This window comes from Vreelandella titanicae BH1 (genome assembly GCF_000336575.1).
Classification (GTDB): domain Bacteria; phylum Pseudomonadota; class Gammaproteobacteria; order Pseudomonadales; family Halomonadaceae; genus Vreelandella; species Vreelandella titanicae.
Genome location: NZ_AOPO01000014.1, coordinates 55,156 through 109,851, shown reverse-complemented (window position 1 = coordinate 109,851; position 54,696 = coordinate 55,156). Strand labels below are relative to the sequence as shown.

At 55.9% G+C, this 54,696-nt stretch carries 60 protein-coding genes and 4 tRNA genes (1 of these 64 only partly in view); 50 read left to right on the top strand and 14 right to left on the bottom strand.

Annotated elements, in window-relative coordinates:
* The 5 genes from HALTITAN_RS19945 to HALTITAN_RS19925 all read right to left on the bottom strand — a co-directional run.
* On the bottom strand, positions 1-1,254 hold the 5' portion of the coding sequence (locus tag HALTITAN_RS19945; RefSeq protein WP_009288161.1) for an NAD(P)/FAD-dependent oxidoreductase. 114 nt of this gene lie to the left of the window's left edge; only the first 1,254 of its 1,368 coding nucleotides appear in the window; the start codon lies at positions 1,252-1,254; the stop codon falls past the left edge of the window.
* Positions 1,251-2,036, bottom strand: coding sequence for an SDR family NAD(P)-dependent oxidoreductase (locus tag HALTITAN_RS19940; protein ID WP_039860229.1), 786 nt, complete (start codon positions 2,034-2,036; stop codon positions 1,251-1,253). Before HALTITAN_RS19940 ends, HALTITAN_RS19945 begins: the two co-directional genes overlap by 4 nt.
* 36 nt (positions 2,037-2,072) lie before the next feature.
* Entirely contained in the window at positions 2,073-2,504 is a 432-nt protein-coding gene (locus HALTITAN_RS19935; RefSeq protein WP_022520889.1) for a nuclear transport factor 2 family protein, read from the bottom strand.
* Positions 2,505-2,535: 31 nt separating this feature from the next.
* Positions 2,536-3,948, bottom strand: coding sequence for a deoxyribodipyrimidine photo-lyase (gene phrB / locus HALTITAN_RS19930; RefSeq protein WP_085947162.1), 1,413 nt, complete (start codon positions 3,946-3,948; stop codon positions 2,536-2,538).
* Positions 3,949-4,034: 86 nt separating this feature from the next.
* The gene (locus HALTITAN_RS19925) at positions 4,035-4,955 is read right to left on the bottom strand and encodes a MerR family transcriptional regulator (protein WP_009288159.1); all 921 of its coding nucleotides are present in this window, start codon (positions 4,953-4,955) and stop codon (positions 4,035-4,037) included.
* A gap of 492 nt (positions 4,956-5,447) precedes the next feature.
* Here HALTITAN_RS19925 and HALTITAN_RS19915 point away from each other — a divergent pair, with 492 nt between their 5' ends.
* Complete coding sequence (locus HALTITAN_RS19915) at positions 5,448-6,350, top strand: TIGR01777 family oxidoreductase (protein ID WP_009288158.1); 903 nt, start codon at positions 5,448-5,450, stop codon at positions 6,348-6,350.
* Here the strand turns inward: HALTITAN_RS19915 and rapA are convergent.
* Together rapA and HALTITAN_RS19905 are read right to left on the bottom strand one after the other, a co-directional pair.
* Positions 6,347-9,292 (bottom strand): RNA polymerase-associated protein RapA, encoded by a 2,946-nt coding sequence (gene rapA / locus HALTITAN_RS19910; RefSeq protein WP_039860224.1) that lies wholly within the window; start codon positions 9,290-9,292, stop codon positions 6,347-6,349. The two genes, HALTITAN_RS19915 and rapA, sit on opposite strands and share 4 nt — an antisense overlap.
* Before the next feature lie 113 nt (positions 9,293-9,405).
* The gene (locus HALTITAN_RS19905; protein WP_039860236.1) at positions 9,406-10,209 is read right to left on the bottom strand and encodes a TlpA disulfide reductase family protein; all 804 of its coding nucleotides are present in this window, start codon (positions 10,207-10,209) and stop codon (positions 9,406-9,408) included.
* A 116-nt stretch (positions 10,210-10,325) separates the two neighbouring features.
* On the opposite strand from HALTITAN_RS19905, the gene HALTITAN_RS19900 reads away from it, so the two are divergent.
* From HALTITAN_RS19900 to HALTITAN_RS19890, 3 genes are all read left to right on the top strand, one after another.
* Entirely contained in the window at positions 10,326-10,571 is a 246-nt protein-coding gene (locus HALTITAN_RS19900; RefSeq protein WP_022520884.1) for a hypothetical protein, read from the top strand.
* A 119-nt stretch (positions 10,572-10,690) separates the two neighbouring features.
* Complete coding sequence (locus tag HALTITAN_RS19895) at positions 10,691-11,899, top strand: ABC transporter substrate-binding protein (RefSeq protein WP_009288157.1); 1,209 nt, start codon at positions 10,691-10,693, stop codon at positions 11,897-11,899.
* A gap of 151 nt (positions 11,900-12,050) precedes the next feature.
* Positions 12,051-13,031 (top strand): Fic family protein, encoded by a 981-nt coding sequence (locus HALTITAN_RS19890; protein WP_039860234.1) that lies wholly within the window; start codon positions 12,051-12,053, stop codon positions 13,029-13,031.
* A gap of 132 nt (positions 13,032-13,163) precedes the next feature.
* Here HALTITAN_RS19890 and HALTITAN_RS19885 read toward each other — a convergent pair whose 3' ends face one another.
* From HALTITAN_RS19885 to typA, 6 genes are all read right to left on the bottom strand, one after another.
* Positions 13,164-14,489: a branched-chain amino acid ABC transporter permease gene (locus HALTITAN_RS19885; protein ID WP_009288155.1), complete on the bottom strand. Its 1,326-nt coding sequence runs from the start codon at positions 14,487-14,489 to the stop codon at positions 13,164-13,166.
* Positions 14,489-15,493, bottom strand: a complete 1,005-nt coding sequence (locus HALTITAN_RS19880; protein ID WP_022520880.1) for a branched-chain amino acid ABC transporter permease — start codon at positions 15,491-15,493, stop codon at positions 14,489-14,491. Before HALTITAN_RS19880 ends, HALTITAN_RS19885 begins: the two co-directional genes overlap by 1 nt.
* A 16-nt stretch (positions 15,494-15,509) precedes the next feature.
* Positions 15,510-16,229, bottom strand: a complete 720-nt coding sequence (locus HALTITAN_RS19875; protein WP_022520879.1) for an ABC transporter ATP-binding protein — start codon at positions 16,227-16,229, stop codon at positions 15,510-15,512.
* Between the two features lie 75 nt (positions 16,230-16,304).
* Positions 16,305-17,075: an ABC transporter ATP-binding protein gene (locus tag HALTITAN_RS19870; protein ID WP_022520878.1), complete on the bottom strand. Its 771-nt coding sequence runs from the start codon at positions 17,073-17,075 to the stop codon at positions 16,305-16,307.
* A gap of 50 nt (positions 17,076-17,125) precedes the next feature.
* A complete protein-coding gene (locus HALTITAN_RS19865) occupies positions 17,126-18,571 on the bottom strand; it encodes a sodium-dependent transporter (RefSeq protein ID WP_039860221.1) in 1,446 nt (481 codons plus the stop codon).
* 260 nt (positions 18,572-18,831) lie between these two features.
* Positions 18,832-20,682: a translational GTPase TypA gene (gene typA, locus HALTITAN_RS19860; protein ID WP_027958794.1), complete on the bottom strand. Its 1,851-nt coding sequence runs from the start codon at positions 20,680-20,682 to the stop codon at positions 18,832-18,834.
* Positions 20,683-20,912: 230 nt separating this feature from the next.
* Between typA and HALTITAN_RS19855 the strand changes: the two genes are divergently transcribed.
* The 16 genes from HALTITAN_RS19855 (at position 20,913) to rpsG (ending at position 36,950) form a co-directional block, all read left to right on the top strand.
* Positions 20,913-21,908 (top strand): biotin--[acetyl-CoA-carboxylase] ligase, encoded by a 996-nt coding sequence (locus HALTITAN_RS19855; RefSeq protein ID WP_009288153.1) that lies wholly within the window; start codon positions 20,913-20,915, stop codon positions 21,906-21,908.
* Positions 21,905-22,744, top strand: a complete 840-nt coding sequence (locus tag HALTITAN_RS19850) for a type III pantothenate kinase (protein WP_009288152.1) — start codon at positions 21,905-21,907, stop codon at positions 22,742-22,744. Before HALTITAN_RS19855 ends, HALTITAN_RS19850 begins: the two co-directional genes overlap by 4 nt.
* A 119-nt stretch (positions 22,745-22,863) precedes the next feature.
* A tRNA-Tyr gene (locus HALTITAN_RS19845) sits at positions 22,864-22,947 on the top strand.
* A gap of 106 nt (positions 22,948-23,053) precedes the next feature.
* A tRNA-Gly gene (locus tag HALTITAN_RS19840) sits at positions 23,054-23,127 on the top strand.
* Between the two features lie 13 nt (positions 23,128-23,140).
* Positions 23,141-23,215: transfer RNA gene (locus HALTITAN_RS19835), tRNA-Thr, on the top strand.
* Between the two features lie 232 nt (positions 23,216-23,447).
* Positions 23,448-23,523, top strand: a tRNA-Trp gene (locus HALTITAN_RS19830).
* 73 nt (positions 23,524-23,596) lie between these two features.
* On the top strand, positions 23,597-23,980 hold the full coding sequence (secE, locus tag HALTITAN_RS19825) for a preprotein translocase subunit SecE (protein ID WP_008959179.1): 384 nt from the start codon (positions 23,597-23,599) through the stop codon (positions 23,978-23,980).
* 8 nt (positions 23,981-23,988) lie between these two features.
* Positions 23,989-24,522, top strand: a complete 534-nt coding sequence (nusG, locus tag HALTITAN_RS19820) for a transcription termination/antitermination protein NusG (protein ID WP_008959178.1) — start codon at positions 23,989-23,991, stop codon at positions 24,520-24,522.
* A 119-nt stretch (positions 24,523-24,641) separates the two neighbouring features.
* Positions 24,642-25,073 (top strand): 50S ribosomal protein L11, encoded by a 432-nt coding sequence (gene rplK, locus HALTITAN_RS19815; protein ID WP_027958795.1) that lies wholly within the window; start codon positions 24,642-24,644, stop codon positions 25,071-25,073.
* Positions 25,074-25,075: 2 nt separating this feature from the next.
* The gene (gene rplA, locus HALTITAN_RS19810) at positions 25,076-25,768 is read left to right on the top strand and encodes a 50S ribosomal protein L1 (RefSeq protein ID WP_027958796.1); all 693 of its coding nucleotides are present in this window, start codon (positions 25,076-25,078) and stop codon (positions 25,766-25,768) included.
* 319 nt (positions 25,769-26,087) lie between these two features.
* Positions 26,088-26,588: a 50S ribosomal protein L10 gene (gene rplJ / locus HALTITAN_RS19805; RefSeq protein WP_022520871.1), complete on the top strand. Its 501-nt coding sequence runs from the start codon at positions 26,088-26,090 to the stop codon at positions 26,586-26,588.
* Positions 26,589-26,700: 112 nt separating this feature from the next.
* Entirely contained in the window at positions 26,701-27,069 is a 369-nt protein-coding gene (gene rplL, locus HALTITAN_RS19800) for a 50S ribosomal protein L7/L12 (protein ID WP_022520870.1), read from the top strand.
* Positions 27,070-27,401: 332 nt separating this feature from the next.
* Positions 27,402-31,478, top strand: coding sequence for a DNA-directed RNA polymerase subunit beta (gene rpoB / locus HALTITAN_RS19795; RefSeq protein ID WP_009288148.1), 4,077 nt, complete (start codon positions 27,402-27,404; stop codon positions 31,476-31,478).
* A 10-nt stretch (positions 31,479-31,488) separates the two neighbouring features.
* The gene (rpoC, locus tag HALTITAN_RS19790; RefSeq protein ID WP_009288147.1) at positions 31,489-35,703 is read left to right on the top strand and encodes a DNA-directed RNA polymerase subunit beta'; all 4,215 of its coding nucleotides are present in this window, start codon (positions 31,489-31,491) and stop codon (positions 35,701-35,703) included.
* Positions 35,704-35,916: 213 nt separating this feature from the next.
* On the top strand, positions 35,917-36,291 hold the full coding sequence (gene rpsL, locus HALTITAN_RS19785; protein WP_008959173.1) for a 30S ribosomal protein S12: 375 nt from the start codon (positions 35,917-35,919) through the stop codon (positions 36,289-36,291).
* Between the two features lie 188 nt (positions 36,292-36,479).
* Positions 36,480-36,950 carry a 30S ribosomal protein S7 gene (gene rpsG / locus HALTITAN_RS19780; protein ID WP_009288145.1) on the top strand — a complete coding sequence of 157 codons (471 nt, stop codon included), beginning with the start codon at positions 36,480-36,482 and terminating at the stop codon, positions 36,948-36,950.
* Here the strand turns inward: rpsG and HALTITAN_RS26410 are convergent.
* Positions 36,883-37,098 carry a pentapeptide repeat-containing protein gene (locus tag HALTITAN_RS26410; RefSeq protein WP_083868854.1) on the bottom strand — a complete coding sequence of 72 codons (216 nt, stop codon included), beginning with the start codon at positions 37,096-37,098 and terminating at the stop codon, positions 36,883-36,885. The genes rpsG and HALTITAN_RS26410 overlap by 68 nt on opposite strands.
* Positions 37,099-37,197: 99 nt before the next feature.
* Between HALTITAN_RS26410 and fusA the strand changes: the two genes are divergently transcribed.
* The 30 genes from fusA to rplQ all read left to right on the top strand — a co-directional run bounded on the left by fusA (position 37,198) and on the right by rplQ (position 54,487).
* Positions 37,198-39,321: an elongation factor G gene (fusA, locus tag HALTITAN_RS19775; RefSeq protein WP_009288144.1), complete on the top strand. Its 2,124-nt coding sequence runs from the start codon at positions 37,198-37,200 to the stop codon at positions 39,319-39,321.
* A 29-nt stretch (positions 39,322-39,350) separates the two neighbouring features.
* On the top strand, positions 39,351-40,544 hold the full coding sequence (gene tuf, locus HALTITAN_RS19770) for an elongation factor Tu (RefSeq protein ID WP_009288143.1): 1,194 nt from the start codon (positions 39,351-39,353) through the stop codon (positions 40,542-40,544).
* Between the two features lie 159 nt (positions 40,545-40,703).
* Positions 40,704-41,015, top strand: a complete 312-nt coding sequence (gene rpsJ / locus HALTITAN_RS19765) for a 30S ribosomal protein S10 (protein WP_007112007.1) — start codon at positions 40,704-40,706, stop codon at positions 41,013-41,015.
* A 160-nt stretch (positions 41,016-41,175) separates the two neighbouring features.
* Positions 41,176-41,814, top strand: a complete 639-nt coding sequence (gene rplC / locus HALTITAN_RS19760) for a 50S ribosomal protein L3 (protein WP_009288142.1) — start codon at positions 41,176-41,178, stop codon at positions 41,812-41,814.
* A gap of 15 nt (positions 41,815-41,829) precedes the next feature.
* Positions 41,830-42,435: a 50S ribosomal protein L4 gene (gene rplD / locus HALTITAN_RS19755; protein WP_007112005.1), complete on the top strand. Its 606-nt coding sequence runs from the start codon at positions 41,830-41,832 to the stop codon at positions 42,433-42,435.
* Complete coding sequence (gene rplW, locus HALTITAN_RS19750) at positions 42,432-42,728, top strand: 50S ribosomal protein L23 (RefSeq protein ID WP_008959167.1); 297 nt, start codon at positions 42,432-42,434, stop codon at positions 42,726-42,728. Before rplD ends, rplW begins: the two co-directional genes overlap by 4 nt.
* A 17-nt stretch (positions 42,729-42,745) precedes the next feature.
* Positions 42,746-43,576, top strand: coding sequence for a 50S ribosomal protein L2 (gene rplB / locus HALTITAN_RS19745; RefSeq protein WP_008959166.1), 831 nt, complete (start codon positions 42,746-42,748; stop codon positions 43,574-43,576).
* A gap of 33 nt (positions 43,577-43,609) precedes the next feature.
* Positions 43,610-43,885 carry a 30S ribosomal protein S19 gene (gene rpsS / locus HALTITAN_RS19740; protein WP_013330996.1) on the top strand — a complete coding sequence of 92 codons (276 nt, stop codon included), beginning with the start codon at positions 43,610-43,612 and terminating at the stop codon, positions 43,883-43,885.
* A gap of 18 nt (positions 43,886-43,903) precedes the next feature.
* Positions 43,904-44,236 (top strand): 50S ribosomal protein L22, encoded by a 333-nt coding sequence (gene rplV, locus HALTITAN_RS19735; protein ID WP_007112002.1) that lies wholly within the window; start codon positions 43,904-43,906, stop codon positions 44,234-44,236.
* 10 nt (positions 44,237-44,246) lie between these two features.
* A complete protein-coding gene (rpsC, locus tag HALTITAN_RS19730; protein ID WP_009288141.1) occupies positions 44,247-44,948 on the top strand; it encodes a 30S ribosomal protein S3 in 702 nt (233 codons plus the stop codon).
* A gap of 15 nt (positions 44,949-44,963) precedes the next feature.
* The gene (rplP, locus tag HALTITAN_RS19725; protein WP_007112000.1) at positions 44,964-45,377 is read left to right on the top strand and encodes a 50S ribosomal protein L16; all 414 of its coding nucleotides are present in this window, start codon (positions 44,964-44,966) and stop codon (positions 45,375-45,377) included.
* Complete coding sequence (gene rpmC, locus HALTITAN_RS19720; RefSeq protein WP_007111999.1) at positions 45,377-45,568, top strand: 50S ribosomal protein L29; 192 nt, start codon at positions 45,377-45,379, stop codon at positions 45,566-45,568. The genes rplP and rpmC overlap by 1 nt, the downstream gene beginning before the upstream one ends.
* 1 nt (position 45,569) lies before the next feature.
* Positions 45,570-45,830: a 30S ribosomal protein S17 gene (gene rpsQ / locus HALTITAN_RS19715; RefSeq protein WP_007111998.1), complete on the top strand. Its 261-nt coding sequence runs from the start codon at positions 45,570-45,572 to the stop codon at positions 45,828-45,830.
* A 49-nt stretch (positions 45,831-45,879) separates the two neighbouring features.
* Positions 45,880-46,251 carry a 50S ribosomal protein L14 gene (gene rplN, locus HALTITAN_RS19710; protein WP_008959163.1) on the top strand — a complete coding sequence of 124 codons (372 nt, stop codon included), beginning with the start codon at positions 45,880-45,882 and terminating at the stop codon, positions 46,249-46,251.
* A 14-nt stretch (positions 46,252-46,265) separates the two neighbouring features.
* Positions 46,266-46,580: a 50S ribosomal protein L24 gene (gene rplX, locus HALTITAN_RS19705; RefSeq protein ID WP_007111996.1), complete on the top strand. Its 315-nt coding sequence runs from the start codon at positions 46,266-46,268 to the stop codon at positions 46,578-46,580.
* An 18-nt stretch (positions 46,581-46,598) separates the two neighbouring features.
* Positions 46,599-47,138 carry a 50S ribosomal protein L5 gene (gene rplE, locus HALTITAN_RS19700; protein WP_007111995.1) on the top strand — a complete coding sequence of 180 codons (540 nt, stop codon included), beginning with the start codon at positions 46,599-46,601 and terminating at the stop codon, positions 47,136-47,138.
* Between the two features lie 10 nt (positions 47,139-47,148).
* Positions 47,149-47,454 carry a 30S ribosomal protein S14 gene (gene rpsN / locus HALTITAN_RS19695; RefSeq protein ID WP_022520866.1) on the top strand — a complete coding sequence of 102 codons (306 nt, stop codon included), beginning with the start codon at positions 47,149-47,151 and terminating at the stop codon, positions 47,452-47,454.
* 32 nt (positions 47,455-47,486) lie between these two features.
* A complete protein-coding gene (gene rpsH / locus HALTITAN_RS19690) occupies positions 47,487-47,879 on the top strand; it encodes a 30S ribosomal protein S8 (RefSeq protein WP_007111993.1) in 393 nt (130 codons plus the stop codon).
* Between the two features lie 9 nt (positions 47,880-47,888).
* Positions 47,889-48,419, top strand: a complete 531-nt coding sequence (gene rplF / locus HALTITAN_RS19685; protein ID WP_009288139.1) for a 50S ribosomal protein L6 — start codon at positions 47,889-47,891, stop codon at positions 48,417-48,419.
* Between the two features lie 9 nt (positions 48,420-48,428).
* Complete coding sequence (rplR, locus tag HALTITAN_RS19680; protein WP_022520865.1) at positions 48,429-48,779, top strand: 50S ribosomal protein L18; 351 nt, start codon at positions 48,429-48,431, stop codon at positions 48,777-48,779.
* Between the two features lie 11 nt (positions 48,780-48,790).
* Positions 48,791-49,291 (top strand): 30S ribosomal protein S5, encoded by a 501-nt coding sequence (gene rpsE, locus HALTITAN_RS19675; RefSeq protein ID WP_007111990.1) that lies wholly within the window; start codon positions 48,791-48,793, stop codon positions 49,289-49,291.
* A 6-nt stretch (positions 49,292-49,297) separates the two neighbouring features.
* A complete protein-coding gene (gene rpmD, locus HALTITAN_RS19670; RefSeq protein ID WP_022520864.1) occupies positions 49,298-49,480 on the top strand; it encodes a 50S ribosomal protein L30 in 183 nt (60 codons plus the stop codon).
* 3 nt (positions 49,481-49,483) lie between these two features.
* Positions 49,484-49,918 (top strand): 50S ribosomal protein L15, encoded by a 435-nt coding sequence (gene rplO / locus HALTITAN_RS19665; protein WP_009288138.1) that lies wholly within the window; start codon positions 49,484-49,486, stop codon positions 49,916-49,918.
* Positions 49,919-51,250 carry a preprotein translocase subunit SecY gene (gene secY / locus HALTITAN_RS19660; RefSeq protein WP_008959155.1) on the top strand — a complete coding sequence of 444 codons (1,332 nt, stop codon included), beginning with the start codon at positions 49,919-49,921 and terminating at the stop codon, positions 51,248-51,250.
* Between the two features lie 64 nt (positions 51,251-51,314).
* On the top strand, positions 51,315-51,428 hold the full coding sequence (gene rpmJ, locus HALTITAN_RS24990) for a 50S ribosomal protein L36 (RefSeq protein WP_008959154.1): 114 nt from the start codon (positions 51,315-51,317) through the stop codon (positions 51,426-51,428).
* A gap of 123 nt (positions 51,429-51,551) precedes the next feature.
* Entirely contained in the window at positions 51,552-51,908 is a 357-nt protein-coding gene (gene rpsM / locus HALTITAN_RS19655) for a 30S ribosomal protein S13 (RefSeq protein WP_022520863.1), read from the top strand.
* Between the two features lie 39 nt (positions 51,909-51,947).
* Positions 51,948-52,334 (top strand): 30S ribosomal protein S11, encoded by a 387-nt coding sequence (gene rpsK, locus HALTITAN_RS19650; protein ID WP_007111985.1) that lies wholly within the window; start codon positions 51,948-51,950, stop codon positions 52,332-52,334.
* Between the two features lie 12 nt (positions 52,335-52,346).
* A complete protein-coding gene (gene rpsD, locus HALTITAN_RS19645) occupies positions 52,347-52,967 on the top strand; it encodes a 30S ribosomal protein S4 (protein WP_008959152.1) in 621 nt (206 codons plus the stop codon).
* Positions 52,968-53,065: 98 nt separating this feature from the next.
* Entirely contained in the window at positions 53,066-54,061 is a 996-nt protein-coding gene (locus HALTITAN_RS19640) for a DNA-directed RNA polymerase subunit alpha (RefSeq protein WP_009288137.1), read from the top strand.
* Positions 54,062-54,100: 39 nt separating this feature from the next.
* Positions 54,101-54,487 carry a 50S ribosomal protein L17 gene (gene rplQ, locus HALTITAN_RS19635; RefSeq protein ID WP_008959150.1) on the top strand — a complete coding sequence of 129 codons (387 nt, stop codon included), beginning with the start codon at positions 54,101-54,103 and terminating at the stop codon, positions 54,485-54,487.
* Positions 54,488-54,696 lie beyond the last annotated feature (209 nt).

Below are 54,696 nucleotides of genomic sequence, written 5' to 3'. Positions count from 1 at the left end.
TGCGCTCCACACGCCGTCTTCGTGGAAGCCGTTACGCCAGTAAGCACCGCAAAAGTGGGTGCGATGGGCCGTAGACGAAATGTCGGCGTGTCGCGCCTGAGCCGCCTGGCCAGCCAGGGTGAACTGGGGGTGTGCGTAAGTGTAGCGGCCCAGCACCTTGTTTGGATCAATGCTGGCGCTGTCGTTCAGGGTCACGCAAAAAGTGGTGTCGCTCTCTATCCGTTGAAGGATATTCATAGCGTAAGTGACCGATACCCGTGCTTCGCTATCGCGCTGATCCAGGCGGTAATTCCAGCTCGCCCAGGCGCGCTTGCGCCGCGGCAGCAGGGCGGTGTCGGTATGTAGCACCACTTCGTTATCCTGGTACGGCATGGCGCCGAGGATCGCTTTCTCGTCGCCGCTGGCGTCGCCCAGCATGGCAAGGGCCTGGTCGGCGTGGCAGGCGAGCACTACTTGGTCAAAGCGCTGGGTTCCGGAGGGCGTGGTGATACTAACGCCGGTACTGTTGCGGGTAATTCGGGTGACCGGTGTATTGAGGTGAATACGCGATGCATAGGGCGCCGTCAGACCGGGGATATAGCTTTTCGAACCGCCCACCAGGGTGTACCACTGGGGGCGATGGTTGACCGATAGCAGGCCGTGATTGCGAAAAAAACGCACAAAAAACGCCAGCGGGAAAGCGCGTAAATCACTGATGCTGGCCGACCAGATGGCAGCCCCCATGGGCAGTAAGTAGCGCTGCTGAAAATCGCGGTTGTAGTGGTTGCGATCCAGGTATTCACCCAGGGTTATATGTTCGGGAAGCTGTTGGCTCTCCAGCGCGTTGGTGGCCTGCTTGTTAAAGCGCAGAATGTCGCCCAGCAGGCGATAAAAAGAGGGATTAAACAAATTGCGTCGTTGGGCAAACAGCGAGCCCAAGGTATGACCGTTGTACTCAAAATCCCGCGCTGTTTCATGTACCGAGAAACTCATTTCGGTGGCTTGTGAGGCGACGCCCAGGGTGGCCATAAGGCGCTGAAAGTGCGGATAGGTCCAGTCGTTAAAGACAATAAAGCCGGTATCAATAGCGTAGGAGTCTTCCGCAACGTTCACGTCCATGGTGGCGGTGTGCCCTCCCAGGCGTGAATCTGCTTCAAACAGCGTGACGTCATGTTGGGCGGAGAGGTACCAGCCTGCTGCCATGCCGCTAATACCGCTGCCAACAATGGCAATACGTTGTGATGCCCCAGAACTTTGCGATGCCATGGCGCTCATGACGACTCCTTTTGGCTGCGGGTCATGCGCAGGCCAATCTGACGGCGCACAGTGGGGGGCAAAATGCCCAGCAATTTGACCAGATAGGTAAACCGGCGTGGAAAGTGGATATCCAGCCGCCCCTTCACCAGCCCCGCGATAATGGCATCAGCTGCTTGCTCTGCCGTTACCTGCATCGGCATAGGGAAGTCATTACGTTCGGTGAGCGGCGTTTTCACAAAGCCAGGGTGGATCAGGCTGACCTCAATGCCCTCCTGATCAAGGTCTAAGCGCAGCGACTCTAAAAAGTAACTTACCGCGGCTTTAGACGCCCCATAGGCTTCCGCACGAGGTAGCGGTAAATAGGCTGAAGCGCTGGAGGTGGCGGCTAACCGAGCCAGGAGGCCCTCTTTGCGCGCCGCGCGCAACAGCGGCAGTGCGGCTTCGACGCCGTACAAAGTGCCGAATAGATTGGGCTTCAAAACCCGCTCGACTAAGTCCATATCGAACTGCTGAGCATTCAGATATTCGCAGGTGCCGGCATTAAAGAGCGCCAAATTTAACGCCCCGAGCTGCTCGCGGATGTCGTTACCCGCCTTGAGCACTGCTTGACGGTCGCTGATATCCAGCGGGAGAGGGTGGGCATTGGGGTGGCCATGGCTCAGAGCTTCGAGTGCTTCGTCACTGCGCGCGCTAAGCACTACCTGGTGGCCTTGGGCGATGAGCTTACGCGCAAGCGCTTCACCAATGCCGGAGGTGGCACCGGTTAACCAAATGCGTTGGGGCGTTTTCCATGTGCTCATTAAGCCTCCTCGGGTTCCCTGCGGTGATGTTATCGCTTAGGCAAGGCGTTTTTTTAACCAGCGAATGGCGCTTCCCATCAGCGGTAAATGTTCGTAAAGCATGGCGCCCGCATCAAAATAATCGCGATGACGCTCAACGCGCCCATCGGCGGCAAAGGTAAGTGCGCTACAGCCTTCCACATTGACCGGCTGGCCACCTGCCAATCGGGGATGAATAAACGTCATGCTCCAGGTGACAAATGCTTGCTGACCCTGTAACTGTCGAGTGTGGTAAGTGAAGTGGCACTGCTCGACATTTTCATACATGGTTGAAAAATAAAGCGCTAACGCGTCGCGACCTTCAATATGGTGCAGCGGGTCACTAAAAATTATATTTTCAGTATATACCTCGTATAGCTTTTCTGTACAGGTATTGTCTAGTTTGTTAAAAAAGGCGCAGAACGCCTCTAATACCGCAGGCTCAGCCATCACGGTCTCCCTAGTAGTTGCTACAACAGATTTATTTAGAGAGCGATTTAAATGCCTCTAAGGCGCGCTGACGTGCTGCCTTGTGATCGACAATAGGCGCTGGATACTCGACGTCGCTAAGCAGATCCTGAGGTGGCGCGTGGCGCGCTTTGGCGGGTAGTTTGGCAAGCTCAGGCAGCCAGTGGGCAATAAACTCACCGTCCGCATCAAAACGGGTGGATTGGGTGGTGGGATTGAAAATACGGAAGTAGGGCGCAGCATCAGTACCCGTAGAGGCCGCCCATTGCCAGCCGCCGTTATTGGCGCAGAATTCACCGTCAATCAAGTGGCGCATAAAAAAGGCTTCACCGCGTCGCCAATCAATCAGTAGATGTTTGCTTAAAAACATCGCCGTGATCATGCGCAGTCGGTTATGCATCCAGCCGGTGTTCACTAATTGGCGCATGGCGGCATCAACAATGGGATATCCCGTACGCCCCTCGCACCAAGCCTGAAAGCCTTCGTCATCGTCACGCCAAGCTAGTTGCTTGGTATGCTCCTGAAAGGGCTGGTAACGGCATACCTGCGGAAACCCCACCGCTACGTGCTGATAAAATTCTCGCCAGACCAGCTCGTTGACCCAGGTAGTAAGGCCGGTATCGCCATCGGCTAAGTGGTCGCCGTTTTCGCTCATCACCGCTTGTAAACATTGGCGATGGGAGATCATGCCTAGCGCCAGATAGGGCGACAGTTCACTGGTGCCGCGCACCTTCGGTAGGTCGCGCTGGGCGTTATAGTGACGACCACGAAAGCGTAGGAAGCGCGCTAAGTTATCCGCCGCGGCATTTTCACCGGCTGGCCACAGCTGCCCATCGATAGGGGAGCTATCAAGCTTGGGAAGTTCAGGCAGCAGGTCGCTTTGAATATCCAGCGCCGCTTGTACCTGTGGCGTCGCGCGCAGCGCCAACTGATCAGCGCTGACCTGCTTGTGCCACGCCTTGGAGAACGGTGTAAATACCCCGTAGTAGTCGCCCTTCCCGGTTAGCAGGCTGCCGGGGGCAAACGCTATGGCATCGTGGTAGCCATGTGCAGTAATCCCGGCCTGTTTGAAGGCGTCTTGCACAGCCTGGTCGCGGTGGCGCTCATTGAGCGCGTACTCGTGATTGAAGTGCAACTGCTCAACATCATATTCGAGAGCGATCTCAAGCAGCACCTCGGGTGCCTGGTCATAACGTTCAATATCGCGATGCAGCAGCGGAATATTCAAACCGTTAAGCGCCGTTTTGACGCTAGCGACGCCGCGCGCCCAAAAATCCAGCTTATTAGCGCCGTGGCCATGCGCTTGCCACTGAGGAATGCTGCGCAAAAACACCGCTATCACAGGGCCCTTAACCGCGGCGGCGGCGAGGGCACTGTTGTCGTCAATACGCAGGTCGCTGCGCAGCCATATCAACTGATGCTTTATAGGCTTTCCGGTCATAGGGGCCTCCTGCGACACAAAAAAATGGCCGGTCGCCACGAAGGCGAACGGCCAGAATGAAGGCGCGCTGGTTAGAGTACGCCAGACTCGCGTAACAGTGGGCGCAACCGGGCAATCGCCTGAGGCAGGTCATCGCCCAGCATGTGTACTGGCCCATCGCGCAAATCGTTTTCGCGCAGACGAGCCACTTCGCCGCATACGCCGATGGGTACGTTAAGCGTCTCAGCCGCTTTAGGCAGCGCCTGGTTGATATAGCTATCGCTCTCCCGCTGACCGCTAGAGAGCAGCACCATGGACGAGTGCAGCCGCGCCACTGCCTGGGGAAGATCCTCAAGCGGCAGCGAGTGGTCAAGCATCTGCACCCGGTAGCCCTGCTCGCTGGCCATTAGCGCCGACATCAGTACCCACAGCGGGCCGGGGTCGTCGGGCATGGCGTTGAGTAGAATCAGCGGGCCACGGGTAGCCTGATTGGCATAGTGCAAGCGGATGCCCACCTGGCTGCGCAGAAAGGCTTCCAACGTGCGGCGAACAAGCTGGTCTGCCTGAATGGCCCACTTGGCTTCTAAGGTCAAAATAACTGGCTGCCAGAGTTCATTAATGGCCACGCTCAGTGGGTAGAGCGCCAAACTCTGATGATAAAACGCCTCCAGCTTGGCGAGATCCAACGCTTCGATAATAGCTTGCAACTGCTGGCGCTGGCTCGCCCAGTCTCCGGCATCAGGTGACGGGGCTTCAATTGTTTCTGGCTGGTCAAGCAAGTCGGCGACTTGACTGACCGGCACACCACGATTGAGCCACTGCAGGATGCGTTCGATGCGGGTGATGTCGTCCTGAGCGTAAAGACGATGACCTTTCGGAGTGCGCTGGGGGCGAATTAGCCCGTAACGTCGTTCCCAGGCGCGAAGCGTGACCGAATTCACCCCAGTTAAGCGAGAAACCTCGCGTATCGGATAGAGTGGCGTATCGGGGGGGTGGGTCGCCTTAAGACTCATGGGCGCCAGTACCTCTTCGTTGACTGCAGCGCGGCGCTGCAGGGGCTTGTTATTGTTCGCCGCGGCGAAGGTGATTCATGTTCCATTTAAAGGTTGCCTGATTTAAAAACTAAACATTAGCACGATACTGTATGCCCATTTGTACAACTTGTCGCTACCCGGTACAACCTTTATAAGAATCCTTCTTAATCATTTAAGCTCGCTCTTTATTGAACCGACCGGCCTATTAGCGCCTTTCCTAAACGGTGGCCGGATAGCCAAGCATCCTCAACGCGGCCGTCGCGGAAGCTGTCGCCGCACAGAGCCAGGCCACTTGCATTGTATAAGAAATCATGTGCGCAAGTAGTTGATGGCTGCGCATAGCGCCAGCGATAAGCAGCGCTTTTGATCATCATTGTGCGCCTGCCGGCCGCGTGAACTAGCCTGATAGGTAAGTGTCGGCCAGGCGGCTATGCAGGATTTCAACGATGCCACCAACAGGAGCAAAACCCCATGCGTGTATTAATCACCGGAGGCAGTGGCTTTGTCGGCCAGCGACTATGCCGGCAGTTAGTTGAACAGGGTCACGAGGTGCAGGTGGTCTCCCGCTCGCCTCACCAAGTGCGGGATCGTTTGCCGAACAATTGTGACATTCGCGATAGCGCCCAGGCGTTTATTGAATCGCCGCCGGACGCCTTGGTTAACCTGGCCGGTGAGCCGATTGCCGCCAAGCGCTGGAGCGATGAGCAGAAAGCCAAGCTGATTAACTCCCGGGTGGCGGCGACCGAGCAGTTGGTGGCGCTTTGCGAGCAGCTCAAAGCTAACGGCCAGCCGCTGCCCAAGGTGATGGTATCGGGTTCAGCGATGGGCTACTACGGCGATCAGGGCAAGCGCGTGGTGACTGAGAAGACCATGCCTAACGATGAGTTTGCCCATCGGCTGTGCAAACAGTGGGAGGCAGCCGCTAAGCCTATTGAGGCCATGGGCGTGCGGCTGGCGATTGTGCGCATTGGCCTAGTGCTAGAGGCGGGTGGAGGCAGCCTGGAGAAGATGCTGCCGCCGTTTAAGTGGGGGGTGGGTGGCCGCTTTGGCAGCGGCGAGCAGTTTATGCCGTGGATCCACCGCGACGATTTAGTCGCGGCGATCCTGTTTCTCATCAATCAAGAGGACTTGAGCGGTGCCTTCAATGGCTGTGCCCCGCATCCAGTGACTAATGCCACCTTCACTAAAACCCTGGCCAGTCACCTCAATCGCCCGGCCATTTTCCCAGTACCCGCTTTTGTATTAAAAGCGGGCTTTGGAGAAATGTCGCGGTTACTGCTGACCGGAGCAGATATGCGCCCCGTGCGCCTGGAAGAGGCAGGGTTTAGCTTCCAATACCCCACCCTGGACAAGGCGCTTGAGGCGATCCTTTAGCGGTCGGCATCAACGGTGATAATCACCCGTACTGAGTCCAGCCGCAGGCGGGTGTTTTCAATGGCTTCGCTAAGTGCCTTGCGCTCATCTTTTAGCGCGTCGATTTCCGCACTGCGCACCGCCGGGTTGTGCTCAGCCAGGGCGGTTAAGCGGGCAATCTCGGCGTCCAACTGAGTGCGCATACGCGCTTCGGCGTTCTCGACGATGCTGGGCAACTGGCGCTCGGCTTCGCCTTCACCCTGCGTTAGCAGTTCACGCAGCTGGTCGTGACGGCTCTTGATCAAATCCCGCGCCAGCGACTTGTTGACCTTCTGCAGGTTTTTGCCCAAGCCGGTGAAGGAGATCTTGCTGGTCAGGTTGGCGCCCGATTCATCCAGCAGCAAACGCACCGCGGTGGGTGGCAGGAAGCGGTTAAGGTGCAGCTTCTTGGGTGCCGGGCAGTGGGTGCGAAACACCAGCTCGGCCATCAAGCGGCCGCTGGGAATGGCGTCGTGGCGCAGCAGAGCCAGCGCCGAGTTGCCCATGGTGCCATCCAGCACCCGACCCATCATTTCACGCAGCAGTGGGTGTTCCCAGGAGAGCCGCTGCACATCGTCACGGGCCAGCGCCTGGGAGCGGCTGTAGGTGGCGGTAAAGCCCTCTTCACCTTTAACCAGGCCCGGCAGGCCATCCAGCATATGTTGGCTGGGCTGCAGGTGCATTAAGCCTTTGCCGATCTCCTGGCTATCCACGCCGAAAATATCCAGTGCCCGTTCCAGGTAACGCGGCAGGGCAGCGTCATCGTCAAGCTCGCGCACCGCGTCGATCACCTGCTGAGCGCGGGCGGGGCGGCAGGCGTTGAGCTCAAGCAGCCGGTTACGGCCCGCATCGTGCTCCGCCAGCTTGGCGCTAAACATCGTACGGGTTTCGGCGATGATCTCGTCAAGTGCCTCATCATCCAGCAGGGCATCAGCCAGGGCGTCACCAAAGGCATCAAACAGCTCGTTGCCGACCCCATGGGGAGCACTGAACGCATCCATGCCTTCGTGGTACCAGCGCAGCAGGCGCTCGCCGGGGCTGCCTTCGAAGGTCGGAATGTGCAGCTCAATGGCGTGGCGCTGACCGATGCGATCCAGGCGGCCGATGCGCTGTTCGAGCTGATCCGGATGCTGAGGCATATCGAACATCACCAGGTGACGGCAGAACTGGAAGTTGCGCCCCTCTGAGCCAATTTCCGAGCAGACCAGCACCTGTACGCCCTCATCCTCATCGGCAAACGCCGCCGCCGCGCGGTCACGCTCGATCAGGGAGAGGTCTTCGTGGAACACCGGCGCGTGGTAGCCGCCCAGCACCCGCAGCCCTTCAGCAAGCCCTTCGGCGGTTTCCCGGTGGTGGGCAATGACCAGGACTTTCTCGTTAGCGAAGCCGCTCTCACTGTCGTCGCTGAGCTTTTCCAGTAGCCAGTTAACCCGCGGATCGATGTGCCACCAGTCTTCGCCGTTGAGCGGATCATTGCTGAGCTCGCGGTAGGCCGCGTCGGGATAGATCAGCACGTCGGGGTGATCCATGCCGGTCTCGATCAGCAGCTCGTCAAGGTAATCATCGTCGCGCTCTAAGCGGCGCACCACGCGACGGTAGGCCGAAGGCAGCGCTAACGGTGCCAGGTTTAAGCGCCGCTCCGGGAAGCCTCCTACGTGACGGCGGCTGTTGCGGAACATCACTCGACCGGTACCGTGGCGATCCAGCAGCGCTTCGCTCAGTTGGTCGCGAGCGGTGTCCTGCTGCGCTTTGCTTGCCTCCGGGTTGCACAGGATGGCCAGCAGCGCCTGGCTGTCGCGGTCATCGGCTACCGCAGAGACGTCGCTACGGGCGCTAGGGTCGTCAGGCAGTGCCTCCAAGGCGTCGATGGCGCGGGCCACTTCGGTGTAGTGGCTCTCTTCGGCTTTGAAGCGCTCAAGATCATGGTAGCGCTCGCTATCCAGCAACCGCAGGCGGGCAAAGTGGCTCTTGATACCCATCTGTTCGGGGGTCGCGGTGAGCAGCAGCAGGCCGGGAATCACCGCCGAAAGCTGTTCGACGCACCGATAGCCGGGGCCGCTGCCTTCTTCACTCCAGTCGAGGTGGTGCGCTTCGTCAACAATCAGCAGGTCGAACTGGCTGGCCAGTGCCTGCTCTTGACGCTGAGGGTTGGCAAATAGCCAGCCCTGGCTCGCTAGCACCAGCTGGGCGCTCTCAAAGGGGTTGGCGCTGCCGTGGGCCTGGCTCTGGGTTTCATCCAGTAGCGAGACGTTGAGCGAAAAGCGTCGCAGCAGCTCGACCAGCCACTGGTGAGTGAGGCTGTCGGGTACCAGAATCAGCGCCCGCTCAACGCGGCCATTGAGCAGTAGGCGGTGCAGAATCAGGCCAGCTTCAATGGTTTTACCCAGGCCCACTTCGTCCGCCAGCAGTACCCGAGGTGCATGGCGGTTGGCAACTTCATTGGCAATGTAGAGCTGATGGGGTATCAGATCGATGCGCGGCCCGGAAAAGCCCAGCGCGCTGTGCTGCTCGATACGTTGATAGTGGTGCAGGGTACGAAAGCGCAAATCAAACCAGTCGTTGCGATCGACCTGGCCAGTCAGCAGGCGGTCGCGAGCCTGGTCGAACTGCATGGTATCGGCGAGTTTGGCCTCGGGCAGCTCGCGCAGATTGCCTTCCTTGTCTTCACCGATATAGGTGATCAGGCCGTTGGACTCTTTGCTGTCATCGACAACGATCTGCCAGCCGTCAGCAGAGAGTACGCGGTCGCCGCTGCCGAACATAACGCGGGTCAGCGGGGCTTGGCGGGTGTTGTAGGTACGGGTTTCCTGACTGGCACTGAACAAAATGGTAACGCTACGGGCGTCGCAGTTAAGCACGGTACCGAGCCCAAGCTCGGCTTCGCCGTCGCTAATCCAGCGTTGGCCGGGAGAAAAATCGCTCATGATGCCTCGGGAGAGTCTGCAAAACGGGTCGACTGCCGCCGGTAGTGAGCGCCGGCAGCAACAGGGCGGGGGATTCTAACGCAAAGCAGCGGGGGGATTAAGGTGTATCGGCATCAATCTTGTAACCAGCGATCCAGCTGGGCGCGAGTAAGCTCGCCAACGTGGATATCCAGGGTGTTCCCCTGGCCGTCGAACAGCACTGTGGTGGGCAATCCCGGTGCTTGAAAAAGCGCCATCAGCTGCTGGCTGGGGTCACGCAGGGCGTAGCGAAATTCAAGCTGCTGCTCATCCAGGTAGCGCACCATGGGCAGTAGGTCTTCGCCTTGGTTAGCAACCACCACGCTGACACCATCGCGTTTTGCGGCCTCCTCGAGCAGCGGCATTTCACGCAGGCAGGGAGGGCACCAGGTCGCCCACAGGTTGACGATAATCAGGTCAGCGTTGTCGGTCAGTGAGGGCAGATGCACGTCATTGCCTTCCACATCCTCAAGGGTGATCTCCGGTAGGGCGTCAACCGCAAAGTCATTGCCCAGGGGCGCCAGGGTGACCAGCACCAGCCATAGGCTGGAAGCGGCGATCAGCATGGCCATTGCTCCGCCCATGGCCAGTAACCGAGCCCGCAGCGTCCAGGCCGTCCATACCAAGCCAACCGTCATCCCCCACAGGCCATGGTAGCCGGGTTGCCAGACTTTGAGCGCTTCAAGCGGGGCGGCGCTATAGCTATCCAGGTTGAGCAGGATATGGCCCACTCGAGCGCCCACTAACCAAACAATAATAAGCCCGGTAAACCAGCGCTGCTGAGCCGGGCGAGGCAGCCCTAGCAAGAAGCGCGCGCAGAGCAGTAGCAGCAGCGCGCAGCCAACGGCGTACAGGCGTGGTAGCGAAATCAGTAGCGGGCCGAGAGCAATGGCGTTCATGGATTTCCCGTTCAGGTTTTCAACGTAGGTTTTTAATTTGGGTTCCCAGTTAAGCATGTTGCGAAGCAGGTACACTAGGAGACCATATCATTTGAGCTGAAAATTACGGAGACGTTATGCCCTCACCCGCTTTCGATAAGCTGCGCGCGCTAGCGATCGGATCCCAGGCGATTGGCTTGATCCTGATAATGACTCTGGAAACGGTGATGGGCAATGCGGCTCGCCCCTGGCAGGGTGTGGTGTTGGCCGCCATGCTGATCACTGCGTTAACGATTGCGCTGGTGCGGCTTTACCGACGCAAACGCCTTCAAAAGCAGCTCGCTGAACGCAGGCGATATCTTGAGGAAGGCGAGGAGCGTTAGAAAGCGTTGCTTGTGTTTTTGCCGTTCCAGTTCCAGATTAATAGCAGCCTTAACGATTGTCCGCTGAGGCACACTAAAAAATTGCACAACTTTTTACGACACTGGGAGCGACAAATAATATGATCAATAAGCGCGCATTAGCCACCGCTGTGGCGGCCTCAACCCTGGCAATGACCGGGTTCGCACAGGCAGAGGTCAAAGTTGGCTTCTTGGGCGGCTTTACCGGGGGAATCGAAAGTTTAACGCCACCCATTTTTGAAGGTGCTCAACTAGCCGTAGAGCAGATCAATGAGCAGGGCGGCATTCTAGATGGCCAAACGTTGGTGATGCCGTCCGGTGATACCACCTGTTCCGATGCATCGGCTGCCTCTAACGCCGCCGACCGCATGGTGAACTCTGAAAATGTCACCGCGATTGTCGGTGCGCTGTGTACTGGTGCGACCATTGCTGCGGCTAATAACGCCGCCATTCCCGGTGGTGTGTTGATGGTGTCGCCCGCTTCGACTGCCCCTGCGGTATCTGAGCTGGACGATAATGATCTCGTCTTCCGTACCGTGCCGTCGGATGCTTTCCAGGGCGAGATCCTTGCCAAGCTGTTGCTTGAAAAAGGTATCGACGCAGTGGCGGTCACTTATGTCAACAATGATTATGGTCAGGGGCTTTCTGACGCCTTTAGCGCTGCTTTTGAAGCCGGCGGAGGTGAGATTACTGAGAACCTTGCCCACGAAGATAACCGCGCGGATTATCGCTCTGAGCTAGGCTCACTGTCAGTCAGTGGCGTGGATACTCTCGTCGTGCTGGCCTACGCCGACACCTCGGGTCAGACCGTGCTGCGCCAAGCCTATGAAAGCGGTATGTTTACCCAGTACGTAGGTGCTGACGGCATGGTCGGCGATAGCCTTATTGAAGCCATCGGTGCAGACGTGCTGGATGGCATGATCGCCACGCGCCCCGGCAGCCCTGACCTGCCCGGTACCGATATCTTTATCGAAGCCGCCGAAGCTGCTGGCTTCGATCCAAGCGCAGTATTTGCCGCCCAGGCCTACGATGCCGCTTTCCTGGTCGCATTGGCGATTGAGCAGAACGGCAGCGCCGAGCGTGAAGGCCTTTCCGAAGCACTGCGCAGTGTTTCCAGCGCCCCCGGCGAGGTCATTCTGCCCGGCGAGTGGGAAAAAGCGGTTGAGCTGATTGCCGCAGGCACCGACATCAACTACGAAGGCGCCTCTGGTTCGCATGAGTTCGATGACAACGGCGACGTGCCTGGCGTGGTGGTCGAGATGGCTGTGGAAGACGGCACCTTTACCAGCAAAGGTCAGGTTGATCTTTAATTCTCAGCATTAGTGTTAAAAATGCCGGGCTTATTAAGTCGGGCATTTTTTATTTGGCATGGCCCACCTTGTTGTCCTTAATCTTCCCTGCAATTCCACGTGTGATAGAATCAGAATTAAATTCTGAATGTGTGGGGGGATGATTAAACCCATGAGTTATAAACCCCCGTTTACCATCACCGCCGATATTCTCAATCTGGTCGCAGAGATCAGCGAGCAAGTGGGCAGACTGAACGCTAATGCACTGGATGCTTCGCCTCAGTTGCGCAAGCAAAACCGCATTAAAACCATTACCGGAACGTTGGCGATTGAAGGCAATACCCTGACTGAAGAGCAGGTCACCGCGATTGTAGACGGCCAGCGCGTGATGGGGAGTGTGCGCGAGTTGGCTGAGGTCAAAGGGGCGATTCAGGCTTACGATGCCTTACCCAAGCTGCAACCTGATAGCATCAATGACTTACTCACCGCCCATGGCTTGATGATGTCGGATATTCTGGTAAATGCTGGCGAGTTTCGGCATAAAGCGGTGGGCATCCACAAAGGGAATGTAGTACATCATGTTGCGCCACCTGCTCATCAGGTATCGGGGCTAATGGAGGATTTAACCCATTGGCTAAAACAGGCTAAAGACCATCCTTTAATTACCAGCAGTGTATTTCATTACGAGTTTGAATTTATCCATCCTTTTAACGATGGCAATGGTCGCATGGGACGCTTGTGGCAAACGCTGATTTTGTCGCAATGGCATCCGCTGTTTTTATCGTTGCCGCTGGAAAGCGTTATCAAAGACAACCAGCAGCGCTATTACCAAGCGCTTGAACAAGCGGATCAGCAAGCCGAGAGCACGCCCTTTATTCATTTTATGTTATCGGTCATCGCTCAGACACTAGTACAAAACGCCCCTGTAAATGTCCCTGTAAACGCCCCTGTAAATGTCTCTGGGCTAAAAACACCTGAAGCGATCATGGCGTTAATTCAGCACAACCCGGCGATTACTCGCCAGCAAATAGCCGACACCACAGGGAAAGACATACGTACTATTGGCCGTGCGATGGCCAAGTTACAGCAAGCGGGCAGGTTGAAAAGAGTAGGGTCAGATAAGTCGGGCCATTGGGAGATTATCAGTGAGTGAGCCCCACCCCACGCTTTTCGTTATACGAGTATTGATTGTTACCAAAACTTGTCGTACTGAAGGCGCTTGGTGACCTGTTGCTGCCCGAAAGCGCGCCAGATCTGGCGCGCCGGGCTTAGCTCATAGGTCATATCAATTGTGACTTTTGATTTTCTCGGGTAGTAGCCCTTTGGGCGCGAAGCGCAGCACCATGGTGATCAATAAGCCAATCACCAGCACCCGTGCCTGCAGGGCGCGGCTATCCATATTGCCTGGTGCATCCCAGCCGAAAGCGCCTTCGCCAAAGGCCACCGCTAACTGCATTAAGAACAGCGCCAGGGGCTCGGACATAATCCAGATAATGTACACCGCCACGGCGCCAAAAATGGTGCCCAGGTTATTGCCCGGTCCGCCCAGGATCACCATCACCAACACCAGGAAGGTATGGTTGAGCGGCAGGTAGCCTTGAGGATCGAAGAGGCTGTTGAAGGTGCCCAGTATGCCGCCGCCCAAGCCCATCAGAATGCAGCCCAGCACGAAGATTTCCAGACGCCGTTTGTTGATATCCTTACCCATCGCCGCAGCGGAGACTTCATTGTCGCGAATCGCCCGGATCATACGGCCCCAAGGGGCGTTGTAGGCGCGATTGAGTAAAAAGAAGATTACCGCGATGATCACCGCCGTAAACGAAAGGTAGATCGCTCGTGAGAGCGTAAACCCCAGTTCGGCAGGCCCCGGTGTGGGCCAGGGAAGTGGGGAAACCGTAGCGGTGCCGCGGGTCAGCCAGTCGGAGTTCTTTAGAAACGCCTTGATGATCTCGGCAATGCCGAGGGTGGCTATCGCCAGATAGTCGCTGCGCAAGCCCAAACAGATATGGCCAATAAAGTAGCCGACGCCACCCGCCAGCGCGCCACCGACAATCCAGCCGATCCAGGGCGGTAAGCCCAGCCCACCGACGAAGCCTGCCTGGCTTTCAATCGCATCAGTGACTTCACGCAGCTGGCTAATCACCACGAGGTAAAGCACCACACCCAGCACCACCGCGATCAACGTACGCAGGGGCTTGGGTACGCCCAGTCGATCCAGCTTGCTGGCGCCAACAATCAATACAATAGCGGCTGCGCCATAAAGCAGCACGCGGCCAAATTCGCCGGGTAGCGCCGTGCCCCAGAAGGCATCGTTGACCGGTACACTGAAAAACATCGCACAGAAGCCACCCAGGGCGACAAAGCCCATTACCCCGGCGTTGAACTGACCGGCATAGCCCCACTGGATGGTTAATCCCAGCGCGAGGATGGCGTAGCAGGCAGCTTCTACCAGCATGCGCGTGCTGTAGGCGGCGCCCATGATGGCGTAGACCGCCAAAACCGCTACGAGCAGCACACCAAACAGAATCAGCTCGCGCAGCGGGAAGCGACGGGCAGACGTGGCGTCTTGGGGAGTGTAGGCAGGGTTGCGCGTTTTTTCTGAGTTGCTCATTAGATCACCTTGCCCTTAAAGAGTCCGGTGGGACGCCACACCAAAATGGCTACCAGAATGAAAAACGGCACCACAATTTTGTACTCGGTACCCACAAAGGCCAGATTCGACGGTAGCTCGAGCCAGGCGGGCAGGCTGTCGCGGAAGGGGCGTAGCAGCACATTCCAGTTAAACACCGCCAGGGTTTCGGCAAAGCCGACCACAAAGCCACCGGCAATGGCGCCGTAAGGGTGACCAACGCCCCCCACAATAGCGGCGGCGAAAATAGGCAGCAGCAGAAAGAAGCTCAAATCGGGTTTGAAGGTAACGTCTAAGGAGAGCAGCGTTCCAGCAATAGCCGCCAGCGCTCCGGCAATCATCCAGGTCACCGCCACGATGGTATTGGTATTAATACCCGATGCTTGGGCGAGTTCAGGGTTATCCGACATGGCGCGCATTGCCTTGCCTAACCGCGAACGGTTAAGGAAAAGGTGTAGTGCGACGACCGCAACGATAGTGATCACGAACAGATAAATCTGCGGTTCGGTAACCACAATCGGTGCACGGGCACCCTCGAAGGGCAGCGCAAGGCGGAAGATCTCTTTACGGTCGTCGACATATAAACTCTGCCCGCCGGTGCCGGAAAAGAGGCGGATCAAGCCCTGTAGAATCAACGTGACCCCCAGCGAGCCAATCACCAGCACAATCGGTTTGACCCCATGGGCACGTAGCGGTTTATAGAAGGTTTTATCGATCCCCACGGCCAAAGCGGCGGTGAGCAGCATCGCCAGAGGCAGCATTAGCACGGCGGTGGGTACACCTAGGCTGGCGCCCGCTGCTGGGAACAGCGTGGTAAGCAGAAGCACCATAAAGGCGCCGAAGGTCATCATGTCGGCGTGGGCGAAGTGGGCAAAGCGCATAATGCTGAAAATCAGCGTTACCCCAATGGCCCCAATGGCATAAATAGAGCCGCTGACGCTGCCCGAAATCACCACATTATTGATGAAAAAAACCAGTTCGTTCACGTCTATCTCCCTGGGGCTAGCCGCCCAAAAAGCTTTTGGCGACATCGGGGTCGGCGAGCAGTGCCGCCCCAGTGTCGGTAAAGCGGTTTTGGCCAGCAGCCAGCACAAAGCCCTTATCGGCTATCGCGAGTGCCTGTTTGGCGTTCTGTTCCACCATCAAAATACCCACGCCAGCGGCGTTGATCTGTTTGACGCGGTCGAAAATCTCATTCATATACAGCGGCGACAGCCCTGCGGTGGGTTCGTCCAGCAACAGTAGGCTCGGCTCGGCCATCAGAGCGCGGCCCATGGCGACCATTTGGCGCTGTCCACCGGAAAGCTCACCGGCAGGCTGGCGGCGCTTTTCGTACAGCGGTGGGAAAAACTCATAGATCTGAGCGAGCATGCGCTTGACGTTTTGCGGCTTTAAAAAGGCGCCCATCTCCAGGTTTTCCTGCACCGAAAGGCTGGGGAAAACGTTCTTCTCCTGGGGCACGAAGCCCATGCCGCGCTGCACCAGCTGGTTAGGCGGCAGGTTTTGGATGGGCTGGCCGTTAAGCAGTATCTCGCCCTGATTAACATGCAGCAGGCCAAAGACCGCTTTCAGCATGGTGGATTTACCCGCCCCGTTAGGGCCGACGATAACACCGACCTCATCGGCTTCCAGCGTCATGTTTACCCCGTTAAGGATATTCATGCCGCCATAGCCGCCGTGCACATCCCGTGCGTCGATTAATGGCCTGGTTGTTGATGACATAAGCAAAGTATTCCAGCAAGGTCGCTTGGCAGCGACATCATTATATTAATTGGCTAATGGGAGAAAACGTCACGTTTAAGCGGCATCTGTACCGAAGTAGGCCTCGATGACCTCAGGGTTATTCTGGATGTCGTTGATATGCCCCTCCACCATCACACTGCCCTGAGCCAGCACGATAACCGGGTCGCAAAGGCGGGCAATCATCTCCATGTCGTGCTCAATGACCAGAAAGGTGTAACCCATTTCGCGGTTGAGCCGCTCAATATTGCCGATCAAATCACCCAGCAGGGTGCGGTTTACCCCGGCGGCGATCTCATCAAGTAGCACTACCTTGGCGTTGGTCATCATGGTGCGGCCAAGCTCCAGCAGCTTCTTTTGCCCTCCGGACAAATTACCCGCCAGCTCGTTGCGCACATGGTGCAGGCCAACAAAGTCGATGACTTCCAGGGCGCGGCGGCGCACCTCCGCCTCTTCTCGCTGCACTTTGCCGGGCTTTAGCCAGGCACTGAAAAGGTCTTCACCGGCTTGCTTGGGCGGTACCATCATGAGGTTTTCCAGCGCGCTCATCTGGCTGAACTCGTGGGCGATCTGAAAGGTGCGCAATAAGCCGCGATGAAAGCGCTGGTCGGCGCTGAGCGAGGTAATGTCTTCTCCATCAAGCAGCACATGGCCGCTGTCAGGGGTCAGGGCGCCAGCAATGAGATTAAACAGGGTTGATTTACCTGCGCCGTTGGGGCCAATCATCCCGGTAATGGAGCCCTTCTCCACTTGAATGGAGCAGTCATTAATCACCTGTAGGCCGCCGAACGCTTTGTTGACTCGCTGTACTTCAATAAGAGGGGTCATGGTGTCTCCACGCGATACAGGCGGCTAATTAAGCCGCCTGCACACTGTTATTAAGTTATTTGTCGTGGTTTTTTCAGCCACCGCTGGCTGGCTGCAAAGGCACCAATAATGAGCAGTGCGCCGAGGGTGGGGATAAGATAGCCATCCACCTGAGGAATGGTGCGTAAAAACACAAAGGCTACGGCGGCGGGGGCCACAAAGCGCACCAGAAACCGCCAGAATTTAAACCAAGTGACGCTGCTGCCCAGTTCCTTCATCACTTCGCTCTGGGTTAGCGCCCAACCGGCGAATAGGGCTATCAGCAGGCCGCCCACCGGCATAAATATATTGGTGAGTAGCTCGATAAACTCAAACGCACTGCGCCCAAACAGGCTATGGAAAATCGTCCCCTCGGCCCACATATTGAAGCTAACCACCGTCAACAGACCCATTGCCCAGGCGGCAATCACCATAATGGTAACGGCTTGTGGGCGGGTCATGTCGAAACGCTCCACCAGGAACGCCGCGACGGGCTCGATCAACGAAATAGAGGAACTGATAGCTGCGCCGAGAACCAGAATAAAGAACACCCCGCCCACCAAAGCGCCAAACGGCATTTCGGCAAACGCCAGCGGAAGGGTAACAAACATCAGCCCAGGGCCTTGCCCGGTTTCCAGACCGGCGCCAAACACCAGAGCAAAAATGGCCAGGCCCGCCACCATCGCCACGGCGGTATCGACGATGGCAACAGCAAAGGCGGTGCGGGTTAGTGAGACCTCGCTGGGCATGTAGGCGCCGTAAGCCATAATTGCCCCCATCCCCAGGCTAAGGGTGAAGAATGATTGGCCCATGGCCTGCAGCCAGCCTTCAAGGCTGAGGTCGGCGATATTAAAGGTAAACAGGAAGCTGGCAGCGGCACCTATATCGCCATTCACTACGCCGTAGGCCAGCACTACCAACAGAATTACAAACAGCGCGGGCATCATAATGCGCAGGCCTGATTCGATGCCTTTATGAATCCCCATGCCGACAATCAGCGCGGACGCGGCAATGAAAAGGGTGTGATAGAGCGTCATTAGGCCAGGGGCGGCCAGTAGTGCGTCAAAGCCAGTGCTAATGGTCTGAGCGTCGGCACCGACCAGTGAGCCGGTCAGCATCAGCCAAGTGTAGTGAATCGCCCAGCCGGCAATCACCGAATAGAAGCTTAAAATCAAAAACGCCGAGGCAGCGCCCAGCCAGCCGATCGTTTCCCAGGCCCGAGAGGTGCCATGGGTTTTGGTCAGGTGCCGCATACCCATAATCGGGCTCTGGCGGCTGGTGCGACCCAGCATGATCTCGGCAATCAGAATCGGTATGCCAACGGCGAAGATCGTCAGTGCGTAAACCAATATAAAGGCACCGCCACCGTTTTCACCGGTTAGGTAGGGGAAGCGCCATAGATTGCCCAAACCGACGGCGGAACCAACGGCGGCGAGAAGAAAAGTGCCTTTATGCGTCCAGACGTTATGACCGCTCATGGGTAAGAGTGTCCGTGTTTGGGCGTCAGGATGGGGGTAAGTATCCAAACACCTGTATGAATGTAGCGATGTCAGCGTGCCTTGGACGCGCTGAATTTAGCGTCACTGTGCGATAGAACGCGGCACCTTTCCAGCGTATTAGCGTTTAGGCTGCGTTTAGGGAAGTATCTTGGCAGCTATTGAGCGGTCATGAAGTGTGGCAACGAGGCATAAAAAAACCCGCTTTCGCGGGTTTTTGGGTACTGACTGCTTGGAACGGATTACTTCTTGCTGTAACGCTTACGCTCGGTTTCTTTCAGCAGCTTTTTGCGCAGGCGGATGTGCGCCGGCGTGACTTCGACGAGCTCGTCAGAGTCGAGGAACTCGATGGCCTGCTCCAGGGAGAACTTAACCGGCGGGGTTAAGACGATGTTTTCATCGTTACCGGTGGAGCGCATGTTGTCGAGCTTCTTGCCTTTGGTGGGGTTAACCACCATGTCGTTAGCGCGGTTGTTGATACCGATCAGCATGCCTTCGTAAACTTCCGTGGCGTGATCGATAATCAGCTTGCCGCGCTCTTGCAGCGCATACAGCGCATAGGCAAGGGCTTTACCGTCGACCATCGAAACCAACACGCCGTTGCGACGCTCGATAGAGGCTTCAGGCTTCAGCGGGCCGTAGTGATCAAAGCGGCTGGTCAGGATGCCGGTGCCCGAAGTCAGGGTCAGAAACTGGCCACGGAAACCGATCAAGCCGCGGGCAGGAATGATGAAGTCCAGGCGAACCCGTCCTTTACCGTCCGGCAGCATGTTGGTCATCTCACCTTTACGGTAGCCCAGCTCTTCCATGATCGAGCCTTGGTGCTGCTCTTCACAGTCGATGATGACCTCTTCGTAGGGCTCCTGCTTCTCACCGTCGATCTCTTTGATGATGACTTCAGGGCGGCCTACGGCCAGCTCAAAGCCTTCACGGCGCATGGTTTCGATCAGCACCGAGAGGTGCAGCTCGCCACGGCCAGAAACCTTGAACTTCTCAGGGGTTTCGCCCTGCTCAACGCGCAGGGCCACGTTGTGAATCAGCTCTTGATCAAGGCGATCCTTGATGTTGCGGCTGGTCACAAACTTACCGTCTTTACCGGCGAACGGTGAATCGTTGACCTGGAAGGTCATTGAAACGGTCGGTTCGTCGACGGACAGTGGCGGCAGCGCTTCGACCTTGGCCGGATCGCATAGCGTATCCGAAATCGACAGATCGTCGATGCCGGTAACACAGACGATGTCGCCCGCGGTGGCTTCGTTGGTCTGCACGCGCTCAAGGCCCATATGGGTCATGACCTGACCGATTTTGCCCTTACGCACATTGCCGTCAACGCCGATGATCGACACCTGCTGGTTCGGTTTCACCGCGCCACGCTTGATGCGACCCAGGCCGATAACGCCTACATAGCTGTTGTAATCCAGCGCAGAGATCTGCATCTGGAAGGGGCCGTCAAGCTCAACCTTCGGCGGCTCGACGATATCGACGATGGCCTGGAACATGGGATCCATGTTGTCCGCCAGCTCTTCAGGATCCATACCGGCAATGCCGTTTAGGGCAGAGCAGTAGATGATTGGGAAATCGAGCTGTTCGTCAGACGCACCGAGGTTGTCGAACAGGTCAAAAATCTGGTCGATAACCCAGTCAGGGCGTGCGCCGGGACGGTCAATTTTGTTGACCACCACGATCGGCTTCAGGCCTTGGGCAAAGGCTTTCTGGGTCACAAAGCGGGTTTGCGGCATCGGGCCATCAACGGCGTCTACTAGCAGTAGCACCGAATCGACCATTGACATGACGCGCTCAACCTCGCCGCCGAAATCGGCGTGCCCAGGCGTATCCACGATGTTGATGTGGTAGTCGTTACCTTGGCTGTCTTGCCATTGAATGGCCGTATTCTTGGCCAAAATGGTAATGCCACGCTCTTTTTCCTGATCGTTTGAGTCCATGATGCGCTCTTGACCTTCTGCTTTACGGTCAAGGGTGCCGGACTGGCTCAGGAGCTTGTCGACCAGTGTGGTTTTACCATGGTCAACGTGGGCTATGATCGCGACGTTGCGCAGGTTATTAACCGCGCTGGAGTTTTGCTGGTTTTGCATGCTGAGAGAGAACTCTTGTGAACACCCGTTCGTCCACGGGTCGGAAAATGCGGGTCGCAAGGGCTGGCAATTTGCCGACCATCTTGGCTCAGGGCTTGCGTCCAATAGCCATTCTACCATGTCGAAGGCTTCGCTGATATTACTGCCTCTCATATCAACCTTGGTCTAGGAATGTTTTCGCCATGAACCTCCATCCGCTAGACTAGCGCTTTTCCCACTGGGGCAGGAGCATGACCATCGGCAACCTGATGCGTTTGTTAAGCGATGGCGAGGTTCACTCTGGCGAGCAGCTGGGTGAAGCGCTGGGTATTTCTCGTGCGGCGGTGTGGAAACAGTTAAAAAAACTGGAAGCACTAGGGGTGGAGGTAGTGGCGGTGAAAGGCCGTGGCTACCAGCTCTCGCAGCGCCTGGAGCCCTTGGAGGGCGCCAAAATCGTGGAGCGGCTGCCCGCACAGGCGCGCCACCACCTTGCGCGCCTGTTTGTTGAGGACCAGTTACCCTCCAGCAATGAGTATCTGCGCCAACGCTTTGAGCAGGGCGCTGGGCATGGCGAAGTGTGCCTGGTTGAGCTGCAAACGGCGGGACGTGGGCGCCGTGGTCGTGTCTGGTCGACGCCCTGGGGTCAGAGCTTAATGCTATCGCTGGGCTGGCGCTTTGAGTCGGGTATTGCGGTGCTGGAGGGCTTGAGCTTGGCGGTAGGCGTTGTCGTTGCCCAAGTGCTTGAGCAGCATGGTGTGGCGCCGAAGCTTAAGTGGCCTAACGATATCCTGCTCTCCGAGCAGGGTGATGGCCCAGGCGACGAGTTAGGCAAGCTGGCCGGTATTCTTATCGAAGTGACCGGGGATGCCGCAGGCCCCTGCGAAGTCGTCATTGGTATGGGCATGAATCTTTGGCTGCCCGCTGCCCAGCGGGCAGCGATCGACCAACCTGTTGCGGCGCTTTTCGAGCGACTGCCGGATATCTCGCGTAATCAGTTGGCCTCAGACGTAGTGTCGGGCCTGCTGGCGATGCTGGCTAACTTTGAACAACATGGCTTTGCCGCCTGGCGGGATGCGTGGAATCAGCGTCACGCCTATGCGGGGCTGCCGATTAGAGTGATTCAAGGACAGCAGACCAGCGATGCGATCGCCGGAGAAGTGGATGAGAGTGGTAACCTCTGGGTTGCCGAAAATGGTCACTCGCGACGCCTAGCCGGCGGTGAGATCAGCGTGCGCAGGCGTTTATGATTCTGGATCTGGATATCGGCAACACGCTGTCTAAATGGCGGCTCAAGGATGCCGAGAGTAGCGAGATACGTTCCCGCGGGGCTGTGTGGACCCGGGAGGAGTGGCGCCCAGGGGCTGATATTCCCGACCTGGACGTGGTCGAGGCGGTGCGTATATCAAGCGTTGCCAGGGCAGCCGTGCTGGAAGAGACGGTCGCCTTGTTGCGCCGCCGGGTGCGTCATGTGCACGTGGCGCACTCAACCCATGAGGCACTAGGCGTGGTTAATGGCTACGAAGAGCCGGGGCGTTTAGGCGTCGATCGTTGGATGGGGGCGCTGGCGGGCTATCAGCTAGCAGGCGGTTGCTGTGCGGTGGATTGTGGCAGCGCGATTACTATCGACTTTGTGCTGCCAGGCGGCCAGCACCTGGGCGGCTTTATTATCCCCGGTCTTCGCCTGATGAAAGAGAGCCTGAAGCTTGGTACTCGCAATGTGGCCATCGACCCTGAAAGTGAGGCCGATGAGTTGCTGGAGCCAGGACGACGCACCGTTGATGCGGTTAATCACGGTATTTATATGGCTGCCGTCAGTGCCATTAACCGCATTTATAGCGAAGTGTGCGATCAAGAGGGTGTGGCGCTGCCAATGCTGTTGACGGGGGGCGATGCGCGCGTTGTCTCACGGGGAGTGCAGGTGCCTCATGCGGTGTGGCCGGATATGGTTTATGGCGGCTTAGAGGCGTGCTTTCCGATGACTTTCGCCGAGCGTGCGGGCAAAATGTCGGGTGCGCCGCGGGTGCCTGAGCCGGTAGCGCTAGAAAAGATTCGCGCGGCACTTGCATTCTCCATGCTGCTTTGACAGAATGCAGCGCGTTCCAAGGCAGGCAGAAGATGCGCTGGCATCGCAAGCTACGATAAATTAAGTAAATATCTAGCTTGACACTGTTTTGGAGGCTGGCATAATGTGCCGCCACAGTTGGAGAGGTTCCCGAGTGGCCAAAGGGAGCAGACTGTAAATCTGCCGCGAAAGCTTCGAAGGTTCGAATCCTTCCCTCTCCACCAAGTTTATCAGGCGCTGAACTGTTCAGTGTTTGGGAATGAAAAGCCGGTAAGCGGGCGTTAGCTACTGTTTCTCGTGCAGCGGATTGTCATTCTATAGGCAAGTTCGGCGGGCGTAGTTCAATGGTAGAACCTCAGCCTTCCAAGCTGATGGTGCGGGTTCGATTCCCGCCGCCCGCTCCAGTTGATGTGTTTGGCTCATGTAGCTCAGGGGTAGAGCACACCCTTGGTAAGGGTGAGGTCGACGGTTCAATTCCGTCCATGAGCTCCATATTGCAGATCAAGCGAGCGAAGCTCGCTTTTTTTGTCTCTGCGTTTGGGTGGGTTTTTGTGACGCTTGAGCGTAAAGAAGGGGTTGTCAGGTGTGGGATTCTCCGCTACCATGGCGCCCGCTGTTGTATAGGCGGTCGAAAAGACGCTTATTAACAGAAGTAAGAAGCAAAAAGTAGATAGACGTTAGAACGTCTAGAAAGTACGAAGATAGAAAGTCAGTACGACGATACAGGCCAGTAGCTCAATTGGCAGAGCAGCGGTCTCCAAAACCGCAGGTTGGGGGTTCGATTCCCTCCTGGCCTGCCAACCTTCCCCAGGTTGGTATGTCTTTTTCCAAAATTCTTTTATCGTTCGCCGCACCCTGAGGAGTCTCGTTTTTATGAAGCCTGGTTCTGTAAAACATGGCGCCGAGGTGCAACAGACGCGCCATGACGGGCTCAAGTGGGCGGCGGTCGTAGCGCTGCTTGTCGTTGCTGTTGTTGGTAATACCTATTTCGCCGATATTGGCCTGCTCTACCGCGTGCTTGGTGTGGTGGTGTTGTGTGTGATTGCGGGTTTGATCGCGCTAACCACTACCAAGGGTCGTGATTTAGTAGAGCTTGCCAGAAGCGCCAAGAAAGAGATTCAGCGCGTTGTATGGCCGACCCGAGCCGAAACCATTCAAACCACGGCCATTGTGCTAGTGGCCGTTTTGGTGGTGGGGCTAATGCTGTGGTTGATCGACACTCTTCTTGGCTGGGCGATGTCCGGCGTCATTGGTTAGGAGTATTCATGTCCAAACGTTGGTACGTCGTTCACGCTTATTCTGGCTTTGAAAAGCATGTCATGCGCTCATTGATTGAGCGTGTGAAGATGTATGGTATGGAAGATCGCTTTGGCGAAATTCTGGTGCCGACCGAAGAAGTTGTCGAAATGCGTGACGGCAAGCGGCGCAAGAGCGAGCGCAAATTTTATCCCGGCTACGTGCTAGTCGAGATGGAAATGGCCGACGAAACATGGCACCTCGTCAATGAGACGCCGCGTGTTATGGGCTTTATTGGCGGAACAAAAGAGAAGCCAGCGCCAATCACTTCTCGCGAAGCAGATGCCATTTTGCTGCGCGTTAAAGACGGTACTGATAAGCCGCGGCCTAAGACGATGTTTGAGCCGGGCCAATCAGTGCGTGTTGTCGACGGGCCGTTTGCCGATTTCAACGGTGTTGTCGAAGAAGTTAATTATGAAAAGAGTCGTCTGCATGTCAGCGTGCTGATCTTCGGGCGCTCTACACCTGTTGAGTTAGAGTTCTCTCAAGTTGAGAAAGAGTAACGGGTGAGTAGTAAATAGTAAGTAAGCGGTAAGTTTTAATTCGTGTGAAATGGCTGGTTCAGCTGTTTCACTGGTACCGGGGAGCCTTCGGGCGCTATTACCCAACTGGAGTGTTAAAGATGGCCAAGAAAGTACAGGCTTATATCAAACTGCAGGTTGCTGCAGGTAAAGCCAATCCAAGTCCGCCGGTAGGCCCTGCGCTGGGTCAGCACGGCGTGAACATCATGGAATTCTGTAAGGCGTTCAACGCTGCGACTCAAGAAATTGAGCCGGGCCTGCCGACGCCAGTCGTGATCACCGTCTACTCTGACCGTAGCTTCACGTTCGTCACCAAGACGCCGCCTGCTGCCGTGCTGCTGAAAAAAGCCGCTGGCATCAAGTCTGGTTCTGGTGAGCCGAACAAGAAGAAGGTCGGCACCGTAACGCGTGAACAGCTTGAAGAGATCGCCAAGGCTAAAGAGCCTGATTTGACGGCTGCGAATCTCGATGCCGCTGTACGCACCATTGCTGGCAGCGCTCGCAGCATGGGCCTAAACGTGGAGGGTCTCTGATCATGGCTAAACTGTCTAAGCGTGCGAAAATCATTCGCGAAAAAGTAGACACTACTAAAGCCTACTCTATTGAAGAAGCGGTAGCGCTGCTCTCTGAGCTGTCTACAGTTAAATTCAAAGAGTCTGTTGATGTTGCCATCAACCTGGGCGTTGATCCACGCAAATCCGACCAGGTTGTACGTGGCGCTACCGTCATGCCTAACGGTACCGGTAAAGACGTACGCGTTGCAGTCTTCACCCAGGGTGCCAATGCCGATGCCGCTAAAGAAGCCGGCGCCGACATCGTGGGTATGGACGACTTGGCTGAGCAAGTGAAAAAAGGCGTGATGGATTTTGACGTCGTTATCGCTTCGCCAGACGCCATGCGCGTTGTGGGTCAGTTGGGTCAGATTCTAGGTCCGCGTGGCCTGATGCCTAACCCGAAAGTTGGCACCGTAACGCCCGATGTGGCGACAGCGGTCAAGAATGCCAAAGCGGGTCAGGTGCGTTTCCGTACCGACAAAAACGGCATCATCCACACTACCCTGGGTAAAGTGGATTTTGACGCCGCAGCAATTAACGGCAACCTGGAAGCACTGGTTGCTGACCTGAAGCGCCTCAAGCCGAGCGCCTCTAAAGGTATTTACTTCAAAAAAATGACCCTGTCTACTACTATGGGCCCGGGTTTAACAATCGATCACTCTGCTTTCGCGTAAGCGAGTAATCGTTGGTTTTTTTGTAAGAACCGAGCAAGAACTTTGCGGTCCCCCGTTTGGTGGCTATCACTGGCCGGGGCATCGTCAAAGACCGCAGGTGCCGCGCTTGATAAGTACGCAAGTACTTACAAGGGCGGCTTAATTGCCCTATAAGCGCCTGCGCAGATGGTGTGGCCGCCAGTTGGTTAAGCTTAAGACGGCTTTCTGGTGAGCACCATCCCCAAGGCTTCCCGCTTTGCAGCGCTTTTAGCACAGCAGAGTGGGGAGAGATGGTAACCACCGGAACCTTCCTGGGTTCCGGCACGAAGGAGTGATCACTGTGCCACTAGCACTTGAAGGCAAGAAAGCGATTGTTGCCGAGGTCAGTGAAGCGGCCAAGGGCGCACTCTCCGTCGTAGTTGCTGATTCTCGCGGCGTTACGGTTGGTAAAATGACCGATCTGCGCAAGCAGGCGCGTGAGAATGGTGTAGAGCTGCGTGTTGTACGTAATACGCTGGCTCGCCGCGCTCTCGAGGGCACTCAGTGGGAGTGCTTGAACGATAGCTTCGTTGGTCCTACGTTGTTGGCCTTCTCTACTGATCATCCGGGCGCTGCCGCTCGTCTGTTCAAAGAGTTTGCTAAAGCGGACAAGAACTTCGAAGTAAAAGCGTTGGCCTACGAAGGTGAGCTGATTCCGGCTGCTGACATCGACCGTCTGGCAACCCTACCGACTCACGACGAAGCAATTGCCAAGTTGATGTCGGTAATGAAAGAAGCCTCCGCTGGCAAGCTGGTTCGTACTCTGGCCGCTCTGCGCGACCAGAAGCAAGAAGCTGCATAAGCAGTTCTTCTTGCAGGTGGCGTAAACGGTTTAACCAGGGCGCTGCCTGAACCGAGCAATGAATCCTGAGTCCTCGGCTGACCGAGACTCCCGCAAAGTTAGGAATGAAACAATGGCACTGTCTAAAGACGATATCATCAATGCTGTAGCCGACATGACCGTAATGGAAGTTGTCGAGCTGATCGAAGCAATGGAAGAGAAATTCGGCGTTTCTGCTGCCGCTGCCGTAATGGCTGGTCCGGCTGCTGGCGGCGAAGTAGCTGAAGAACAGACTGAGTTTGACGTAGTTCTGACCGCTGCTGGCGACAAGAAAGTTAACGTGATCAAAGCAGTACGTGAGATCACTGGCCTTGGCTTGAAAGAAGCTAAAGGTGCTGTTGACGGCGCTCCGGCGACCATCAAAGAAGGTCTGTCTAAAGACGACGCTGAAGCAGCTAAAGCCAAGCTGGAAGAAGCGGGCGCAACCGTCGAGCTCAAGTAAGCCTTGTGCGGACGGCTTTACGCGCTGCGTGAGCTTCCACGGCTGGCGGCGGGATTTCCCGCTGCCGGCCTTTTTCTGTTGTAGCTGATGTTGGACAGTCGATGATATTGAACAACAGCAGTGCTGCTCATTGAGAGCAGCCACGACAGAAACGTAACAGCGTTATTGAAGATGGCGTTATTGAAGATAGTGTTATCGACGACTGAGTTATCGAACTAGATTTTCGACGGCGAGCTACCGATTTAGGAGCTTGCTGTCTGCGTCTGACGAAGCCCGCCGGGCAGCGATGACCACGCATCGGTCACCCATGGTGAACAAGCTGGGGAATACAGATGGCTTACTCATATACTGAGAAAAAACGCATCCGCAAGGATTTCGGCAAACTGCCCCAAGTGATGGATGTGCCTTACTTGCTGGCGATCCAGCTTGATTCCTATTACGACTTCCTCCAGCAAGATCGTTCGCCCGACGAGCGTCACGAGGTCGGTCTGCACGCGGCATTCAAGTCCGTGTTTCCGATTGAGAGCTTCTCCGGCAATGCAGCGCTTGAGTATGTCAGCTACCGCTTCGGTACGCCGGCGTTCGATGTTAAGGAGTGCCAGCTGCGCGGCGTGACTTACTCCGCCCCGCTGCGCGTCAAGGTTCGCTTGATCATCTATGATCGCGACTCCTCGAACAAAGCAATTAAAGATATTAAAGAGCAAGAAGTCTACATGGGGGAAATCCCCCTGATGACTGAGAACGGTACCTTTGTTATCAACGGTACTGAGCGGGTTATCGTCTCCCAGCTCCACCGCTCGCCCGGTGTGTTCTTCGATCACGACAAAGGTAAGAGCCACTCTTCCGGCAAGCTGCTCTATTCAGCTCGCGTGATTCCTTATCGTGGCTCCTGGTTAGACTTCGAGTTTGACCCCAAGGATAACGTTTTCGTACGTATTGACCGTCGCCGCAAGCTGCCGGCCTCGGTACTGATGCGTGCGCTGGGGATGAACACCGAAGAGATCCTGGCCGAGTTCTTTGAAACCAGCGTCTTCCACATTGAGAAATCCGGTTTCTATGTTGAGTTGGTTCCGTCGCGCCTGCGCGGCGAGACAGCTACTTTCGACATCAAGGATGGCGAAGGCAATGTGATCGTTGAAGAGGGGCGTCGGATTACCCAGAAGCACATTCGTCAGCTTGAAAAAGCCGGCCTTGAGCGTCTGGACGTGCCGATGGAGTACCTGTTCGGCAAAACGCTGGCTAAAGATCAAATCGACTCCAAAACAGGCGAGCTGATCTGCCCGTGTAATACCGAGATCACTCCCGAGGTGCTTGAGCGCATGGCCCAGGGTGGCATTACCTTGGTGAAAACGCTCTACACCAATGATCTCGACTGCGGTTCATTCATTTCCGACACCTTGAAGCTGGATGCTACTAATTCCGCGCTTGAAGCGTTAGTCGAAATTTACCGCATGATGCGTCCCGGCGAACCGCCCACCAAAGAGTCTGCCGAGACGCTGTTTAACAACCTGTTCTTCTCTGAGGACCGCTACGACCTGTCTGGCGTTGGCCGCATGAAGTTCAACCGTCGCCTGCGTCGTGATACTGATACGGGCTCCGGCGTACTGGATCGCAAAGACATTCTTGATGTGCTGCGCGAGCTGATCAGTATCCGTAACGGCTTCGGTGACGTTGACGATATCGATCACCTGGGTAACCGCCGTATTCGCTGTGTGGGCGAGATGGCAGAGAACCAGTTCCGCGTAGGCCTGGTGCGTGTAGAGCGCGCCGTGAAAGAGCGTCTTTCCATGGCGGAAAGCGAAGGCCTGATGCCCCAAGACTTGATCAACGCCAAGCCGGTCGCGGCGGCGGTGAAGGAGTTCTTCGGTTCCAGCCAGCTTTCGCAGTTTATGGATCAGAACAACCCGCTTTCTGAGGTTACCCACAAGCGTCGTGTGTCGGCACTCGGCCCCGGTGGTTTGACCCGTGAGCGTGCTGGCTTCGAAGTACGTGACGTTCACGCCACGCACTACGGGCGTCTATGCCCGATCGAAACGCCAGAAGGCCCGAACATCGGTCTGATTAACTCGCTGGCCACTTACAGCCACACTAACAGCTACGGTTTCCTCGAAACGCCGTACCGTAAAGTGGTTGATCGTCAGTTGACCGACGACATCGTTCACCTCTCGGCGATCGAAGAGGGCGATTTCGTTATCGCCCAGGCATCAGCAGCGGTAGATGAGTCCAACAAGTTAAGTGATGACCTGGTTCAGGTTCGTCACCGCGGTGAAACGACCTTTATGCGTCCTGAGCAAGTGACGCTAATGGACGTGTCGCCACGTCAGGTTGTATCAGTCGCAGCGGCATTGATTCCGTTCCTGGAGCACGATGACGCCAACCGCGCCTTGATGGGTTCTAACATGCAGCGTCAGGCGGTACCGACCCTGCGTGCCGATAAGCCGCTGGTAGGTACGGGCATGGAGCGCTTTGTTGCCCGTGACTCCGGCGTCTGTGCGGTGGCCAATCGCGGCGGCGTGATTGATTCCGTCGATGCGCGTCGTGTGGTGGTACGGGTTAATGAAGATGAAATCATCGGCGGTGAAGCCGGCGTTGATATCTACAACCTGACCAAGTACACCCGCTCGAACCAGAACACCTGTATGAACCAGCGCCCCATCGTGCGGCCTGGCGACAGCGTGGCACGTGGCGATATTCTCGCTGACGGCCCGTCGGTGGATATGGGCGACCTGGCGCTGGGCCAGAACATGCGCATCGCGTTTATGCCCTGGAACGGTTACAACTTCGAGGACTCCATCCTGCTTTCCGAGCGGGTCGTTCAAGAAGACCGTTTCACCACGATCCACATTCAGGAACTGACCTGTGTGTCCCGCGACACCAAGTTGGGCTCGGAAGAAATTACCTCCGATATCCCTAACGTGGGCGAGTCTGCGCTCTCCAAGCTGGATGAAGCGGGCGTTGTCTACATCGGTGCCGAAGTCGGCCCGGGCGATATTCTGGTCGGTAAAGTAACGCCGAAGGGTGAAACCCAGCTGACGCCTGAAGAGAAGCTGCTACGTGCCATCTTCGGCGAGAAAGCGTCTGACGTTAAAGACACTTCCCTGCGTGCCCCGACAGGCATGAAAGGTACGGTCATCGACGTTCAGGTGTTTACTCGTGACGGCGTTGAGAAAGATTCACGCGCCCTGTCGATCGAGCGCACTCAGCTTGACGAAGTTCGTAAGGATCTCCAAGAGACTTACCGTATCGCCGAAGACGCCACTTTTGAGCGTCTAAAGCGTACCCTTGACGGTCAGGCTGTTAACGGCGGCCCGAACCTCAAGAAAGGTGACGTGCTCGACGAGGCATACCTGGATGAATTGCCGCGTCAGCAGTGGTTCAAACTGCGCATGCAGGATGAGTCCTACAACGAGCTGCTGGCACAGGCCGACGAACAGCTGGAAACCCGTCGTAAAGAGATGGACGAGCGCTTTGAAGATAAGAAGCGCAAGCTGACCCAGGGCGACGATCTCGCACCGGGCGTGCTAAAAATCGTCAAAGTCTATATGGCTGTTAAGCGTCGCATCCAGCCGGGTGACAAGATGGCCGGTCGTCACGGTAACAAAGGTGTTATCTCGGCGATTATGCCCATCGAAGACATGCCGTTTGATGAAAAGGGCGAGCCGGTCGACGTGGTGCTGAACCCGCTGGGCGTACCGTCGCGTATGAACGTCGGTCAGATTTTGGAAACCCACCTGGGTATGGCGGCACGTGGCTTGGGCGTCAAGATCGAAGCCATGCTGCGCGACGCACGTGGACAGCAAGTGGCCGAGATCCGTGATTTCCTGGGGCAGATCTACAATACGCAAGGTACGCGCGTTGAAGATCTCGACTCCCTGACGGATGACGAGATCATCGCCCTGGCGAAGAACCTCAAAGGTGGTGTGCCTATGGCCACGCCGGTGTTTGACGGTGCTAAAGAGCACGAAATCAAGCACCTGCTGAAGCTGGCGGACATCCCCGAGTCGGGTCAGATGGCCCTGTTCGATGGCCGTACCGGTGATGCTTTTGACCGTCCGGTCACCGTTGGCTACATGTACATGCTGAAGCTTAACCACTTGGTAGACGACAAGATGCATGCGCGTTCTACTGGTTCTTACTCGCTGGTTACCCAGCAGCCCTTGGGTGGTAAGGCGCAATTCGGTGGTCAGCGCTTCGGTGAGATGGAAGTGTGGGCGCTGGAAGCTTACGGCGCTGCATACACGCTACAAGAGATGCTCACCGTCAAGTCGGACGACGTCGAAGGCCGCACCAAGATGTACAAAAACATCGTGGATGGCGACCACACCATGCAGGCAGGCATGCCGGAATCCTTCAACGTACTCGTGAAGGAAATCCGCTCGCTGGGCATCGATATCGAGTTAGAGAGCTAGGAGCCGTCCCATGAAAGATTTGGTGAAAGTACTCAAATCGCAGTCTCAGTCCGAAGAGTTTGACGCGATCAAGATTACCCTGGCGTCGCCGGACATGATTCGCTCCTGGTCGTTTGGCGAGGTGAAGAAGCCTGAGACCATCAACTACCGTACCTTTAAACCGGAGCGGGATGGCCTGTTCTGCGCCAAGATTTTTGGCCCGGTTAAGGATTACGAGTGCCTGTGCGGCAAGTATAAGCGCATGAAGCACCGCGGTATCATCTGCGAAAAGTGTGGCGTAGAAGTGACCAAGGCCGCCGTGCGCCGTGAGCGCATGGGGCACATCGAGCTCGCTTCGCCGGTGGCACACATTTGGTTTTTGAAGTCACTGCCGTCGCGTATCGGCATGTTCCTCGATATGACCCTGCGTGATATCGAGCGCGTGCTGTATTTCGAAAGCTTTGTCGTTATCGATCCAGGTATGACCACGCTGGAGCGTGGTCAGCTGATGAACGACGAGCAGTACTTTGAAGCACTGGAAGAGTTCGGTGATGACTTCGACGCCCGCATGGGTGCCGAAGCCGTTCAGGAGCTGCTCAAAGATATCGATCTGGAAGAAGAGATTAACCACCTGCGCGAAGAGATTCCGCAGACTAACTCCGAAACCAAGATCAAGAAGCTCTCCAAGCGCCTCAAGCTGCTTGAAGCCTTCTACCACTCCGGTAACGCGCCGGCGTGGATGGTCATGGAAGTGCTGCCCGTGCTGCCACCGGATCTGCGTCCGCTGGTACCGCTGGACGGTGGCCGTTTCGCGACCTCCGATCTCAACGACCTTTACCGTCGTGTAATCAACCGTAACAACCGCCTGAAGCGTCTGCTCGATCTCAATGCGCCGGACATTATTGTGCGCAACGAGAAGCGTATGCTGCAGGAAGCCGTCGATGCACTGCTCGACAATGGTCGTCGTGGCCGCGCGATCACGGGCTCTAACAAGCGCCCGCTGAAATCGCTCGCCGACATGATCAAAGGTAAGCAGGGTCGTTTCCGTCAGAACCTGCTGGGTAAGCGCGTCGACTACTCGGGCCGCTCGGTAATTACCGTTGGTCCGACCCTGCGTCTGCACCAGTGTGGTCTGCCCAAGAAAATGGCGCTTGAGCTGTTCAAGCCGTTTATCTACTCCAAGCTGCAGTCGCTGGGCTATGCCTCCACGATCAAAGCCGCCAAGAAGATGGTCGAGCGCGAGCTGCCGGAAGTGTGGGACATCCTTGCCGATGTTATCCGCGAGCACCCGGTACTGCTTAACCGCGCCCCCACGCTTCACCGTCTGGGTATCCAGGCGTTTGAGCCGCTGCTGATCGAAGGTAAAGCGATTCAGCTGCACCCGCTGGTATGTGCCGCCTACAACGCCGACTTTGACGGTGACCAGATGGCGGTACACGTGCCGCTGACCCTGGAAGCCCAGCTCGAAGCGCGTGCGCTGATGATGGCCACCAACAACGTGCTTTCGCCCGCTAACGGCGAGCCGATCATCGTGCCGTCCCAGGACGTTGTACTGGGTCTCTATTACATGACCCGCGAAAAGATCAACGCCAAAGGCGAAGGCATGGTGTTCTCTGACCTTAATGAAGTTGAGCGCGCGTTTGGTACCCAGTCAGTATCGCTGCACGCCCGGGTCAAAGTGCGTCTGGACGAAATCGATATCGAAGAAGAGAGCGGCGAGCGTAGCTTCCACCGCCGTATTTACGATACGACGGTAGGCCGTGCACTGCTGTTCCGCATTCTGCCCGAAGGTGTGCCTTTCGAGCTGATCGACCAGCCGATGAAGAAGAAGGCGATCTCTAGCCTGATCAACGAAGTTTATCGTCGTGCCGGCCTCAAGCCGACCGTCATTTTCGCTGACCAGCTGATGTATACCGGTTTCCGTCTCGCGACCTGGTCCGGCGCCTCAATCGGTGTTAACGACTTCGTTATTCCCGAAGCAAAAACTGAAATCGTTGATGCAGCGGAAGCCGAAGTTAAAGAGATCGAAGACCAGTTCTCTTCTGGCCTGGTAACAGCGGGCGAGAAGTACAACAAGGTTATCGATATCTGGTCCAAGGCCAACGACAAAGTCGCCAAGGCGATGATGGTGGGTATCTCTAAAGAGACCGTCATCGATCGTGATGGCAACGAAGTTGAGCAGGACTCGTTCAACAGCGTCTTCATCATGGCCGACTCCGGTGCCCGTGGTAGTGCTGCCCAGATCCGTCAGTTGGCGGGTATGCGTGGTCTGATGGCCAAGCCGGATGGCTCGATCATCGAAACGCCGATCGTCGCCAACTTCCGTGAAGGTCTGAACGTACTGCAGTACTTCATCTCGACCCACGGTGCACGTAAAGGTCTTGCGGATACGGCGTTGAAAACCGCCAACTCCGGTTACCTAACCCGTCGCTTGGTAGACGTAGCGCAAGACCTGGTCATCACCGAAGTCGACTGTGGTACCGAAAATGGCTTGACCCTGCACCCGATCATCGAAGGCGGCGACATTATCGTACCGCTTTCCCAGCGCGTGCTTGGTCGTGTAGTCGCCCAGGATGTGGTTCACCCTGGCAGCGGTGAAGTCTTGATCGCGAAAGGCACCTTGCTCGACGAGAAATGGTGTGCCGAGCTCGACACCATGGGTGTAGACGAGATCATCGTTCGCTCTACGATTACCTGTGAGACCGCACACGGCGTGTGTGCCTCCTGTTACGGCCGTGACTTGGCCCGTGGCCATCAGGTCAACATCGGTGAAGCCGTCGGCGTTATCGCCGCACAGTCCATCGGTGAGCCGGGTACCCAGCTGACCATGCGTACCTTCCACATCGGTGGTGCGGCATCGCGTTCGTCTGCTGTGGATAGCGTACAAGTGAAGCACGGCGGTAAGGTTCGTCTGCACAACATCAAGCATGTAGAGCGTGCCGACGGCAAGCTGGTTGTCGTATCTCGCTCCAGCGCCCTGGCCGTTGCTGACGACCATGGCCGTGAGCGTGAGTACTATAAGCTCCCTTACGGTGCTGAGCTTTCTGTACGCGACGGCGACGTGGTCGACGCTGGTGCGACGGTCGCCAAATGGGATCCGCACACTCACCCGATCGTTGCCGAAGTAGAAGGTAAGGCGCAGTTCATCGATCTCGACGAGGGTGTCACCATGCACCGCAGCGTCGATGAGATGACCGGCCTCTCCTCTATCGAGGTGATCGAGTCTGCAGCACGTCCCATGGCCGGTCGCGACAAGCGCCCGATGGTCATGCTGCAAGACAGCTCGGGCGAGTACGTCTCTGTATCGGGCTCCAACACCCCGGTTCAGTACCTGCTTCCGGGCAACTCGATTATTTCGGTCGACGATGGTGTGACGATCGGGGTGGGTGAAGTGGTTGCCCGTATCCCGGTAGAAGCCTCGGCGAACAAAGACATCACCGGTGGTCTGCCGCGGGTTGCTGACTTGTTTGAAGCGCGTAAGCCGAAAGAGTCCTCGATCCTGGCCGAGATCAGCGGTGTGATCAGCTTCGGTAAAGAGACCAAAGGTAAGCGTCGTCTGACCATTACCCCGGAATCTGGCGATCCGTTTGAAGCGCTGATTCCGAAATGGCGTCAAATTGCCGTCTTCGAAGGCGAAACCGTCGAGAAGGGCGAGGTGATTTCCGATGGGCCGAGCAATCCGCACGATATCCTGCGCTTGCTGGGTGTTGAGGAGCTCGCCAAGTACATCACTGCCGAAGTACAGGACGTTTATCGTCTGCAGGGCGTAGGCATCAACGATAAGCACATCGAAGTCATTGTGCGTCAGATGCTGCGTAAGGTAGAGATTACTGACTCGGGCGATTCTGACTTCATCACGGGCGACCAGGCTGAACTGGTTCGCGTGCTGGAACAGAACGAACGTCTTGAAAAAGAGAAGAAATTCCCGGCCAAGTATCAGCGTATGCTGCTGGGTATCACCAAGGCCAGCCTGGCCACCGAGTCGTTCATTTCCGCGGCCTCCTTCCAGGAGACAACCCGCGTACTGACCGAAGCGGCGGTGACTGGCAAGCGCGATTACCTGCGCGGCCTGAAAGAAAATGTGGTGGTTGGTCGCCTGATACCGGCCGGTACGGGCTTGACTCACCACGCAGAACGTCGTCGCAAGCGCGAAGACGTTGAGCAACTGTTCAATCCTTCGGCTACCGAAGTCGAACAGGAGCTGGGTGCACAGTTGACCGCTCTCGATTCTGACGACGAGCTGTAGATTTGGCGCCTAAAGCAGTAGGTAACATGAGTAAGTAAAACGAATAGCTGACCTGAAAAAGTGTCACCTTGCCGGTAAAACCGCCGGCAAGGCTTGACGCGACCTAGGGTCAGCCTTTAGAATGCGCAGCCTTTAACAGTGGGGTGGGTGCGCCCGCATCCGCTGCCCGCATTTGTTAAAAGGCAAGGCAACCATTGGAGTCAGCTAAACACCATGGCAACGATTAATCAGCTAGTGCGCAAGCCGCGCAAGCGCCCCGTCACAAAAAGTGACGTGCCAGCGCTGCAGGCCTGTCCGCAAAAACGTGGCGTTTGTACGCGCGTTTACACCACCACCCCGAAGAAGCCTAACTCGGCTCTGCGTAAGGTTTGCCGTGTGCGCCTTACCAACGGCTTTGAAGTGTCTTCTTATATCGGTGGTGAAGGTCACAACCTTCAAGAACACTCTGTCGTTTTGATTCGCGGCGGTCGTGTAAAGGATTTGCCAGGTGTGCGTTATCACACCGTTCGTGGCGCCCTTGACACCTCTGGCGTTCAAAATCGTCGTCAGGGTCGTTCTAAATACGGTACTAAGCGTCCTAAGTCCTAAGTTTTAAGTCCTAGGGCTAGGTCAGCTGTGCAGCGTCGCCCCGTCAAAAGGGCATGCTGAGTAACGATTTTCACGAATTTGACGGTCTGATAAGAGTAAGGTCGGGCTGCACTTGTGGTACTTGAATAGCGTACACAGGTTGCATGAGTTCCGGGTTTACCTGAAAGATCCTTAATTGAGGGCTTATCATGCCTAGAAGAAGAGTAGTAGCTAAACGCGAGATTCTGCCGGATCCTAAGTTCGGAAGTGAGCGTCTGGCGAAGTTCATGAACCACCTGATGGTCAGCGGCAAGAAGTCCATAGCTGAGCGTATCGTCTACGGTGCGTTGGACAAGGTTGCCGAGCGTAGTAAAGAAGATCCGCTGGAGATCTTCGACAAAGCGCTGGAAGCCATCCAGCCGATGGTCGAAGTGAAGTCGCGCCGCGTTGGTGGTGCGACCTATCAGGTGCCGGTTGAAGTACGTCCGTCTCGCCGTCAAGCGCTGGCAATGCGCTGGCTGGTGGACGCGGCGCGTCGTCGCGGTGAGAAAACCATGGTTCAGCGTCTGGCGGGTGAAATGCTGGATGCCGCTGAAGGTAAAGGTTCTGCCGTTAAGAAGCGCGAAGACGTGCATCGCATGGCAGAAGCCAACAAGGCCTTCTCGCACTACCGTTTTTAAGGTCGGCGTTTTTAAGGTCAGCGTTTCTAAAATCGGCGTTTCTTTGTACGGCGTTTTTAAGTACGGCTTTCTGGTTTATATATGCACGTTGTTCAGCATGGTGAAATGTTTGCTGAGTCGCGTTGTTGCAATTCAAAAGTTGCAACACTCAGCCGCTACCATGATGCAGTGGTAGCGGTGGCCGCATAAACCTCGCTTGCATACGCCGCTAAATTAACGAGCATCGCCAACAAACGGGAGTTTCACCGTGGCACGCAAGACTCCACTAAATCGCTACCGTAATATCGGTATCGTCGCTCACGTCGACGCGGGTAAAACCACGACGACTGAGCGTGTACTGTTCTACACCGGTCTCTCCCACAAAGTGGGCGAAGTACACGACGGTGCTGCGACCATGGACTGGATGGAGCAGGAGCAGGAGCGTGGTATCACTATCACCTCAGCTGCAACTACCTGTTTCTGGCAGGGCATGAACAAGCAGTTCCCTGAGCACCGTATCAATATTATCGACACCCCGGGGCACGTTGACTTCACCATTGAAGTTGAACGTTCTCTGCGCGTACTCGATGGTGCGGTTGTTGTACTGTGTGGTTCTTCCGGCGTTCAGCCGCAGACCGAAACAGTATGGCGCCAAGCCAACAAGTATGAAGTTCCGCGCATGGTTTTCGTCAATAAGATGGACCGTACCGGCGCTGACTTCTTCATGGTTGTCGAGCAGTTGAAAGAGCGTTTGGGTGCCAAAGCTGTGCCAATCCAGATTAACTGGGGCACGGAAGAGGACTTTAAAGGCGTTATTGATCTGATTCAGATGAAGGCTATCCTGTGGGACGAGGAAAGCCTGGGTATGAATTATGACCTCGCGGACATTCCTGCTGAGCTACAAGAAACAGCAGAAAAGTACCGCGAAGAGATGGTCGAAGCTGCTGCCGAAGGCTCTGACGAGCTGATGGAAAAGTACCTTGAAGGCGGTGAGCTATCGGTTGAAGAGATCAAGGCCGGTCTGCGTGCGCGCACCCTGGCTAACGATATCGTTCTGGTTACCTGTGGTTCTGCCTTTAAGAACAAAGGCGTTCAAGCAGTGCTGGATGGCGTTATCGAATACATGCCTTCGCCGACGGAAGTTAAGGCGATCGAAGGTGAGCTCGACGATAAAGACGGCACCGTTGATACCCGTGAAGCTGATGACAGTGCGCCGTTTGCGGCCCTGGCGTTTAAGATCGCCACTGACCCCTTCGTTGGTACGCTGACCTTTATTCGCGTCTACTCGGGTGTTCTTAAATCTGGTGACGGTGTCTATAACTCCGTTAAGCAGAAGAAAGAGCGCGTTGGCCGTATCGTTCAGATGCACGCCAATTCCCGTGAAGAGATCAAAGAAGTTCTGGCGGGCGACATCGCTGCTTGTATCGGTCTGAAAGACGTCACCACGGGTGATACCCTGTGCGACATCGATAACAAGATCGTTCTCGAGCGCATGGAGTTCCCGGATCCGGTTATCTCGGTTGCTGTAGAGCCTAAATCTAAGGCAGACCAAGAGAAGATGGGTGTTGCGTTGGGCAAGCTTGCTCAAGAAGACCCTTCCTTCCAGGTCAAAACCGACGAAGAAACCGGCCAGACGATTATTTCTGGCATGGGTGAGCTTCACCTGGATATCCTCGTTGACCGTATGCGTCGCGAGTTTAAGGTTGAAGCCAATATCGGTAAGCCTCAGGTTGCCTATCGCGAAACGATTCGCGGCAGCATTGAGCAAGAAGGCAAGTTCGTACGTCAGTCCGGTGGTCGTGGTCAGTATGGTCACGTATGGCTGCGTATCGAGCCGCTGACAGCAGAAGAGAAGGGTGAAGGCGAAGACGAACTGTTCTTCAAGTTCAACTCTGAGATCGTGGGTGGTGCGGTTCCCAAGGAATACGTTCCCGCGGTTGAGAAGGGTGCTTTTGAGCAGCTCAAAAACGGCGTCATCGCGGGTTACCCGATGATCGACGTTAAAGTAACGCTGTTTGATGGCTCCTTCCACGACGTAGACTCCAACGAGACTGCGTTTAAGATTGCTTCTTCTATGGCAGTAAAAGAAGGTGCCAGGAAGGCCAAGGCCGTGCTGCTGGAGCCGGTGATGAAGGTCGAAATCGTGACCCCCGAAGAATTTATGGGTGACGTCATGGGTGACCTGAGCCGTCGTCGCGGCCTGGTGCAGGGTATGGATGACTCCTCTTCTGGTAAAGTCATTCGTGCGACGGTGCCACTGGGCGAGATGTTCGGTTATGCAACCGATCTGCGCTCACAAACCCAGGGCCGTGCGAGCTACTCTATGGAGTTCTCGAAGTACGACGAGGCGCCCTCCAGCGTCGTTGAAGCCGTCATCAATCAAAACGGTTAACCGTTAGCTAACGTAAAGAGGTTATAGCAGTGGCTAAGGAAAAATTTGAACGTTCCAAACCGCACGTCAACGTCGGCACCATTGGTCACGTCGACCACGGTAAAACGACTCTGACGGCGGCCCTGACCCGCGTGTCTGCTGAGGTTTTCGGCGGCGACTGGCGTGAGTTTGATACCATCGATAACGCTCCTGAAGAGCGTGAGCGCGGTATCACAATCGCTACTTCCCACGTGGAATACCAGTCTGAAGATCGCCACTACGCGCACGTTGACTGCCCGGGACACGCTGACTACGTCAAGAACATGATCACCGGTGCTGCGCAGATGGACGGCGCTATCCTGGTATGTTCTGCCGCAGACGGCCCGATGCCGCAAACTCGCGAGCACATCCTGCTGTCTCGTCAGGTTGGCGTACCGTTCATCGTTGTGTTCCTGAACAAAGCGGACATGGTCGATGATGAAGAGCTGCTCGAGCTGGTAGAAATGGAAGTTCGCGAACTTCTAGACCAGTACGACTTCCCGGGTGACGACACGCCGATCATCACTGGCTCTGCGCTGATGGCGCTGAACGGTGAAGATGACAAGGGCATGGGTACGACTGCCGTCGCTAATTTGATCAAAGCTCTGGATGCTTACATCCCTGAGCCGGAGCGTGCCATCGACCAGCCGTTCCTGATGCCGATCGAAGACGTGTTCTCTATCTCTGGCCGCGGTACTGTTGTTACCGGTCGTGTAGAGCGCGGTATCGTCAAAGCGGGCGAAGAAGTGGAAATCGTGGGTATCCGCGATACCACCAAAACGATCGTTACCGGTGTTGAAATGTTCCGTAAACTGCTCGACGAAGGTCGTGCTGGTGAGAACGTTGGCGCCCTGCTGCGTGGTACTAAGCGTGATGACGTCGAGCGTGGCCAAGTACTGGCCAAGCCGGGCACCATCAACCCGCACACTACCTTCGAAGCAGAAGTTTACGTACTGTCCAAAGAAGAGGGTGGTCGTCACACGCCTTTCTTCAAGGGCTACCGTCCGCAGTTCTACTTCCGTACCACCGACGTAACTGGTACCTGTGAACTGCCGGAAGGCGTTGAAATGGTCATGCCGGGTGACAACGTTCAGATGGTTGTTACCTTGATCGCCCCGATCGCAATGGACGAAGGCTTGCGCTTCGCTATTCGTGAAGGCGGCCGTACTGTCGGTGCTGGCGTTGTGGCCAAAATCGTCAAGTAAGCAGCATGCTTGAATGATGAAGGGGGCTCTGATGAGCCCCCTTTTCTGCGCACCAACAGCAAATGTTTGACATGGGCTTTTGGCGTGCCTATAATGCGCATCCTTTGAATGCGTGGGTAGACGGCTCGCGCCGTCGACATCCATTGGAGTTTAGGGCAAATGCAGAACCAAAAGATTCGCATTCGGTTGAAAGCTTTCGACCATCGCCTGATCGACCAGTCTACAGCGGAGATTGTTGAAACCGCTAAACGTACTGGTGCTCAGGTTCGTGGTCCGATTCCGCTGCCGACCAACCGCGAGCGTTACACCATTCTGATCTCACCGCACGTCAACAAAGATGCGCGTGACCAGTATGAGATTCGTACGCACAAGCGTGTGCTCGACATTGTTGAGCCGACTGAAAAAACTGTTGATGCTTTGATGAAGCTTGATCTCGCCGCAGGCGTTGACGTGCAAATCAAACTCAACTAATTACACTAGTCACTTGCGGCCCAGCGCTCATCGTTCTTTGTAAAGAGCTAGCATGAGCAGCAGCCGCCGCGCCGTGAGGCGCCATACAATGTGCTAGTGGAATGCTCTGGAAAGGGCAGCCATAGCGGGTGATAGCCCCGTACACTATAGGAGACTGAGTATGACTATCGGTTTAGTCGGTAAAAAGGCCGGGATGACCCGTGTCTTTACCGAAGACGGCGCGTCTGTGCCCGTAACCGTTATTGAAGTTGATCCTAATCGTGTTACACGCGTTAAATCTGTCGAGTCTGACGGTTACGCAGCGATTCAGGTCACATCTGGCTCTCGTAAAGCTAAGCACCTCACCAAAGCGCAAGCGGGTCAGTTTGCCAAGGCGGGTGTTGAAGCTGGTCGTGCACTGATGGAATTTCGTCTTGCAGAAGGCGAAGAGATTCCTGAAGTAGGCGGCGAACTCACCGTATCCCTCTTCGAAGCTGGTCAAATGGTTGACGTGACTGGCACCTCTAAGGGTAAAGGCTTCCAGGGTGCTGTTAAACGCTGGAATTTCCGTACCCAAGATATGACTCACGGTAACTCTCTGTCGCATCGCGCGCCGGGTTCTATCGGCATGTGTCAGACTCCGGGTCGCGTTTTCAAAGGCAAAAAGATGGCCGGTCAAATGGGTAACGCCCGTTGCACCGTGCAGAGCCTTGAGATCGTCCGTGTCGACGCCGAGCGTAACCTGCTGCTGATTAAAGGCGCCGTACCGGGTGCTCCCGGTAGTGACGTTATCGTTCGCAGCGCCGTGAAAGCAGGCTGAAGGGGATAATTACCAATGAATCTGAATCTTGCTGCAGGCGCGGGTACCGTTGAAGTAGCCGACGCCACTTTTGGCAAAGAATTCAACGAAGCGCTCGTTCACCAGGTTGTCACTGCCTATTTGGCGGCTGGTCGTCAGGGAACCCGCGCACAAAAGAGTCGTTCCGACGTTCGTGGCGGTGGTAAAAAGCCGTGGCGTCAGAAAGGCACCGGTCGTGCACGTGCCGGTACCATCCGCTCTCCGCTATGGCGTAGTGGTGGCGTAACCTTCGCGGCGCGTCCGCAAGACTACACCCAGAAGGTTAACCGCAAGATGTACCGTGCAGCGATGCGCTCCATCTTGTCAGAGCTGGTACGTCAAGAGCGTTTAGTCGCGATTGAAGAGTTCGTCGTCGATGCGCCTAAGACCAAGCAGGTAGCTGCCAAGCTAAAAGAGCTCAACCTTGAAAAAGTGTTGATCGTCACTGAAGAAGTTGACGAAAAGCTCTATTTGGCCGCACGCAACCTTCCCCACGTTGACGTGGTGGATGTCGCGGCAGCTGACCCGGTAAGCCTGGTAGCCTTTGATAAGGTGCTGATTACCGTCTCCGCCCTGCGTAAATTCGAGGAGAAGCTGGCATGAACCAGGAACGCGTATTTAAGGTTCTGCTTGGGCCGCACGTGACCGAAAAGGCCGCAATGGCAGCCGAGCGCAACCAGTACGTTTTCAAGGTGGCATCTGATGCTACCAAGCCCGAGATCAAAAAGGCCGTTGAAGCACTTTTCGGCAAAAAGGTCGGTAGTGTTCAGGTACTGAACATGAAGGGTAAAACAAAACGTACTGCGAACGGCGTTGGCCTGCGTAAGGGTTATCGCAAAGCGTATGTGACCCTGGCTGCGGGTGAAACGCTCGAAGACTTCTCTGGCGCCGAATAAGGGCAGGAGTACGGATAATGGCAATCGTCAAGACCAAACCCACTTCCGCCGGTCGTCGCCACGTCGTCAAGATCGTTGGCGAGGAACTGTTTAAAGGCCGTGCCTATGCACCGCTTTTAGAAAAACAGTCCAAGTCCGGCGGCCGTAACAACTACGGTCGTATCACCACCCGCCACGTGGGCGGTGGTCATCGTCACCACTATCGGTTGATCGATTTCAAACGCACCAAGGATGGCATTCCTGCCACCGTTGAGCGTCTTGAGCACGATCCTAACCGCAGTGCGCACATTGCGCTGCTGAAGTATGCCGATGGTGAGCGTCGTTACATCATTGCACCGAAAGGTGTCAGCGCGGGTGACGTGCTGGAATCTGGTGTTAACGCGTCAATCAAGAAAGGCAATGCCTTGCCGCTGCGCAACGTCCCGTTGGGTTCTACGGTGCACTGCATCGAACTCAAGCCGGGTAAAGGCGCGCAGATTGCTCGCAGTGCCGGTACAAGCGCCCAGCTGGTTGCTCGTGAAGGTAACTATGCCACCCTGCGTCTTCGCTCTGGCGAAATGCGTAAAGTGTTGGCCGAGTGCCGCGCGACCTTGGGTGAAGTGAGCAACTCAGAGCACAGCCTGCGTCAACTTGGCAAGGCCGGTGCGAAGCGCTGGAGAGGTGTGCGTCCGACTGTTCGCGGTGTCGCGATGAACCCAGTCGATCACCCGCACGGTGGTGGCGAAGGCCGCACCAGTGGTGGTCGTCACCCGGTATCCCCATGGGGTGTGCCGACTAAGGGTCACAAGACGCGTAAGAACAAGCGCACCGACAAGCTGATCATTCGTCGTCGTAATAAGACGCGTTGATCTACATTGCCAAGACATTAAGAGGTAACGGCTGTGCCACGTTCACTAAAGAAAGGTCCCTTCATTGACCTTCATCTTTTGAAGAAGGTAGAGGTTGCAGTGGAGAAGAACGATCGCAAACCGATCAAGACTTGGTCGCGTCGTTCTATGATCCTGCCCAATATGGTAGGCCTCACTATCGCGGTCCATAACGGTCGCCAACACGTCCCGGTGCACGTCTCCGAGGAAATGGTTGGCCACAAATTGGGCGAATTCGCTGCTACTCGCACTTATCGCGGGCATGCGGCGGATAAAAAAGCCAAACGGTAAGCCAGAGAGGATTGAGAGATGGAAGTCACAGCTAAGCTGCTTGGCGCTCGTTTATCCGCCCAGAAGGCCCGTTTGGTGGCTGACCAGGTGCGCGGTAAACCTGTCGCCGAGGCACTCGACCTGCTGACCTTCTCACCGAAGAAGGCTGCCAAGCTGGTTAAGAAGGTGCTGCAATCCGCGATTGCAAACGCGGAAGAAAATAACGGCATGGATATTGACGAGCTGCGTGTCTCGACCATCTGCGTCGATGAGGGCATGACGCTCAAGCGTATCAAGCCGCGTGCCAAGGGGCGTGCGGATCGTATCTTGAAGCGCACGTGCCACATCACCGTCAAGGTAGCCGAGAAGTAGGAGTCGACCGATGGGTCAGAAAGTCAATCCAACAGGCATTCGACTGGGCATCGTCAAAGACCATGCTTCTGTCTGGTATGCTGAGCGCGGCGCTTACGCCGATAAGCTCAATAACGATCTCGAAGTGCGTAGCTTCCTGGAAGAGCGTCTTAAAAGCGCCTCTGTTAGCCGCATCCACATCGAGCGTCCGGCGAACAATGCCCGCATCACCATTCACACTGCCCGTCCGGGTATCGTGATTGGTAAGAAAGGTGAAGATGTCGACCGTCTGCGTCGCGATCTCACTCAGATGATGGGCGTTCCCGTGCATGTGAACATCGAAGAAGTTCGCAAGCCGGAGCTGGATGCCAAGCTAGTCGCTGCTAACGTAGCGGGTCAGCTTGAGCGTCGCGTCATGTTCCGTCGTGCTATGAAGCGCGCGGTACAGAACGCAATGCGTCTTGGCGCTGGTGGCATCAAGATTCAGCTGTCAGGTCGTCTTGGTGGCGCTGAAATCGCACGTACCGAATGGTACCGCGAAGGTCGCGTTCCGCTGCACACGTTGCGTGCGGATATCGACTACGCCACTTACGAAGCTCACACCACCTATGGCGTTATCGGCGTCAAAGTGTGGATCTTCAAGGGTGAAATCCTCGGCGGTATCGAGGAAGTACGTGCCAAGGCTAAACAACAGCCTGCCGGCAACGCGCCCAAGAAGAAAGGTTCCAGGTAAGGGGAGAGCGAGTCGATGTTACAGCCCAAGCGTATGAAATTCCGCAAGATGATGAAAGGCCGCAACCGTGGCCTGGCGCATCGCGGAAGCAAGATCAGCTTCGGGGAATACGGCCTTAAAGCTACTGGTCGCGGCCGCATCACTGCGCGTCAGATCGAAGCAGGCCGTCGTGCGATCACACGTCACGTAAAGCGTGGCGGTAAAATCTGGATCCGCGTCTTCCCTGATAAGCCGATCTCCAAGAAGCCGCTCGAAGTTCGTATGGGTAAAGGTAAAGGTTCTGTTGAGTACTGGGTTGCCCAGATCCAACCGGGTCGGGTCCTGTATGAAATTGAAGGCGTGTCGGAAGAGCTCGCTCGTGAAGCGTTTGAGCTTGCCGCACAGAAAATGCCCTTATCCACCACCTTTGCGAAACGGACGGTGATGTGATGAAAGCCCAGGAAATTCGTGAAAAGTCCGCAGGAGAGCTCCAGGAGCAACTCCTCGAACTCCTCCGCGAGCAGTTTAACCTGCGCATGCAGAAGGCCACTGGCCAACTGAGCCAGACTCATCTGCTCAAGCAGGTCCGCCGGGATATCGCCCGCGTTAAGACTTTGCTCAACGAGAAGGCAGGTGATTGAGATGGCCGAAGAAAACACAAAGCGTACGCTCACCGGTAAAGTGGTGAGCGATAAGATGGACAAGTCCATCGTCGTCATGATCGAGCGGCGCGAGCGTCACCCGATCTACGGAAAATACGTTAAGCGCTCCACCAAGCTGCACGCCCATGATGAGGCGAACCAGGCTAAGGCAGGCGATACGGTTTCCATTCAGGAGTGCCGTCCGCTTTCCAAGAAGAAAGCCTGGACGCTGGTCGAGGTGGTTGAACACGCCAAGGGTTAATCCCAAGGCCTGTCAATCAGTGCAGTCAGATTAGGTTTGGAGAAAACCGATGATTCAGACTCAGACAATGCTGGATGTCGCCGACAACAGCGGAGCGCGCCGGGTGCAGTGCATCAAGGTGTTAGGCGGTTCACATCGTCGTTACGCTCGCGTTGGTGATATCATCAAGGTCACGGTTAAGGAAGCGATTCCGCGTGGCAAGGTCAAAAAAGGCCAGGTGCTAAAAGCGGTCGTGGTTCGGACCCGTAGTGGCGTCCGTCGTCCCGACGGTTCGCTCATCCGTTTCGATGGAAATGCGGCAGTTTTGTTGAATAACACCAACGAACAGCCCATCGGTACCCGTATTTTTGGGCCGGTGACTCGTGAACTTCGTAATGAAAAGTTCATGAAGATCATTTCCTTAGCGCCTGAAGTGCTGTAAGGAGCGAGGCGGATATGCAAAAGATCAAACGTGACGATGAAGTCATCGTCATCGCCGGGAAGGATAAAGGCAAGCGTGGCACCGTTAAGCGGGTATTAGAAAACCGCTTTTTGGTGTCCGGTGTGAACATGATTAAACGTCACACCAAGCCAAATCCCATGGCGGGTAATCAGGGCGGTATCGTCGAGCGTGAGGCTCCGATTCACGCGTCCAACGTAGCCATCTTCAATTCGGAGACCGGTAAGGCGGATCGCGTCGGCTTCCAAGTGAAGGAAGACGGTACCAAGGTACGTATCTACAAGTCGACGCAGACGCAGATCGACGCCTAACGCGAGTCGGGTAGCACAATGGCGAACTTGAAAGAACGTTATCAAAACGAGGTAGCAGCTCAACTCAAAGAAGAGTTCAGCTATGCCAACGTTATGCAGGTACCCCGGATCACGAAAGTGACTCTGAACATGGGTATCGGCGAAGCAGTCAACGATAAAAAGTTGATTGACAATGCCATCGGCGATCTAGAGAAACTCTCTGGTCAAAAACCGTTGGTGACCAAGGCACGTAAGTCCATCGCGGGCTTCAAGGTGCGCGAAGGTTGGCCAATCGGCATCAAGGTAACTCTGCGCGCTGAGCGTATGTGGGACTTCTTGGACCGTTTGGTTTACATCGCGATTCCCCGCGTGCGTGACTTCCGTGGTCTCAACCCGAAGTCTTTCGACGGTCGTGGTAACTACTCCATGGGTGTGCGTGAGCAGATCATCTTCCCGGAGATCGAGTATGATAAAATCGATCGCATCCGGGGGTTGGACGTCACTATCACTACGACCGCCAAAACCGACGAGGAAGGTCGTGCGCTACTAACCGCACTGAACTTCCCGTTCAAGAAATAGGGGCGAGATCATGGCTAAGAAAAGTATGGTAGAGCGTGAGCTTAAGCGTACTCAGCTGGTCGCGAAGTATGCGACCAAGCGCGCTGAACTCAAGAAGATCATCTCAGACGTGAACACGTCTGAGGAAGACCGCTTCGAGGCGACGCTGAAGCTGCAGCAACTGCCGCGCGACTCAAGCCCGGTGCGTCAGCGTAACCGCTGCCGTATCACCGGTCGTCCGCACGGTTTTTACAACAAGTTCGGCCTTGGCCGTAACAAGCTGCGTGAAGCCGCCATGCGTGGCGACGTTCCTGGGTTGAAAAAATCCAGTTGGTAACGCCACGTAGAATTATCAGGAGCGCACATTAAATGAGCATGCAAGACACTCTGGCGGATATGTTTACACGTATCCGCAATGCGCAGATGGCCACCAAGGAGACGGCTACCATGCCGTCCTCCAAGTTGAAAGTGCAAGTGGCCCGAGTGCTAAAGGAAGAAGGCTACATTGCCGACTTTGCGGTAGCGGAGGGCGCTAAGCCCGAGCTAACCGTAACTCTCAAGTACTTTGAGGGTAAGCCGGTCATTGAGCACATTCAGCGGGTTTCCAAGCCGTCCCTGCGCCGCTACATGGGCAAGGATAACTTGCCTAAGGTTGCCGATGGCCTGGGTATCGCGATTGTCACCACATCCAATGGTGTCATGACCGATCGTGCCGCGCGCCAAGCGGGTGTCGGTGGCGAAGTCATCTGCACCGTATTCTAGGAGGCTGGAATGTCCCGCATAGCGAAATATCCGGTTAAAGTGCCTGCCGGCGTTGAGATTAAAATCAATGCTGACCAGCTGACCGCCAAAGGCGGCCAGGGCACGCTATCTATGACCATCCACTCTGATGTAGTGGTCGGTCAAGAAGATGGCCAGCTGACCTTCGCCCCGAGTGAGTCTGCCAAGAGCTGGGCCATGGCCGGTACTACCCGCGCCTTAGTTCAGAACCTGGTAACGGGCGTATCCGAGGGTTTCACAAGAACTCTCGAAATTGTTGGCGTCGGTTATCGTGCCCAAGCTAAGGGCCAGACGCTCAATCTTTCACTGGGCTTCTCGCACCCGGTCGACTATGAACTGCCTAAAGGTGTCTCAGCGGAAACGCCGAAGAACACCGTTATCGTGCTGAAAAGCGCGGATAAGCAGATGCTCGGCCAGTGCGCCGCGGAAATCCGCGCCTTCCGTCCCCCTGAGCCGTATAAAGGCAAGGGTGTTCGGTACGCCGACGAGCAGGTGCGTCGCAAAGAAGCCAAGAAGAAGTAAGGCAGGGTTATGAACGCGAAGAAAGAATCTCGTCTCCGTCGTGCCCGCCGCGCTCGCGCAAAGATCCGCGAGCTGGGCGTGTATCGCCTGTGCGTCAACCGTACCCCGCGTCACATCTATGCGCAGATTATCTCGCCGGATGGTGGCAAAGTGCTAGCCAGTGCTTCTACGCTGGACAAAGTACTGCGCGAGGGTGCGACCGGCAACTCAGATGCGGCCTCTAAAGTGGGTGCTCTGATTGCTGAACGCGCTAAAGAAGCAGGCATCACCCAGGTGGCCTTCGACCGTGCTGGCTTTAAGTATCACGGCCGCGTCAAGGCGCTGGCCGACGCCGCACGTGAAGGCGGCCTGGAATTCTAAAGGGTTTTACGATGGCGAAGAACGAACAGCAAAGCGGTGATCTGCAAGAGAAGTTAGTGCAGGTCAACCGCGTCGCCAAGGTGGTCAAGGGTGGTCGTATTTTCGGCTTCACCGCACTGACCGTCGTTGGTGATGGTAAAGGTCGTGTCGGTTTCGGTCGTGGCAAGGCGCGTGAAGTGCCTGTCGCAATCCAGAAAGCGATGGATCAAGCTCGTCGCAACATGGTCAAGGTGAACCTTGCTGGCCATACGCTGCAGTACCCGGTCAAAGCCCGTCACGGTGCTTCCAAGGTGTACATGCAGCCGGCTTCCGAAGGTACCGGTATCATCGCCGGTGGCGCCATGCGCTCTGTATTAGAGCTCGCCGGTGTCCACGACGTACTGGCCAAGTGCTACGGTTCCACCAACCCGGTTAACGTGGTACGAGCGACTGTTAAAGGTCTCTCCTCCATGCAAGCACCGGAAGACGTGGCCGCCAAGCGCGGTCTGTCTGTCGAAGCGATCACGGGGTAAGGCACCATGGCAGCAACGATCAAGGTTACCCAGATCCGCAGCACCATCGGCATTATGCCCAAGCACAAGGCTACTATGAAAGGCTTGGGCCTGCGTCGCATCGGTCATACGGTTGAACTGGAAGACACCCCTGCCGTACGCGGCATGATCCACAAGGTGAACTACCTTGTGCGCGTTGAGGGAGAGTAATCCATGAAACTCAATAACCTAAGCCCGGCTCCGGGCTCCAAACACGCTGCAAAGCGCGTTGGTCGTGGCATCGGTTCCGGTCTTGGTAAGACCGGTGGCCGTGGTCACAAAGGTCAGAAGTCACGTAGTGGCGGCAGTGTTAAGCCCGGTTTCGAAGGCGGTCAGATGCCTTTGCAGCGTCGTTTGCCGAAATTCGGCTTTACGTCTGCAAAATCTCTGGTCTCTGAAGAAGTACGCCTGGCTGAGCTTGCTAAAGTTGCCGGTGGCGAAGTCACCCTGGCATCTTTGAAAGAAGCCAACGTGCTAAAGGACTCTACGCTACACGCGAAGATCATCCTTTCTGGCGAACTGAAAACGGCGGTTACCGTTCGCGGAATCAAGGTCACCAAAGGTGCCCGTGAAGCGATCGAAGCCGCTGGCGGCAAGGTAGAGGACTAAATGGCCAAGTCAGGAAAAATGCCGGCGATGGGCAGCGGTCTGAGTGAACTGTGGGCGCGTTTGCGCTTCGTGCTCCTCGCCATCGTGGTGTACCGTATTGGTGCCCACATTCCCGTTCCCGGTATCAATCCTGACCAGCTTGCTGCCTTGTTTAGGGAGCAACAGGGCACCATTCTGGGCATGTTTAACATGTTCTCTGGTGGCGCCCTGGAGCGCATGAGTGTTCTCGCCCTGGGTATAATGCCCTATATATCGGCGTCGATTATCATGCAGCTCATGACTGCGGTCTCCCCTCATCTTGAGCAGCTCAAGAAAGAGGGTGAGGCTGGCCGCCGCAAGATTAGCCAGTACACCCGCTACGGCACGGTGATACTGGCGTTTGTCCAGGCTACCGGCATGTCCGTCGGTCTGGCTAGCCAAGGCATCGCGTACAGTGCTGACTTCAGCTTCTATTTCACCGCCGTGATTACGTTTGTATCGGGCGCGGTGTTTATGATGTGGCTAGGTGAGCAGATTACCGAGAAGGGCATCGGCAACGGTATTTCGCTGCTGATCTTCGCCGGTATTGTCGCTGGACTGCCCAGTGCCGTGGGCCAAGCCTTCGAGCTTGCCCGTAATGAAGGGGCCTGGAATGTTCTGCCGCTGTTAGCGCTGTCAGTGTTAGGTATTGCGACTGTCGCCTTTGTGGTTTTCATTGAGCGCGGCCAACGCCGTCTCAAAGTTAATTATCCTCGGCGACAAGTGGGCAATAAGATGTATGCAGGGCAAAGTAGCTACCTGCCTTTGAAGGTCAACATGGCCGGTGTTATTCCGGCGATTTTTGCCTCCAGTATCCTGCTTTTCCCGGCCTCTATTGGTCAGTGGGTAGGTGCCGGTGAAGGTATGGAGTGGTTGCAGCGTGCATCTCAGGCATTAGGCCCAGGTCAACCGCTTTACATCTTGCTTTTCGCGGCGGCAGTGGTATTCTTCTGCTTCTTTTACACAGCGCTGGTCTTCAACCCCAAGGATGTGGCTGACAATCTTAAAAAGTCAGGCGCTTTCCTGCCGGGCATTCGCCCCGGCGAGCAGACCGCTCGCTATATCGACAAGGTCATGACACGTTTGACCCTGTTCGGTGCCTTGTATATCACTGCGGTTTCCTTGATGCCCCAGTTCTTGATTGTGGCGTGGAACGTGCCGTTTTTCTTCGGCGGTACCTCGTTGTTAATCGTAGTCGTGGTCATCATGGACTTCATGGCCCAGGTGCAGTCGCATCTCATGTCGCATCAGTATGACTCAGTGATGAAGAAGTCCAACCTGAAAGGCTACGGTAGCGGCGGTATCATGCGCTGAGGCGCCGTCCACCCCTATTTAGTTAGAGAGGGCGCGCCGCGAGCCGGTTTTTGGAGAAAGATCGATGAAAGTTCGAGCTTCCGTAAAGAAAATGTGCCGTAACTGCAAGATCATTCGTCGCAATGGCGCTGTCCGCGTCATCTGCAGCGAGCCACGGCACAAACAACGCCAGGGTTAATAGCCTGGGTTGTATTAAGCGGGTGCCAGCATACCCCTTGCCTTAGGGCAAATGATGGGGTATGCTGTTGCGCCTTTTGTAGATGAATAAACGAGCAAGCCGCTCAAATTTCGGAGTAAGCTGATGGCCCGTATTGCAGGCGTCAATATCCCGGACAACAAGCATGCGGCGATCTCGCTGACCTATATCTTCGGGATTGGCCGTACCCGTGCTGAGCACATCTGTGCTGCAGCCGGTATCGCGCCTACTGCCAAGATCCAGGATCTGTCTTCTGAAGAAGTCGACACCCTGCGTTCTGAAGTTGGCAAGTACACCGTAGAAGGCGACCTTCGTCGTGATGTCACGCTTAACATTAAGCGTCTCATGGACTTAGGCTGCTACCGTGGTCTGCGTCATCGTCGTAGTCTTCCGCTGCGTGGTCAGCGGACTAAGACTAACGCGCGCACCCGTAAGGGCCCGCGTAAGCCGATCCGCAAATAACACGCACGTTCTGGCGTAAAGACAGGAATAGACATCAACATGGCTAACCCGCGTAGTAACCGTAAAAAGGTTAAAAAGCAGGTAGTGGATGCGATTGCGCATATCCATGCCTCTTTTAACAACACGATCGTGACGATCACAGACCGCCAGGGCAACGCTCTTTCTTGGGCGACTGCCGGTGGTTCGGGTTTTCGTGGTTCTCGCAAGAGCACCCCGTTCGCTGCTCAAGTGGCAAGCGAACGTGCAGCAACTGCTGCAGCCGAGTATGGTGTGAAAAACGTAGATGTACTGGTTAAAGGCCCAGGTCCCGGTCGTGAATCCGCCGTGCGCGCACTGAATGCCGCCGGCTTCCGCGTGCAAAGCATCGTAGACGCGACGCCCATTCCCCATAATGGCTGCCGTCCGCCTAAGAAACGCCGCGTTTAAGGAGACAGATTCATGGCTCGTTATATTGGACCGAAGTGCAAACTGTCTCGTCGTGAAGGCACCGACCTCTTTTTGAAGAGTGGTGTTACTCCCTTCGAGAAAAAGTGTAAATCCGAGCAGATCCCGGGTGTACACGGCCAGCGTCGTCAGCGTCTTTCAGACTACGGCTTGCAGCTTCGCGAGAAGCAAAAAGTACGTCGCATGTATGGCGTACTCGAAAAACAGTTCCGTAACTACTACAAAGAAGCCGCTCGCCTGAAAGGTGCGACCGGTGAAGTATTGTTGCAGTTGCTCGAATCCCGACTGGATAATGTCGTCTACCGCATGGGCTTCGGCTCGACTCGCTCTGAAGCGCGTCAGCTGGTCAGCCACAAAGCGATTTCCGTGAACGGCCGCACCGTTAACGTTGCTTCCTATCAAGTGAAGCCGGGTGACGTTGTTTCCATTCGCGAAAAGGCGAAAAACCAAGCACGTATTCAAAGCGCGTTGTCCATTGCGGCCAACCGTGGCGATATCGCTTGGATCGAAATCGACGCCAAGAAGATGGAAGGCACTTTCAAGGCTCTGCCTGAACGCGGTGACCTGTCTGCCGACATCAACGAAAACCTGATCGTCGAGCTGTACTCCAAGTAAGCAGTTTTCTGTTTCTTGTCAATCTGGTGCCGGTTTAACGCCCGCGCCAGATCTTACCGAGTACCAAGTATCCGTTTGGCAGCCTGAAAGGTGTTCATATGCAGCGTTCAGTGACAGAGTTTCTCCGTCCTCGCGACATCAAGGTCGAAGAAATCAGCGCACATCACGCCAAAATCGTGCTCGAACCGTTCGAGCGTGGCTTTGGTCACACCCTGGGGAATGCACTACGTCGCATTCTGCTTTCGTCCATGCCCGGCTGTGCCGTGGTAGAGGCTGAAATCGCCGGCGTCGAGCATGAATACAGTGCGCTTGAAGGGGTGCAGGAAGATGTCATTGAAATCCTCCTGAACTTGAAAGATGTTGCGATCAAGATGCACAGCCGCGATGAGGCGGTGCTCACGCTGAACAAGCAGGGCCCAGCCGTCGTCACCGCTGGCGACATTGCGCTTGATCATAGCGTCGAAATCGTCAACCCGGACCACGTCATTGCTCATGTCAATGAAGGTGCCGAGCTGAAAATTCAGCTTAAGGTAGCGCTGGGTCGTGGCTACGAACCGGCTGACGCGCGCGGCTCTGATGAAGAGTCACGTGCCATTGGCCGCCTGCAGCTGGATGCCACCTTCAGCCCTGTCCGCCGTGTTTCCTACTCGGTTGAGGCCGCTCGTGTCGAGCAGCGCACCGACCTCGATAAGCTAATTATCGATCTGGAAACCGACGGTACCCTGGATCCGGAAGAGGCTATCCGTCGCAGTGCGACCATCCTGCAAGAGCAGCTGGCCGCCTTCGTCGACCTGGAAGCTGATAAAGAACAGGAAGTCGAAGAGGAAGAGGATCATGTCGATCCAATTCTATTGCGCCCCGTAGACGATCTTGAGTTGACCGTTCGTAGCGCGAACTGCCTAAAAGCCGAGAATATTTACTACATCGGTGATCTTATCCAGCGCACAGAAGTTGAGCTGTTGAAGACACCGAACCTCGGTAAAAAGTCTTTGAATGAAATCAAAGATGTATTGGCGGCTCGCGGCTTGTCCCTTGGCATGCGGTTGGAAAATTGGCCACCGGCAAGCCTGAAGGACGACAAAGCCTCCGCGTGAGCGTCGACTTGAGTCCCAGTTTGGTAAGGAATTACAACCATGCGTCATCGTAAGAGTGGTCGTCATCTGAATCGCACCAGCTCGCATCGTCAGGCCATGTTCAAGAACATGTCTGTCTCGCTGGTCGAACATGAAGTCATTAAGACAACCCTGCCGAAAGCCAAGGAGCTGCGTCGCGTAATCGAGCCGCTGATCACCTTGTCTAAGCAGGATAGCGTTGCAAACCGTCGTTTGGCGTTTGCCCGCACGCGCTCTAAAGAAGCCGTCGGCAAACTGTTCAACGAATTGGGTCCGCGTTATGCCGAGCGTCCGGGCGGTTACGTCCGTATTCTCAAGTGCGGTTTCCGCACCGGCGACAACGCGCCTATGGCGTTCGTTGAACTAGTTGACCGTCCGGTTGTTGAAGAAGCCGCTGCAGAAGAGTAATCCTCTGCGCCAGGCCTCTTTGGTAGCGAATGAAAACCGACCCTCAGTGGTCGGTTTTTTTTATGGGCGCATTTATCTTCTGTTTTCTACACTTAACGGCGTCTATTCTTCGTACTAATACCCTATACTCGGCCTATTATTAAATTGAGTAAGCGTCGCGTGCCGCTTGGGCAAGCCTTGTGTTGTAGCTTGAGTGTGGCATGGTAGTT

What these genes read in the sequence shown, in the direction of transcription:
- HALTITAN_RS19940 (WP_039860229.1), bottom strand. Translation starts at nt 2,036, where the DNA reads ATGAGCACATGGAAAACGCCCCAACGCATTTGGTTAACCGGTGCCACC.
- HALTITAN_RS19935 (WP_022520889.1), bottom strand. Translation starts at nt 2,504, where the DNA reads ATGGCTGAGCCTGCGGTATTAGAGGCGTTCTGCGCCTTTTTTAACAAA.
- HALTITAN_RS19925 (WP_009288159.1), bottom strand. Translation starts at nt 4,955, where the DNA reads ATGAGTCTTAAGGCGACCCACCCCCCCGATACGCCACTCTATCCGATA.
- HALTITAN_RS19915 (WP_009288158.1), top strand. Translation starts at nt 5,448, where the DNA reads ATGCGTGTATTAATCACCGGAGGCAGTGGCTTTGTCGGCCAGCGACTA.
- rapA (WP_039860224.1), bottom strand. Translation starts at nt 9,292, where the DNA reads ATGAGCGATTTTTCTCCCGGCCAACGCTGGATTAGCGACGGCGAAGCC.
- HALTITAN_RS19905 (WP_039860236.1), bottom strand. Translation starts at nt 10,209, where the DNA reads ATGAACGCCATTGCTCTCGGCCCGCTACTGATTTCGCTACCACGCCTG.
- HALTITAN_RS19900 (WP_022520884.1), top strand. Translation starts at nt 10,326, where the DNA reads ATGCCCTCACCCGCTTTCGATAAGCTGCGCGCGCTAGCGATCGGATCC.
- HALTITAN_RS19895 (WP_009288157.1), top strand. Translation starts at nt 10,691, where the DNA reads ATGATCAATAAGCGCGCATTAGCCACCGCTGTGGCGGCCTCAACCCTG.
- HALTITAN_RS19890 (WP_039860234.1), top strand. Translation starts at nt 12,051, where the DNA reads ATGAGTTATAAACCCCCGTTTACCATCACCGCCGATATTCTCAATCTG.
- HALTITAN_RS19885 (WP_009288155.1), bottom strand. Translation starts at nt 14,489, where the DNA reads ATGAGCAACTCAGAAAAAACGCGCAACCCTGCCTACACTCCCCAAGAC.
- HALTITAN_RS19875 (WP_022520879.1), bottom strand. Translation starts at nt 16,229, where the DNA reads ATGTCATCAACAACCAGGCCATTAATCGACGCACGGGATGTGCACGGC.
- HALTITAN_RS19870 (WP_022520878.1), bottom strand. Translation starts at nt 17,075, where the DNA reads ATGACCCCTCTTATTGAAGTACAGCGAGTCAACAAAGCGTTCGGCGGC.
- HALTITAN_RS19865 (WP_039860221.1), bottom strand. Translation starts at nt 18,571, where the DNA reads ATGAGCGGTCATAACGTCTGGACGCATAAAGGCACTTTTCTTCTCGCC.
- typA (WP_027958794.1), bottom strand. Translation starts at nt 20,682, where the DNA reads ATGCAAAACCAGCAAAACTCCAGCGCGGTTAATAACCTGCGCAACGTC.
- HALTITAN_RS19855 (WP_009288153.1), top strand. Translation starts at nt 20,913, where the DNA reads ATGACCATCGGCAACCTGATGCGTTTGTTAAGCGATGGCGAGGTTCAC.
- HALTITAN_RS19850 (WP_009288152.1), top strand. Translation starts at nt 21,905, where the DNA reads ATGATTCTGGATCTGGATATCGGCAACACGCTGTCTAAATGGCGGCTC.
- secE (WP_008959179.1), top strand. Translation starts at nt 23,597, where the DNA reads ATGAAGCCTGGTTCTGTAAAACATGGCGCCGAGGTGCAACAGACGCGC.
- nusG (WP_008959178.1), top strand. Translation starts at nt 23,989, where the DNA reads ATGTCCAAACGTTGGTACGTCGTTCACGCTTATTCTGGCTTTGAAAAG.
- rplK (WP_027958795.1), top strand. Translation starts at nt 24,642, where the DNA reads ATGGCCAAGAAAGTACAGGCTTATATCAAACTGCAGGTTGCTGCAGGT.
- rplA (WP_027958796.1), top strand. Translation starts at nt 25,076, where the DNA reads ATGGCTAAACTGTCTAAGCGTGCGAAAATCATTCGCGAAAAAGTAGAC.
- rplL (WP_022520870.1), top strand. Translation starts at nt 26,701, where the DNA reads ATGGCACTGTCTAAAGACGATATCATCAATGCTGTAGCCGACATGACC.
- rpoB (WP_009288148.1), top strand. Translation starts at nt 27,402, where the DNA reads ATGGCTTACTCATATACTGAGAAAAAACGCATCCGCAAGGATTTCGGC.
- rpoC (WP_009288147.1), top strand. Translation starts at nt 31,489, where the DNA reads ATGAAAGATTTGGTGAAAGTACTCAAATCGCAGTCTCAGTCCGAAGAG.
- rpsL (WP_008959173.1), top strand. Translation starts at nt 35,917, where the DNA reads ATGGCAACGATTAATCAGCTAGTGCGCAAGCCGCGCAAGCGCCCCGTC.
- rpsG (WP_009288145.1), top strand. Translation starts at nt 36,480, where the DNA reads ATGCCTAGAAGAAGAGTAGTAGCTAAACGCGAGATTCTGCCGGATCCT.
- rpsJ (WP_007112007.1), top strand. Translation starts at nt 40,704, where the DNA reads ATGCAGAACCAAAAGATTCGCATTCGGTTGAAAGCTTTCGACCATCGC.
- rplC (WP_009288142.1), top strand. Translation starts at nt 41,176, where the DNA reads ATGACTATCGGTTTAGTCGGTAAAAAGGCCGGGATGACCCGTGTCTTT.
- rplD (WP_007112005.1), top strand. Translation starts at nt 41,830, where the DNA reads ATGAATCTGAATCTTGCTGCAGGCGCGGGTACCGTTGAAGTAGCCGAC.
- rplW (WP_008959167.1), top strand. Translation starts at nt 42,432, where the DNA reads ATGAACCAGGAACGCGTATTTAAGGTTCTGCTTGGGCCGCACGTGACC.
- rplB (WP_008959166.1), top strand. Translation starts at nt 42,746, where the DNA reads ATGGCAATCGTCAAGACCAAACCCACTTCCGCCGGTCGTCGCCACGTC.
- rplV (WP_007112002.1), top strand. Translation starts at nt 43,904, where the DNA reads ATGGAAGTCACAGCTAAGCTGCTTGGCGCTCGTTTATCCGCCCAGAAG.
- rpsC (WP_009288141.1), top strand. Translation starts at nt 44,247, where the DNA reads ATGGGTCAGAAAGTCAATCCAACAGGCATTCGACTGGGCATCGTCAAA.
- rplP (WP_007112000.1), top strand. Translation starts at nt 44,964, where the DNA reads ATGTTACAGCCCAAGCGTATGAAATTCCGCAAGATGATGAAAGGCCGC.
- rpmC (WP_007111999.1), top strand. Translation starts at nt 45,377, where the DNA reads ATGAAAGCCCAGGAAATTCGTGAAAAGTCCGCAGGAGAGCTCCAGGAG.
- rpsQ (WP_007111998.1), top strand. Translation starts at nt 45,570, where the DNA reads ATGGCCGAAGAAAACACAAAGCGTACGCTCACCGGTAAAGTGGTGAGC.
- rplN (WP_008959163.1), top strand. Translation starts at nt 45,880, where the DNA reads ATGATTCAGACTCAGACAATGCTGGATGTCGCCGACAACAGCGGAGCG.
- rplX (WP_007111996.1), top strand. Translation starts at nt 46,266, where the DNA reads ATGCAAAAGATCAAACGTGACGATGAAGTCATCGTCATCGCCGGGAAG.
- rplE (WP_007111995.1), top strand. Translation starts at nt 46,599, where the DNA reads ATGGCGAACTTGAAAGAACGTTATCAAAACGAGGTAGCAGCTCAACTC.
- rpsN (WP_022520866.1), top strand. Translation starts at nt 47,149, where the DNA reads ATGGCTAAGAAAAGTATGGTAGAGCGTGAGCTTAAGCGTACTCAGCTG.
- rpsH (WP_007111993.1), top strand. Translation starts at nt 47,487, where the DNA reads ATGAGCATGCAAGACACTCTGGCGGATATGTTTACACGTATCCGCAAT.
- rplF (WP_009288139.1), top strand. Translation starts at nt 47,889, where the DNA reads ATGTCCCGCATAGCGAAATATCCGGTTAAAGTGCCTGCCGGCGTTGAG.
- rplR (WP_022520865.1), top strand. Translation starts at nt 48,429, where the DNA reads ATGAACGCGAAGAAAGAATCTCGTCTCCGTCGTGCCCGCCGCGCTCGC.
- rpsE (WP_007111990.1), top strand. Translation starts at nt 48,791, where the DNA reads ATGGCGAAGAACGAACAGCAAAGCGGTGATCTGCAAGAGAAGTTAGTG.
- rpmD (WP_022520864.1), top strand. Translation starts at nt 49,298, where the DNA reads ATGGCAGCAACGATCAAGGTTACCCAGATCCGCAGCACCATCGGCATT.
- rplO (WP_009288138.1), top strand. Translation starts at nt 49,484, where the DNA reads ATGAAACTCAATAACCTAAGCCCGGCTCCGGGCTCCAAACACGCTGCA.
- secY (WP_008959155.1), top strand. Translation starts at nt 49,919, where the DNA reads ATGGCCAAGTCAGGAAAAATGCCGGCGATGGGCAGCGGTCTGAGTGAA.
- rpmJ (WP_008959154.1), top strand. Translation starts at nt 51,315, where the DNA reads ATGAAAGTTCGAGCTTCCGTAAAGAAAATGTGCCGTAACTGCAAGATC.
- rpsM (WP_022520863.1), top strand. Translation starts at nt 51,552, where the DNA reads ATGGCCCGTATTGCAGGCGTCAATATCCCGGACAACAAGCATGCGGCG.
- rpsK (WP_007111985.1), top strand. Translation starts at nt 51,948, where the DNA reads ATGGCTAACCCGCGTAGTAACCGTAAAAAGGTTAAAAAGCAGGTAGTG.
- rpsD (WP_008959152.1), top strand. Translation starts at nt 52,347, where the DNA reads ATGGCTCGTTATATTGGACCGAAGTGCAAACTGTCTCGTCGTGAAGGC.
- HALTITAN_RS19640 (WP_009288137.1), top strand. Translation starts at nt 53,066, where the DNA reads ATGCAGCGTTCAGTGACAGAGTTTCTCCGTCCTCGCGACATCAAGGTC.
- rplQ (WP_008959150.1), top strand. Translation starts at nt 54,101, where the DNA reads ATGCGTCATCGTAAGAGTGGTCGTCATCTGAATCGCACCAGCTCGCAT.